Origin of the sequence: Patulibacter sp. NPDC049589, assembly GCF_040675535.1 — a bacterium.
Classification (GTDB): Bacteria; Actinomycetota; Thermoleophilia; order Solirubrobacterales; family Solirubrobacteraceae; genus Patulibacter.
Map to the genome: position 1 here is coordinate 1 of NZ_JBFAPC010000025.1, position 45,599 is coordinate 45,599.

General features: G+C 73.6%; 40 protein-coding genes, 2 tRNA genes and 1 pseudogene. 31 read left to right on the top strand and 12 right to left on the bottom strand.

All coding sequences use genetic code 11. The features are described 5' to 3' along the window. Positions 1–94: 94 nt before the first annotated feature. The 4 genes from AB0L40_RS06835 to AB0L40_RS06850 all read left to right on the top strand — a co-directional run bounded on the left by AB0L40_RS06835 (position 95) and on the right by AB0L40_RS06850 (position 3,124). Complete coding sequence (locus tag AB0L40_RS06835; protein ID WP_364351158.1) at positions 95–985, top strand: hypothetical protein; 891 nt, start codon at positions 95–97, stop codon at positions 983–985. 175 nt (positions 986–1,160) lie between these two features. After that, positions 1,161–1,919 carry a hypothetical protein gene (locus AB0L40_RS06840; protein ID WP_364351160.1) on the top strand — a complete coding sequence of 253 codons (759 nt, stop codon included), beginning with the start codon at positions 1,161–1,163 and terminating at the stop codon, positions 1,917–1,919. A 33-nt stretch (positions 1,920–1,952) separates the two neighbouring features. After that, the gene (locus tag AB0L40_RS06845; protein WP_364351162.1) at positions 1,953–2,822 is read left to right on the top strand and encodes a MotA/TolQ/ExbB proton channel family protein; all 870 of its coding nucleotides are present in this window, start codon (positions 1,953–1,955) and stop codon (positions 2,820–2,822) included. After that, positions 2,819–3,124 (top strand): DUF2149 domain-containing protein, encoded by a 306-nt coding sequence (locus tag AB0L40_RS06850; RefSeq protein WP_364351165.1) that lies wholly within the window; start codon positions 2,819–2,821, stop codon positions 3,122–3,124. The genes AB0L40_RS06845 and AB0L40_RS06850 overlap by 4 nt, the downstream gene beginning before the upstream one ends. Positions 3,125–3,155: 31 nt before the next feature. Here AB0L40_RS06850 and AB0L40_RS06855 read toward each other — a convergent pair whose 3' ends face one another. Then, positions 3,156–3,572 carry a hypothetical protein gene (locus AB0L40_RS06855; RefSeq protein ID WP_364351168.1) on the bottom strand — a complete coding sequence of 139 codons (417 nt, stop codon included), beginning with the start codon at positions 3,570–3,572 and terminating at the stop codon, positions 3,156–3,158. A 154-nt stretch (positions 3,573–3,726) separates the two neighbouring features. On the opposite strand from AB0L40_RS06855, the gene AB0L40_RS06860 reads away from it, so the two are divergent. The 9 genes from AB0L40_RS06860 to AB0L40_RS06900 all read left to right on the top strand — a co-directional run bounded on the left by AB0L40_RS06860 (position 3,727) and on the right by AB0L40_RS06900 (position 17,006). Then, on the top strand, positions 3,727–4,944 hold the full coding sequence (locus tag AB0L40_RS06860) for a TetR/AcrR family transcriptional regulator (RefSeq protein WP_364351171.1): 1,218 nt from the start codon (positions 3,727–3,729) through the stop codon (positions 4,942–4,944). Between the two features lie 345 nt (positions 4,945–5,289). Further along, complete coding sequence (locus AB0L40_RS06865) at positions 5,290–6,525, top strand: hypothetical protein (RefSeq protein ID WP_364351174.1); 1,236 nt, start codon at positions 5,290–5,292, stop codon at positions 6,523–6,525. A 135-nt stretch (positions 6,526–6,660) separates the two neighbouring features. Beyond that, entirely contained in the window at positions 6,661–7,320 is a 660-nt protein-coding gene (locus AB0L40_RS06870; protein WP_364351177.1) for a hypothetical protein, read from the top strand. Positions 7,321–7,656: 336 nt separating this feature from the next. Beyond that, on the top strand, positions 7,657–9,678 hold the full coding sequence (locus AB0L40_RS06875) for a hypothetical protein (RefSeq protein WP_364351180.1): 2,022 nt from the start codon (positions 7,657–7,659) through the stop codon (positions 9,676–9,678). Positions 9,679–10,097: 419 nt separating this feature from the next. Further along, the gene (locus AB0L40_RS06880) at positions 10,098–11,192 is read left to right on the top strand and encodes a peptidyl-prolyl cis-trans isomerase (RefSeq protein WP_364351183.1); all 1,095 of its coding nucleotides are present in this window, start codon (positions 10,098–10,100) and stop codon (positions 11,190–11,192) included. Then, positions 11,189–12,106: a hypothetical protein gene (locus AB0L40_RS06885; RefSeq protein WP_364351186.1), complete on the top strand. Its 918-nt coding sequence runs from the start codon at positions 11,189–11,191 to the stop codon at positions 12,104–12,106. Before AB0L40_RS06880 ends, AB0L40_RS06885 begins: the two co-directional genes overlap by 4 nt. Positions 12,107–12,145: 39 nt before the next feature. Beyond that, complete coding sequence (locus AB0L40_RS06890) at positions 12,146–13,192, top strand: hypothetical protein (protein WP_364351189.1); 1,047 nt, start codon at positions 12,146–12,148, stop codon at positions 13,190–13,192. A gap of 286 nt (positions 13,193–13,478) precedes the next feature. Further along, the gene (locus AB0L40_RS06895) at positions 13,479–14,159 is read left to right on the top strand and encodes a TIGR00266 family protein (protein ID WP_364351192.1); all 681 of its coding nucleotides are present in this window, start codon (positions 13,479–13,481) and stop codon (positions 14,157–14,159) included. Between the two features lie 108 nt (positions 14,160–14,267). Further along, on the top strand, positions 14,268–17,006 hold the full coding sequence (locus AB0L40_RS06900) for a class F sortase (protein WP_364351195.1): 2,739 nt from the start codon (positions 14,268–14,270) through the stop codon (positions 17,004–17,006). A 3-nt stretch (positions 17,007–17,009) separates the two neighbouring features. Here AB0L40_RS06900 and hemQ read toward each other — a convergent pair whose 3' ends face one another. Beyond that, positions 17,010–17,714 (bottom strand): hydrogen peroxide-dependent heme synthase, encoded by a 705-nt coding sequence (gene hemQ, locus AB0L40_RS06905; protein ID WP_364351198.1) that lies wholly within the window; start codon positions 17,712–17,714, stop codon positions 17,010–17,012. Positions 17,715–17,822: 108 nt separating this feature from the next. Continuing rightward, a complete protein-coding gene (locus tag AB0L40_RS06910; protein WP_364351201.1) occupies positions 17,823–18,464 on the bottom strand; it encodes an XRE family transcriptional regulator in 642 nt (213 codons plus the stop codon). Positions 18,465–18,599: 135 nt separating this feature from the next. Between AB0L40_RS06910 and AB0L40_RS06915 the strand changes: the two genes are divergently transcribed. The 6 genes and pseudogenes from AB0L40_RS06915 to AB0L40_RS06940 all read left to right on the top strand — a co-directional run bounded on the left by AB0L40_RS06915 (position 18,600) and on the right by AB0L40_RS06940 (position 24,450). Further along, entirely contained in the window at positions 18,600–19,673 is a 1,074-nt protein-coding gene (locus AB0L40_RS06915; protein ID WP_364351204.1) for an ABC transporter substrate-binding protein, read from the top strand. Further along, positions 19,670–20,608, top strand: coding sequence for an ABC transporter permease (locus tag AB0L40_RS06920; RefSeq protein WP_364351207.1), 939 nt, complete (start codon positions 19,670–19,672; stop codon positions 20,606–20,608). Before AB0L40_RS06915 ends, AB0L40_RS06920 begins: the two co-directional genes overlap by 4 nt. Beyond that, positions 20,608–21,483 (top strand): ATP-binding cassette domain-containing protein, encoded by an 876-nt coding sequence (locus AB0L40_RS06925; protein WP_364351210.1) that lies wholly within the window; start codon positions 20,608–20,610, stop codon positions 21,481–21,483. The genes AB0L40_RS06920 and AB0L40_RS06925 overlap by 1 nt, the downstream gene beginning before the upstream one ends. Then, positions 21,480–22,703, top strand: coding sequence for an alpha-hydroxy acid oxidase (locus AB0L40_RS06930; RefSeq protein ID WP_364351213.1), 1,224 nt, complete (start codon positions 21,480–21,482; stop codon positions 22,701–22,703). Before AB0L40_RS06925 ends, AB0L40_RS06930 begins: the two co-directional genes overlap by 4 nt. 95 nt (positions 22,704–22,798) lie before the next feature. Then, entirely contained in the window at positions 22,799–23,200 is a 402-nt protein-coding gene (locus AB0L40_RS06935) for a RidA family protein (protein ID WP_364351216.1), read from the top strand. 231 nt (positions 23,201–23,431) lie between these two features. Continuing rightward, positions 23,432–24,450 (top strand): annotated as a pseudogene (locus AB0L40_RS06940) (alcohol dehydrogenase). A 238-nt stretch (positions 24,451–24,688) separates the two neighbouring features. On the opposite strand, the gene AB0L40_RS06945 reads toward AB0L40_RS06940, so the two are convergent. The 3 genes from AB0L40_RS06945 to AB0L40_RS06955 form a co-directional block, all read right to left on the bottom strand. Further along, the gene (locus tag AB0L40_RS06945; RefSeq protein ID WP_364351218.1) at positions 24,689–25,690 is read right to left on the bottom strand and encodes a hypothetical protein; all 1,002 of its coding nucleotides are present in this window, start codon (positions 25,688–25,690) and stop codon (positions 24,689–24,691) included. Beyond that, positions 25,683–26,252 carry an RNA polymerase sigma factor gene (locus AB0L40_RS06950; protein ID WP_364351221.1) on the bottom strand — a complete coding sequence of 190 codons (570 nt, stop codon included), beginning with the start codon at positions 26,250–26,252 and terminating at the stop codon, positions 25,683–25,685. The genes AB0L40_RS06945 and AB0L40_RS06950 overlap by 8 nt, the downstream gene beginning before the upstream one ends. A 522-nt stretch (positions 26,253–26,774) precedes the next feature. Further along, positions 26,775–26,849, bottom strand: a tRNA-Lys gene (locus tag AB0L40_RS06955). A gap of 88 nt (positions 26,850–26,937) precedes the next feature. On the opposite strand from AB0L40_RS06955, the gene AB0L40_RS06960 reads away from it, so the two are divergent. From AB0L40_RS06960 to AB0L40_RS06990, 7 genes are all read left to right on the top strand, one after another. Continuing rightward, on the top strand, positions 26,938–27,240 hold the full coding sequence (locus AB0L40_RS06960; protein WP_364351224.1) for a hypothetical protein: 303 nt from the start codon (positions 26,938–26,940) through the stop codon (positions 27,238–27,240). A 116-nt stretch (positions 27,241–27,356) separates the two neighbouring features. Then, positions 27,357–27,428, top strand: a tRNA-Glu gene (locus AB0L40_RS06965). Positions 27,429–27,580: 152 nt separating this feature from the next. After that, positions 27,581–28,099 carry an NUDIX domain-containing protein gene (locus AB0L40_RS06970; RefSeq protein ID WP_364351227.1) on the top strand — a complete coding sequence of 173 codons (519 nt, stop codon included), beginning with the start codon at positions 27,581–27,583 and terminating at the stop codon, positions 28,097–28,099. Between the two features lie 74 nt (positions 28,100–28,173). Further along, complete coding sequence (locus tag AB0L40_RS06975; protein ID WP_364351230.1) at positions 28,174–28,677, top strand: hypothetical protein; 504 nt, start codon at positions 28,174–28,176, stop codon at positions 28,675–28,677. A 123-nt stretch (positions 28,678–28,800) separates the two neighbouring features. After that, entirely contained in the window at positions 28,801–29,511 is a 711-nt protein-coding gene (locus AB0L40_RS06980) for a molybdopterin-dependent oxidoreductase (RefSeq protein WP_364351233.1), read from the top strand. A 74-nt stretch (positions 29,512–29,585) separates the two neighbouring features. Then, a complete protein-coding gene (locus AB0L40_RS06985; RefSeq protein WP_364351236.1) occupies positions 29,586–30,365 on the top strand; it encodes a cytochrome b/b6 domain-containing protein in 780 nt (259 codons plus the stop codon). Between the two features lie 126 nt (positions 30,366–30,491). Continuing rightward, complete coding sequence (locus tag AB0L40_RS06990) at positions 30,492–31,349, top strand: oxygenase MpaB family protein (RefSeq protein ID WP_364351239.1); 858 nt, start codon at positions 30,492–30,494, stop codon at positions 31,347–31,349. A 576-nt stretch (positions 31,350–31,925) separates the two neighbouring features. Here the strand turns inward: AB0L40_RS06990 and AB0L40_RS06995 are convergent. From AB0L40_RS06995 to AB0L40_RS07005, 3 genes are all read right to left on the bottom strand, one after another. Further along, complete coding sequence (locus AB0L40_RS06995) at positions 31,926–32,633, bottom strand: MIP family channel protein (protein WP_364351242.1); 708 nt, start codon at positions 32,631–32,633, stop codon at positions 31,926–31,928. A 203-nt stretch (positions 32,634–32,836) separates the two neighbouring features. Further along, a complete protein-coding gene (locus AB0L40_RS07000) occupies positions 32,837–33,589 on the bottom strand; it encodes an SDR family oxidoreductase (RefSeq protein WP_364351245.1) in 753 nt (250 codons plus the stop codon). A 165-nt stretch (positions 33,590–33,754) separates the two neighbouring features. After that, on the bottom strand, positions 33,755–35,497 hold the full coding sequence (locus AB0L40_RS07005; protein WP_364351248.1) for an ATP-binding cassette domain-containing protein: 1,743 nt from the start codon (positions 35,495–35,497) through the stop codon (positions 33,755–33,757). A gap of 809 nt (positions 35,498–36,306) precedes the next feature. Here AB0L40_RS07005 and AB0L40_RS07010 point away from each other — a divergent pair. Then, positions 36,307–37,614 (top strand): adenosylhomocysteinase, encoded by a 1,308-nt coding sequence (locus AB0L40_RS07010; protein ID WP_364351251.1) that lies wholly within the window; start codon positions 36,307–36,309, stop codon positions 37,612–37,614. A 98-nt stretch (positions 37,615–37,712) separates the two neighbouring features. Here the strand turns inward: AB0L40_RS07010 and AB0L40_RS07015 are convergent, their stop codons facing one another. From AB0L40_RS07015 to AB0L40_RS07025, 3 genes are all read right to left on the bottom strand, one after another. Continuing rightward, the gene (locus AB0L40_RS07015) at positions 37,713–39,236 is read right to left on the bottom strand and encodes an arylsulfotransferase family protein (protein WP_364351254.1); all 1,524 of its coding nucleotides are present in this window, start codon (positions 39,234–39,236) and stop codon (positions 37,713–37,715) included. Positions 39,237–39,331: 95 nt separating this feature from the next. Beyond that, positions 39,332–40,840, bottom strand: a complete 1,509-nt coding sequence (locus AB0L40_RS07020) for a gluconokinase (RefSeq protein ID WP_364351257.1) — start codon at positions 40,838–40,840, stop codon at positions 39,332–39,334. Positions 40,841–40,933: 93 nt separating this feature from the next. Continuing rightward, entirely contained in the window at positions 40,934–41,617 is a 684-nt protein-coding gene (locus tag AB0L40_RS07025; protein ID WP_364351260.1) for a hypothetical protein, read from the bottom strand. Between the two features lie 17 nt (positions 41,618–41,634). Between AB0L40_RS07025 and AB0L40_RS07030 the strand changes: the two genes are divergently transcribed. The 4 genes from AB0L40_RS07030 to AB0L40_RS07045 form a co-directional block, all read left to right on the top strand. Beyond that, positions 41,635–41,964 carry a hypothetical protein gene (locus AB0L40_RS07030; RefSeq protein ID WP_364351263.1) on the top strand — a complete coding sequence of 110 codons (330 nt, stop codon included), beginning with the start codon at positions 41,635–41,637 and terminating at the stop codon, positions 41,962–41,964. Positions 41,965–42,000: 36 nt separating this feature from the next. After that, positions 42,001–42,399: a MerR family transcriptional regulator gene (locus tag AB0L40_RS07035; RefSeq protein WP_364351266.1), complete on the top strand. Its 399-nt coding sequence runs from the start codon at positions 42,001–42,003 to the stop codon at positions 42,397–42,399. Further along, positions 42,396–43,847: an adenosylhomocysteinase gene (ahcY, locus tag AB0L40_RS07040; protein WP_364351269.1), complete on the top strand. Its 1,452-nt coding sequence runs from the start codon at positions 42,396–42,398 to the stop codon at positions 43,845–43,847. Before AB0L40_RS07035 ends, ahcY begins: the two co-directional genes overlap by 4 nt. A 713-nt stretch (positions 43,848–44,560) precedes the next feature. Next, positions 44,561–45,599 (top strand): PadR family transcriptional regulator (locus AB0L40_RS07045; protein ID WP_364351272.1); only part of this gene is annotated, 1,039 nt, incomplete at its 3' end.

Genomic DNA, 45,599 nt, shown 5'->3' on the forward strand with positions numbered 1-45,599 from the left:
GGGCGATATCCGGCGACCGCCAACACCTGCTCCGACGCCGGGCCGATTGGAGTCACCTGCGTCGTGAACGCCTCGAGCATCAGCGCCGGCCGTTGTGCCCGAGCGGATCGACGGGTTCCAGCGCGACATCGGGCAGGCGGCGGCGTTCGCGAAGGAGGCGACCACCACGGCTCCGGCGCTGCTGGTCCCGAAGTCCGATCCGGCCACGGCGCGGGCCGAATTCCTCCAGAAGGCGCCGCAGGTCGCGCTGTTCGTGCAGCAGTGGCCGGCGGTGGATCGGACGTTCTCCGATCTGCTCGGCACGATCGACCGGCAGCAGCCGAACTTCGCGGCGGTGCAGGCGCTGCCCTCGTTCCGGGCGTTCCCGTGGTTCTTCCTCGCGCCCGGCGTGCTGGCCGTCGTCCTCGCGCTCGGCGGCCTCGTCGCCGGGCGCCGGGCGTGGCCGCCGCTGCGCCGGCCGATCCTCGCGCTCGGCGTCCTGCTGCTGCTCGCGCCGCTCGTCTTCGGGATGTTCAGCCGTGCGCCCCAAGGCGAGCGGATGATCGACGCGTTCGCGCATCTGGAGACCCGCAAGCAGGTCCAGACCGTCCAGGGGCACTTCGGCACCGTGGCCATCGGCCAGGGCGCGGTCACCAACGACCTCGTCACGCCGTTGAAGGCCCGGGGTCTGAGCGACGAGGAGATCAAGGCGCGCCTGCCGGCGGCGATCACCCTGCGCGACCGCTGGACGAAGATCCTCAACAACATCACGCCGATGGTCGGGGTGATGAGTGACAACGTCGCGCGCTACGACGCCGTCGCCGCCCTGCCACGCTTCGGGCTCTTCCCGTGGCTCTTCGTCGTCCCGGGCCTGCTGCTGCTCGGCGCCGGCGCGCTGGCCGGCACGCGGCGCCGGCCGTCGCGTCCCGGACGCTCCGGCGCCGCGCCGGGGGATCCGTCCGGCCCCGATCCCGACCCCGCCGAGCGGGAGCTCGCGCTCCGATGAGCCTCGTCGCCCGGAGCCCCTCGTCCCGTACGGCGTCGCCGCGCGCGGTCCCGCACCGTCCCCGCGACCGTCGCGTCGCGACGCACCCCGCGCGGGGTGCGTCGTCCGGCGGTGAGCGCTGTCGGCCCGTCCGTCTTTCCGCCCCGCACCGTCCACCGAACCCGCAGGAGTCCCGATGACCGATCGCACCGCCCCCCAGAACCCCACGACCACGCGGCGTTCCCGCCGCGCGCTGCTCGCCGGCGTGACCGTGGCCGCCGTCGCCGGCGCGGCCCTGGCCGGCCCGGTCGGAGCCGCGAGCGCCGAGAACCTCGTCGGCACCTTCAAGGCCCAGAAGGGCACGTACAAGAAGTCCGGCAAGAAGGTCACGGCCACCGGCTCGTACTTCCGGATGATCTACCCCAACGGCAGCAAGGCGAAGGGCCCGTGGTTCAACAACACGGACTCCAAGGCCAAGGACAACACCTACACGCTGTTCAAGCCCGGCATCGACGGGGGCCTGCGTACGGGCCAGTACCAGGAGCATCCGACCCCGGCGTTCGACACGCGCGGGTTCGCGCTCGCCAACCGGATCGTCCAGCCGTTGCCGTTCGCCGGGATCAACTTCAGCCTCGGGACGGCGGCCAAGGACTACCAGAGCGGTGGTGCGGCGTCGGTCCCGAAGCTGACGCGGGGCAAGAAGATCAAGGGCACCACCTACCGGCTGACCGGGGACCTCCGCGCGTTCAACGTCGGCTGGAACAGCATCTACTTCAACCAGGGCACGCCGAAGGCCAACGGGACCCTGCCGGGCAAGACGTCGAAGCTCACGGGCACCTACGACACGAAGACGCACAAGTACGAGATCAACTGGCAGAGCCAGATCGTCGGCGGCCCCTTCAACGACTTCACCGGCGACTGGTACTTCGCCGGCAAGTTCGTCCCCGCGAAGTAGGTCTCGGATGCGCCCCCGCTCCCGGAGCTGTCGATGAGCCTGTCGGTCCTCGAGCCCGCGTCCTCGGCCGTCCTCGGTGTCGTGCCGGTCGCGGAGGGGGCGATCGCCGACGGGCTGTCGGGCATCGCCGGCTCGCTCGACGTCCCCGTCCACGTCCTCGTCCTCGTCGCGCTCGGCGTGCTCGCGCTCGAGGTCGGCCGGGCGCTGACCGAGACCTGGCGTCGCGTGCGCCCGGGCGCCCCGGGCGTCGAGCGCCTGGCGCTGCGGGCCCTGCAGTCGCCAGGCGACGCGGACATCCTCGCGCGCTCCGCGCCGAGCCCGATCTCCGAGCGGGCGATCCTCGGCCTCGGCGAGGCCGCGCGCACGCGTCCGGACGCCGCCGGCCGCGCCAAGGGGTACGAGAAGGCCCTCACGCGCTACGAGCTCGACGTCCAGCGCCGGCTGGACCGCACCCGCATGCTCGTGCGCTCCGGTCCGGCGCTGGGCCTGATGGGGACGCTGATCCCGCTGGCCCCGGGCCTGGCGGCGCTCGGCAAGGGGGACATCGCACAGCTCGCCGACGACATGCAGGTGGCGTTCGCGGCGACGGTCCTCGGGCTCGTCGTCGGCACGCTCGGGTTCGCGCTGACGCTCGTCCGCACCCGCGTGTACACCGAGGACCTCTCGGCGCTGGAGAGCGCGCTGGAGACCCACGCCGAGGCCACGGGCGCCTCGGCGTCCGGCGGCGGACCGGGCGGCGGCGGACCCGGGGGCGGGGGACCGGGCCACGACGGCGGGCCGGCGCCCCGCTCGGGCGTCCAGGCCGGCCTGCCGCAGACCGGCTGGATCGGCCGCCAGGTCCACCACGGCCCGGCGATCGAGCCGACCAACGGCTACCGGCCGAGCGAGGCGGTGTCGCGATGAGCCGCATCGGACTGGGCCGTCACGGCCAGCTCGACGCCGAGGCGGGCGATCCACTGGACGGCGTCGTCAACCTCTTCGACGTGGGCCTCGTGCTCGCCGTCGCGTTCCTCGTCGCCGGCCTCGGCCTGTCGAAGACCGACCTGACCAAGAAGCAGGACCCGTCGGGCCAGGAGAAGGCGCTGACCCAGCCGTCGACGCCGTCGAAGGCGACGGGCCGAGGGAAGCCGGTGGGGCAGGTCTACCAGCTCGACGACGGCTCGCTCGTTCTGGTCGACCCCAACGGCAAGCAGACGACGCCGTAGCGGTTCGCGTGTCGGCGGGTGCCGCGCGCGGTCAGCGACGGTCGTCGTCGCGCTCGAGCAGGGCCCGGAGCGCGTCGGTCTGGATCGCGTTGGTGTCGCTGACGCGCCGCAGCTCCTCGGTCTGCAGGTCGCTGGTCTCCCGGAGCGCTCGCATCTCGGCGAAGAGCTCGTCGGCGTGCCGCTCGCTCGCCGTGCGGGCGTCACGGACCTCGGCGAAGAGCTCGTCGGCGTGCCGCTCGCTCGCCGTGCGGGCGTCACGGACCTCGGCGAAGAGCTCGTCGGTGACGGCACGGCCGGCCCGCATCTCGGCCCGTGCGTCGGCCCACCGGGCGTCGCTGTGGGCCAGGGCCTCCGACCAGCGCTGGTCGCCGTGGACGCGCAGGATCCGGAGCTCCTCGAGCGTGTCCGCGATCCGTCGGTCGATCTGGTCCAGCTTCCGGTCGCTCATCGACCTCATGCTGCCGGACTGCGCGACGCGACTCAAGTCGCGACCGTGTCGACTCCGTGTCGAGGCCGCCCGTTGGAACGCGGGCCAACCGCTCTCCGGAAAATCTGCCGCATCGGATACTCCGCCGTCCGGGTTTCGTCGTTAGCATCGTCGTGTGTCCGTCGGTGAGCGCACAGACGTCCGTACCCCGGACCCGGTCGTCCCGGGCGCACTCGCCGACCCGGCGGGCCGGTCCGCTGCCGAGGCCGGAGGGGCGGGCCCCTCCTCCGTCGCAACCGTCTCCGCCCCCCGGTCGACCGCCGACGAGCGCCTGGCGGTGCTCGCGGCCCCGCGACTCCCCGCCGGCCACCACGGGCTGACGCGGCAGCAGGTCGCCGAGAGCCAGCGCACCCGGATCATGGCCGCCCTGGTCGAGTGCGTCGGCGAGATCGGCCTCGGCGACGTCGGGATCGCCCAGATCAGCGGACGGGCGGGCGTCTCGCGCCGGGCGTTCTACGACCACTTCTCCGGCAAGGACGACGCGTGTCTGTGTGCGTGCGACGTCGAGACCGACCGATTGCTGAGCGCGCTGACCGCCGCCGCCGTCGGGACGACCGGCCTCGACGTCGCGATCCGCGCGGCGCTCGACGTCGTCCTGCGGACCTTCGCCGCGGACCCGCCGCTCGGCCGCCTGCTCGTCGTCGAGCCGCTGCGCACCGGCCGCCCGCTGCTGGACCGCCGGGACACGCGGATGGCGGAGCTCGCCCGGCTCCTCGAGGACGCGGCCGTCGCCTTCGGCGGCGAGCGCCCCCGGCCGCTGGTCGCCCAGGCCCTGGTGGCCGCCACGTACGACGCGATCTACCAGCGGCTCGCGGTCGGCTCGCCGTCGACGCTGCCGGAGCTCCTCGACGACCTGCACCGCCTCTTCGTCGTGCAGCTGCGCCCCGCGGACGACGTCCCGCTCGCGGCCCGCGCGCCGCTGGACCCCGCGGACGCGATGCTCGCCCAGTACCGGATCGTGCTGGACCGCGTCTACGCCGGCAGCCGCGACCTGCTGGTGCGCGCCCCGACGTGGCAGGCGGCGCTCTACCAGGCCGTCCGCGCCTGCTACGTCCAGATGCGTAGCAGCCCCGACGCGCTGCAGACACACTTCATCACCACCGCCCGCGACGAGCGCGTGCAGCGCATCCGCGGCCGCCACCGCGAGCGCCTGCTGGAGCTCCTGATGGACGTCCGCGACGACGCCCCCGAGCGCACGCACGCCGAGCTGATGCTCACGATGATCCACGCCACCATGCGGGCGCACATCCAGGCGCGGGAGACCCCGCCGGACCTGGACGAGGCGGAGCAGACGTTCGCGACGCTCCTCTTCAACACCGTCCCCGAGGACTGACCCCGCACGACGCGGGGACGGGCGCTGCGGGGGGCCGAACGCCCGCGCAGGACCTCGCGGTCGACGACCCGCCGGGTCCCTGGACGGCCACGGCGCCTGATGGACGGACGTACGACCGGCACGGTCGGCGCCCGATCCGGCGCGCCTGCGCGGCGCCGGCCGACCGGGTCTCCCGATCGGTGGATCCCCTGTATCCACCGGCGGTTTCGGCGTGCCCGGGTGGGGGCGGCGACGCGCTTCGGGCACCCGAGTGCGGACAGCCGCAGGATGCCTTCAGAAAATCCCGGACCCTATTGAGACGCAAATAGGTAGACCCGATCAGGATTACCCTGTATAAACCTCGCCATGTCCCCTCGACGCACCAGAGACGAATCACGCAGGCCAGCCGCCGGAGCCCTCTGGCTCCTCGCCGTCCTGGCGGTCCTCGCCGCCGGCGGCCTGGTCTGGGCCGGCTCGGCGCTGTCGCCGACCGCCGCCCAGGCCGCCACGTCCAAGAAGGCCGCGAAGAAGGTCAAGAAGTCGACCCCGGCCTCGCTCACCGCCGCGGTCAAGGCCACGAACGTGACGGCCACCACGGCGAAGATCACGGCCACCGGCACGGTGAAGCTCCCCTCGTCGCTGAAGAACACGGCGAAGAACCGCAAGAAGGTCACGGTCCGCCTGCAGCTCAGCGACGCGGCGAAGAAGACCGAGACGCGCTACGGGTCGCTGACGAAGAGGCGCGGCTACACGATCACCCGTTCGGGCACGACGCTGCGCGGCACGCTGACGGCGAAGCTGCAGGTGCGGGTGAGCGGCAAGGCGTCGGGGAAGGCCGTGACGAAGACGGTCGCGGTCAAGGTCGCCGGCGGCAGCGGCACGGGCACGACGCCCGGGGCGACGACGCCGGGCACGACGCCCGGGGCAACGAATCCGGTGCCGGCCGACGCGCAGAAGCTCGTCGGCCTCTTCCGGCTCGATCCGGGCGTCCGCGACCAGACGACGGGCAAGCACTCCGGATCGTATTTCCGGATGGGGTATCGCGCCGGCGGCGATCCCAGCGAGCCGTTCCAGTGGATCCTCAACGCGACCTCGCGCTCGAGCGACCCGAGCTACACCCTGCTGCGGCCGGGCAGCGACGGCGGACTGGCCACCGGCCGCTACCAGCAGCCGGCTACTCCGCTCTACGACGACAGCGGCGTGCTGACCCAGAACATCGCCCAGCGCGAGCTGTTCTTCGGTCAGTACTTCACCGTCTTCACGACTGACCGCAGACTCGAGGCCGGCGGAGAGTCCTTCGTGTTCCCCGGGGGCGCGGCGGTTCCTGGCGGAGCGCCGGTGCCGGAGATCTTCTACAAGGACGGCAAGCTCTACGGCCAGGCAACGGCCTTCGTGGCCAACTGGGCGCAGACCGGGATCTTCGCCCAGGGCTCACCGAAGTTCGACGGCTCCCTGCCGGGCGATACGAAGCCGGTCGAGGGCACCTACGACCCCGCCACCCGCCGCTACACGATCCACTGGAGCAGCGAGATCGTCTCGGGGCCCTTCGGCGGCAAGACCGGGTTCTGGTACCTGAGCGGCACGTTCGAGCCCGCTCCCTGATCCCAGCAACATCCCGAGACTTCCCCTCTGAACGAGGAAGGCCCCCCACGGCGACGCCGGCAAGGAGACGCCGCGGGGGGTGGCATCCGGGAGCACGTTCGTGCTCCCGGCCAACCGACAGAAAAGGGTACTCCCATGAGGACCAGCATCAAGAACATCCTGGACGGCAAGCGGGGCCGCAACGCCGCGCTGCTGACCGGCGTCGTGGTCGCGCTCGGCGTGGCCGCCGGCCCGGCGAACGCCGCCAGCGTCAACATCCACGACGGCGCCCTCACGGGCGGCGGCGCGAGCGCGACCGGCTCGTGGCTCAAGCTCTACGCGGACGGCAACCCGAGCGCCGCGCTCACCAACGGGTCGTCGGTCTTCACCCCGCTGCACGCGGGTACCGCCGACGGCCTCAACACCGGCACGTTCCAGGGCTACGGCGCCATCGTCACGCCGGAGAACTTCTTCGGCGTGCCGTTCGACGTCAACACGCAGTCGGCTGACCTGTCATACGTCGGCGGGAAGTCGGCGGCGGCGCCGTACTCGACGCCATCGCTGACCTGGGGCACGAGCGCGCTGACCGGCGGCGACGTCGGCGCGTGGTCGATCCGCTACGGCACCGCGCTGACCGGCTACAGCTACTACAACCAGGGCGCGGACTACTCCGGCACCATCGCGACCGACGTCCTCACGGGCACGAAGTCGGGCTCGAACGTCACGCTCGAGTGGACGAGCGACATCCTCGCCAACTACTCCGGTGACTTCTTCGACGGCTACACCGGCCTCTGGCACATCGAGGGCGACGTCTGATCCTGCGCCGGCCGAGCGCCCACCTGCACGTGACGCGTCGATACGGCGCGTCGCGAGCGGGTGGGCGCTCGGCGATCGGTGAAGTCCGCCCGCTGATCAGCGGTCCGCAACCTGCGGGTCCCGCTGCATCGGGAGTGCGGACGCCGCCTGCGCCCTCCGCCGGCCGGGTCCGTCGTCCACACACGTCGCCGTCCGCCACCGCGGTTCCCTCCTTCTTCTCCATCCATGCCCTCATCGACGCCTAGGAGCGCCATGTTCTCGCCCACGCCCCCCGACCGACCGCGCCCCATCGCAGCGGACCGTGCCAACAGGCTGCTAGTCGCCTCCACGCTCGCCGTGCTCGGTCTCGCTGGCCTTCCGGCGCTCGCAAACGCCGGCACGCTCCGCGGCCTCGGCCACCCGTACGCGACCGGCATCGGCACGGTGGACAGCACCCCCCGTGGGATCGCGGTGCTCCCGAACGCCCCGGCCGACGCCACCGCTGCTGCGGCCGGTGACGGCATCTCGCTCGTCCTCACGCCCGGCGGTGTGTATTCCACTGGCTACAACCTGACGACCCCGACCGCCCTCGCCGGCCTCGGTCTCGGCGCCACTGCGACGTCGCCTGGAGCGTCGACGCTCCAGGCGGTCCCGGGCACCGCGGACGTCAAGGCAGTCGCCGCGGGGGGTCAGCGTGGTTCGCTGCTCCTGCACGACGACGGCACCGTCTCGGCGTTCGGCGCCAATATCTTCGGGAACGCCGGTGGCACGGTCGGCACAGCGATCGCGACGCCGACAACGGTCGCGGGGCTGACCGGGATCACGCAGGTCGCGGCCGGCCCCAACCACAGCCTCGCGCTCGACGGCGACGGCAACGTCTGGGCCTGGGGCCAGGTCGGCCAGCTAGGCACGGGCGGCACCGCGCCCAACAGCGTCCCGGCCAAGGTTCTCCTGCCGGCCGGCAGGAAGGCCGTCCAGGTCGCGGCCGGTGTGGACCACTCCCTCGCTTTGCTGGACGACGGCACCGTCGTCGGCTGGGGCGTGAACACCACGGGCGCGCTGGGCGACGGGACAACGACGACGCCTCCGACGGCGAGCCCCGTCGTCACGGTGACCGGCCTGGCGGACGCGGTCGGACCCAAGCGCGTCGTGCAGATCGCCGCGGGCGACCGCTCGAGCTTCGCGCTGCTCGCGGACGGTTCCTATCGCGCGTGGGGATACAACTCGTCGGGTCGCCTCGGCCTGGGTCTGGGCAGTGCGGGTCTGGACGCCAAGGTCACGACGGCTACGACGCGAGCCGCGACGACTGACGGCATTGCTGCTACCAGCTACCCGGCCTTCAAGCAGATCGTCTCCGAGAGAGCCGTGACCTACGCACTGACCACGGACGGGCGCGTCTTCGGCTGGGGCCAGAACAGCAACGGCGAGCTGGGCGGTCCGACTCTCAAGTGGCTCTCCGGTGCGCCGTTCGGCACGCCGGTGAGCGACGCGCAGGTCTACACCGAGGTGCCCCAGCCGATCCTCGGACTGACGGACGTGCCGTGGCTGGCCACGGGCGGCGCGGGCAGGCAGCAGATCGTGGTGAGCGAGCCGATCCTGCGGCAGCACGACTCATCGTCTCCGGTGTTCACGGGCCAGGAGGTCGGGACGATCAGCCCGGTTCAGAACGCCGCGGTCGCGTACTCGAACCAGGTTGCCTCCTCGATCACGAAGGTCTACCTCGAGGGCGACAACGCGAGAGACTTCCTCTTGCCTCGTGGTGCGGCCTCGGGTGATGCGGACATTTTCGTAACGAACTCCGACCGCATCACGGCGTGGCCGTTCACGCTGCCGGTCGGAAGTCAGCTGTACGTGCCCCTCCGCTTCGCTCCCGGCGGGGAGGGGCTCCGGACCGCGTTCGTCGTCGTCGAGACCGCGAACGGCGAGACGCTGCGCATCGCGGTGTCCGGCATCGGGACGCCGGCGACCGGCGGCCCGAAGGGCGACACGGGGACGAGCGGCGCAACCGGCGCGAAGGGCGACAAGGGCGACACCGTGACCGTCACGGTGCCCTCCGGCGGCACGATCAGCGTCGCCTCCACCCGCACGCTGACGACCGTCAAGCGTGGCAAGACGGCCAAGCTGCCCTTCGTGCTCCTCAACGGCACGGCCGGGACGCTGCCGAAGAGCGTCGCGACGGCCGGGCTGCCGACCGCTCTGCGTGCCACCGGCACGGCGCGCACGGCGATCCCGGCGCTCGCGTCCGGTACCGAGCGGGCGTTCTCCGTCCCGGTCCGGGTCGGCAAGCGCGCCGCGCTCGGGACGCGAAGGATCACGGTGACGATCAAGGTCGCCGGCAAGACGGTCCGGCGCACCGCGAGCCTCCGGGTGAGCCGGTAGTCGCCAACGCCGCGGGCCGGCGGCTGCGCGACGCCCCGGAAGGCCCGGGGCCGCGTAGCCGTCCGCTCGGCTGAGCAGGCACCGGATGTCAGCCGTCCGGGTCCGGAGCACCGATGACGGTTCCGATCCAGCAGATGCCCCCGACGACCGACGAGGACGCACCCACCGTGGGATTCAAGTCTGATCAGCAGGTCCTGAGGTCCTTCGGCCGTTGGGCCCGGCCGCGCAGAAGCGCGGTCCGTCGGGGGGCAGCCCGCAGACTCCGGACCGCCGGTGTCGCGCTGGCGTTCGCGACGATCCTCGCGTCCTGTGGCGGATCTTCCGATCGTCAGGACGATTCCTCCGCAGCACGTGCGGCGACGGCATCGACAACCACTGCTGCGCCGCCGTCCACCGTCGCCACGATCGACGGCACCAGGGTGCCCTACGCCGCGTACCGCAAGGCGGAGGCGTTCGAACGTACGCTCACGACCGCGGCGGTGGCCGGGGTCTCCTCGGTGACCAAGCTCGGACGGCCGCGGCTGCTCACCCTCACGAACGCCCCCGCGGCGTGTGCCGAGGAGATTCGGCAGGTCGCCGGCGCCCCGTACTACAAGGCATTGTCGGGCCCGCAGCGCGAGACCGTCTGCCGCAACGTGCGCGCCACCCTGCGTGAGCGCTCCATCAACACCGTGCTCGCTACGCGGACGAGCCTGGCGGAGGCTCGCGCCAACCACGTGCGGGTCGCCGACCGCGACGTCGAGAGGTACCTCCGCAAGACACTGGTCCCGGCGATCGTCGGGAAGGCCTCGCAGATTCCTGCCTTCACGAAGATCACCGGCCTCACGGAGGCCGACCTCCGGCAGCGGGCCCGGGAAGACGTCACCTCGGCGACCCTGCGCCGTGCGATCGTCCGACGCCAGACCGCCAAGCTCGGCGAGGCCGACGTCCGCGCGTACTACGACCAGCACAGGTCGGAGTTCGTCGTCCCCGAGCGCCGGCGGGCACGGATCATCGTGTCGCGGACCGCCGCCGACGCGGCTCGAGCGCTCGCCGAGACCGAGGCCGGGACACCGTTCGCGCAGGTCGCGCGGGAGCGGTCCATCGACCGGAAGAGCGCCCAGCGCGGCGGCAGCATCGGCACGCACGCGAAGATCGAGATCGCCCTCGAGCTGCGGGAGGCCCTCTTCGGCGCGAGGAAGGGCGCTGTCGTCGGCCCGGTGGCCGCCCCCGGGGGATTCGTCGTGCTCCAGGTGCAATCGATCAAGCCGGCGCAGCAGTTGCCGTATCGCGAGGCGCGCACCGGCGTGCGGCAGGTCGTCCGGCAGAGCGACCGCGTCTGGCAGATCTGGCAGAAGCGGGTCCTGGAGCGCCAGGCCCGGACCGTCATCTGCGCGAAGGGCTTCAACGTCGTCGCGCTGTGTGGCAACCGCGGGCCGGAGGTCGCGAAGCCGAAGCTCCCGAGCCCGACCGAGGTGCTGGGCAGTGAAGCCGCCGACGCGGTTCCGGCCACGAGGACGCAGGAGCTCCCGTGAGCACGAACGATGCTCGTAGCGGCAGCGATGCCGCCTACGACCAGGCCCTGGCCCTCCGCGCTCGCGGCGACCTCGCGGGTGCCGAGGCTGTCCTCCGCCGTGCCGACGCGGCTGGGAACGGGCCATCGGCAAACCTGCTCGGTGTCGTCCTCGCCGAACAAGGGGCAGACCCGACGGCCGTCATCGAGGCGTTCCGGCGAGCCGAGGAACGTGGGCACGCCCCGGCGGCGTTCAACCTTGCTGAGCTGCACTGGAGCGCGGGCACGCTGGACGTCGCGGCAAAGGCGCTCGAGCGGGCGGTCGCGGCGGGTCTCGACGGTGCCGATGAGGCGCTGAACGCGTTGCAGTGGCACCGCGACACCCTGAGGCACGCCGATATGCCCGATGACGGCGCGTGGGCGCAGCCGCCCGATGGGCTGCCGGCACCTCTCGTGGCGCGGGCGCTGGTGGAGGAAGGCCGGTTGCGGGCGCGTGCCGGGCACGGGAACGGAGCCATCGCGGCGTTCGGTCGCGCGGACGCGCTCGGCCACCCAGGAGCCGCGCACGACCTGGGCCGCCTGTTGCTGGCCCGCGCCCAGAGCGCCTTCGATCCACCGGCCGACCCGTCCGAGGCCGCGGCGTTCTGGGTCACCAGCGGCTGGCTCGACACCCCCGACGCTCGCGAGGGCGCGGCGGCGCTCGGCCGGGCCGGAGACCGCGGGCACGCCGAGGGTGCGGCGACGCTCGCGCAGGTCCTGGCCGAGCGTGGCGACCGCCCGGGCACCGTGGCGGCGCTGCGGCGGGCGGCCGAGCTCGGGCACCGCGGGGCCGCCGGGGAGCTGGAGCGGCTGGCCCAGGAGGAGCAGCAGGCCGCCGGCGTCGAGAGCCCGGGGCCGCGCGTGCGGATCCGGCTGCCCCCGCGGCCGGAGTTGTGATCCCTAACGCCGAGAATCAAACCTGGAATACTGATCGGCATGTACGTATTTCAGGAGCGAGGGGCCTCGGAGCGTCGCGACGGGGGCCGCAGGCGTCTCGCCGGCCGGGTTGCGGCCGTCGGGCTCCCACTCGCCGTCGTGCTCGCCGCGGGTCCGGCGACGGCCGGCGCGGCCACGTCCGCGAAGGTGCGGCTGACGAAGGTCAGCCCCGTCGCCGGCGTCGTCGGGGTCCGCGGCCAGGTGACGCTGCCCTCCGGCGTCGCGCGGTCGCGCGCCCGGGTCGTGGTCTCCGTCTCCGGCGACGGGGCGGGCGGCAAGGAGACCGTGAAGCTCACGTCCAAGCGCCGCTTCCGCGTCGTGCTGCGCACCGGCCTGTCGGGCGCCGCCGTCGTCCACGCCCGGCTGCGGGTGTCCGGCAAGGCCACCGGCCGCGAGGTCCGCCGCAACGTCACGCTGCCGTCCTCGGGGGCCGACACCCCCGGCACCGGCACGGCGGCGGCGAACGGGCCGCTCGTCGGGCTCTTCAAGGTGACGGCGGGCAAGCTCAACTCGTCGGGCGTGTCCGGCAGCTGGTTCCGGATGAAGACGCCGACGGGCGACTACCTCGGCAACTACTCCTCGAGCGCGAGCGACCCGTCGTACACGCTCTTCAAGCCCGGCACCGACGGCGGGCTCGTGACCGGCGGCTACCAGGCGGCCCCGACCCCGGCGTTCGATCCCAACGGCAACGCGATCGCCAAGCGCATCCTGCAGACCGAGCCGTTCTTCGGCGTCCAGTTCGGCGTCTCGACCAACCAGCTGGACCCGCAGACGCAGACGGCCGTCCCGCCGCCGTCGATCATCGCCACGAGCGGCAAGCTCAGCGGGCAGCTGAGCTCGTGGGCGGCGCAGTGGAACACGCAGTCGTTCAACCAGGGCTCGCCGAAGCCCGACGGCAGCTCGACGGGCTTCACGCGCCCGGTCACCGGCAGCTACGACCCGAAGACCGGCAAGTACGTCCTCGAGTGGGCCAGCCTGATCGTCGGCGGTCCGTTCGACACGTTCGCGGGCGAGTGGCACCTCGAGGGGACGTTCGTCCCGCGCTGAGCCCGCGCGGGCGTCGGCGACCGGGGCTACAGTGGCCCCATGTCCCGACGCATGACGCTCTGCGCGATCTTCCCCTACGCCGCCGCGATCGTCGCGATGGCGCTGGGGACCTGAGCGGCGCCCCGGCGTCGCGCGCGCCGGTCCCCCTCGCCGCGGCCGGTGTCGCCCCGGCCGGCGGATCGGCCCCCGTGGCCGACCGGTGAACCCGCTCGTCGGGGGTCGCGGCCGGAGGTAGGGTCGGCGGACCCGGGCTCCCGCGCCCGCCACCCCGACCCCCGGAGTCCCCATGGACGTCACCACCCGGCACGCCCCGAGCTTCGCCGTCGCCCGCCTGACCCTCGCCCCCGGCGAGGCCCTGAACGCCGAGTCCGGCGCCATGATGGCCACGTCGGCCGGCGTCGACATCGAGGCGAAGATGCGCGGCGGCCTCAAGGGCGCGTTCAAGCGGAGCGTCCTCGGCGGCGAGTCGGTCTTCGTCACGAAGTTCACGGCCCCGTCGCAGGGCGGCTGGGTCGACGTGGCGGCGCGCCTGCCCGGCGACGTCGTCGTGCTGCCCGTCCACGGCGGGCTGAGCGTCGCGCGCGGCGGCTACCTCGCGGCGGACGAGGGCGTGTCGATCGACGCGAAGTGGGGCGGCCTGAAGAACCTGGCCGGCGGCGAGGGCGGCTTCCTCGTCCGCGTGACCGGCGAGGGCCAGGTCGTGGTCGCGGCCTACGGCGCCATCGACGTCGTCGAGCTGCGCGAGGGCGAGGGCTTCGTCCTGGACTCCGGCCACATGGTCGCCTACGAGGACGGCGTCCAGATGCAGCTGCGCCGCGCGGCCGCCGGCGGCCTGATCCAGTCCGCCAAGAGCGGCGAGGGCCTCGTCTTCGAGTTCACCGGCCCCGGTCGCGTGTGGACGCAGAGCCGCAACCCGGGCGAGTTCATCGGCTGGCTGACGGCCGAGCTGCCGTTCTCGCGCGGCTGATCCCGGGGCCCGACCGCGGCTCCGGCCGGCCGTCGTGGGGTGATCCACCCGCCGATCCACCCGCTGGTGGATGGCGGGGGGTCCGGCCCGTCCGGCAGACTGCACGAGGTGCGTCGCACCTTCCCCGCCCTCCTGCTCGTCCTCGTCCTCCTGGCCCTGCACTCAGGCGCGCCACCCGCGGGCGCTGCCGAGCCGCCGAACCAGAACGACCCGTGCTCGAGCGCCGGCCGCGACACCTGCGGCACGACGGGCATCGGCGCGTACAAGCGCTACCGCTACGGCGTCCGCTGGTTCGGCAGCTACCGCGGCGCGATCCCCGGCGTGACCCTGCCGGCCTGGTGCATCGACCTGCGGTTCTGGTATCCGTCGACCGCCTTCGCGTACGAGCAGCACAGCGCCGTCGGCCTGCGCAGCAAGGAGGGCAAGACGCTCTCCGCCGCCGAGCTGCGGCAGATGTCGTGGGCGATCTGGAACCACGGGCGCGGCAAGGCCGCCGGCGAGCAGGGCGCGGTCATGCTCTACGTCCACTCCCTGATGGGCGACGGCGCGCCGGGCGAGGTCGACCCGAAGGCGATCGGCGTCAAGGCCCGCTTCGACCGCATCGCCCGTGACGCCCGAGCGTACGCCGGTCCGTACCGGATCGAGGCGAAGGCGCCGAAGCAGGCCACGGCGGGCACGAAGGTGAACGTCACCGTCCGGGTGATCGCGGCGTCCGGCCGCGCCGTCCCCGGCGTCCGCGTCGACCTGCAGGGCTCCGCCGGCGCGGCCGGGCTGCCCGCGTCGGTCCGCACGAGCTCGAAGGGCAGCGCCACCGTGGCCGCGACCCCGAACGACGTCAAGGGCGGGCTGCGCCTGCAGCTGCGCACCGAGGAGCTCGCCGCCACCGCGCCGGATCTCTACGTCCCGACGAAGGGTGCGTCGAAGCGCAGCGCCCAGCGCCTCGTCGTCCCCGCGTCGACGACGGTCGCGGCCGCGACCAGCACGACGGTCGTCCCCGCCAAGCTCACCGTCACGACGGCCGCGACGCCGGGCGCGATCCTGCTGGGCGAGTCGAACCGCGACACCGTCACGATCGGCGGCGCGCCCCCCGGCTGGAAGGGCACCGTCACCGTCCGCGCCTACGGTCCGGCGCGCACCCCGGAGGAGCTGCGCTGCGACGTCCCGCCGGTGGCCCAGGTCTCCTACACCGCCGGCGCCGGCGCGTCCCCCGCGCCGCCGATCACCCCCGGCGCGGCCGGCTGGTACGGGTACCAGGTGACGGTCGACTCGACGCCCGAGGTCATCGGTCAGACGACGCCGTGCGCGGTCCCGGAGGAGCGCTTCCGGGTCGAGGTCCAGCCCGCCGTGCGCACCGAGGTCAGCTCGCTGGTCGCCGATCCCGGCGTCGCGCTGTCGGACACCGCCTGGGTCACCGGCCTGTCGGGTGAGCCCGCGGTCGTCGGCGCCAAGCTCTACGGGCCGTACCCGACCCGCGCGGCGATGACCTGCACCGACACGCCCGCCTGGCAGGGGTCGATCGACGTCCCCGGCGACGGCGAGTACCGGACCGACCCGGTCACGCTCACCGTCCCCGGCTACTACACCTACCGCGAGGACATCGCGGCGCAGGGCTTCGTCCGCGCGTTCCAGGCCCCGTGCGGCGAGACGACCGAGACGTCGATCGTCCGCGGCACGCCGGCGATCCACACGCAGATCAGCAGCCAGGACACCGCGGTCGGGACCGAGGTCACCGACACGGCCGTCGTCTCCGGGCTCGGCAAGCTGACCGCCCCGGTCGCCGTCGAGCTGTGGGGGCCGTACCCGACGAAGGAGGCCATCACCTGCGAGGGCACGCCCTTCTGGAAGGGCTCGTTCGACGCGACGGGCGACGGCAGCTACGTCACCGCCCCGGTGAAGCTCGCGCAGGCCGGCTACTACACCTACCGCGAGGCGATCCTCCCCGGCGAGGGGTACGCCGGCGTGCAGACGGGCTGCGGCGAGGCGACCGAGACGACGATCGCCCGCGCCACGCCGAAGGTCGTGACGAAGGTCTCGAGCCCCGTGGTCCGCCCGGGCTCCTCGATCTTCGACCGGCTCGAGGTCACCGGCCTGGGCACCACCCCGGCGTCCGTCGAGGTCGAGCTCTTCGGCCCGTTCCGCACCCGCGCGGCGATCCGCTGCTCCGGCACCCCGTTCTGGAAGGGCAACGTCGCGGTCAAGGGCGACGGCACCTACACGACGCCGAAGGTCACGGTGCCGAAGGCCGGCTTCTACACCTACCGCGAGCGGATCGCGTCCTCCGGCGTCAGCGCCGGCACGCAGACCGCGTGCGCGGAGGAGGCCGAGACCGCCCTGGCCCAGCCGCTGATCCCGACCGGCGGCGAGCCCGTGGCCTCGACGAACGTCGACGCGACGAAGGGCGACGGGGGCTCGCGCCCGACGTCGGTGCGCCTGGACCGCCTGAACGTCCGGGCGACGATCACCCCGGTGTCGATCGACGCCGACCAGGGCGTGCTGCACGTGCCCAACGACATCCAGCGCGCCGGCTGGTGGGCCGACGGCGCGTCGCCGGGCGCGAAGACCGGCGCGACGTTGATCGCCGGGCACGTCGACAGCGCGAAGAAGGGCGCCGGCGCGTTCTTCCGCCTGGTCGGCGCGAAGCGCGGCGACCGCATCGAGGTGCGGACGGCCGACGGGAAGACCCGCAGCTACCGCGTCACGGGCGTCCGCCGGGTCCTGAAGTCGAAGTTGCCGTCGAGCATCTTCAGCCGGACGGGCTCGCCGCGGCTGGAGCTGGTCACCTGCGGCGGGCCGTTCGCGAACGGTCACTACCGCGACAACATCATCGTGTCGGCGGCGCCGCGGTAGGGCCTACGGCAGGTCGGCGACCACGCCCGCGAGGGGCTTCTTGATGCCGGTGATGAACGGCAGCTCCTCGCGGGTGTGGCGGCGGGCGTCGGCGCCGCGCAGGTCGCGCATGAGGTCGACGATCCGCTCGAGCTCGTCGGCCTCGAAGGCCAGCAGCCACTCGTAGTCGTTGAGGGCGAACGCGCTGATCGTGTTGGCGCGGACGTCCTTGTAGCCGGCGGCCATCATGCCGTGCTCGCGGAGCATCTTCGACCGCTCGGCGGGCTCGAGCAGGTACCACTCGAGCGAGCGCACGAACGGGTAGACCGAGAGGTACTTCTTCGCCGGCGTGCCCTCGAGGTACGCCGGGACGTGGGTCTTGTTGAACTCGGCCTCGCGGTGCACGCCGATCGACGTCCACCACGGGTCGAGCGCCTGGCCGAGCTTCGTCCGGTTGAACGCGACCAGCGCGTCCTGCAGCGCGTCCGCGCTCGGCCCGATCAGCCACAGCAGTACGTCGACCTCGGCGCGGAAGCCGACCGTCGAGTACGCGCCGCGGAGGATCGCGTCGCCGCCGGTGATCGCGGCCTCGGCCTCGGCGGCGAGCTCCTCGCGGCCGGGGTCGGGGGAGGTGGCGGGAATCCCCGTCCCGACGCGACGGTGGCCCCGCGCGGCCTTGAACGACGCGTACATCGCGTACAGGTTCGTGTGGTCCGTCTGCGTGCTCATCGCGGCCGAGGATATGCCCCCGGGGTCGGACCCGGCGCCCCGCCGGACCGTCCTCGGGCGGCGACGCGGATCCCGTGCCGGGTGCCCGTGCCCGGTCGGGGCCGGCGATCAGGCCTTCGGCGGCGGAGGGACGGCGCCCCGGGCCACGGCGTCCGCGTCGGCGATCGCCGCCAGCAGCGGATCCTCGGCGCTGACGTGGCCCGTGGCGCCGCCGTAGTTCACGAGCATCAGGACGCGGGTGTCGCCGCCCTGCGGCGCGAACCGGTGCGGGACGTCGGACCGGAAGCGGACGAAGTCCCCGGTCTCCAGCCGCAGCGTCTCGCCCTCGATGGTCAGCTCGATGCAGCCGGACGCGATCCAGGCGCGGGTGACGGTGCCGGCGCCGTCGGGAACGGCGTCGCGGACCTCGCCGCCGAAGTACGTCGCCTCGACGATGTCGGTGACCTCCTTGCCGTAGATCCGGTCGACGGCGCTCGCCCGGATGCCGGGGAAGCGGACGCCCGGGACGTCGCCGCCGCGGATGACGGCGATCTCGTCCCCGGCCTCCGCCAGGAGGTCGACGAACGGTACTCCGAGCGCCTTCGCCAGGGACCAGAGGGTCTCGATCGTCGGGTTGCCCTCGGCGGCCTCGAGCTGCGAGAGCGTGCCCTTCGAGACCCCGGCGCGCCGCGCGAGCTCCGTTTGCGACAGGCCGCGGGAGACCCGCAGGCGACGCACGTTCGCTCCGCAGCGTCCGACGATCTCGAGCATCGCAGGACGGTACCGCGGCGAGCCCGTGGGTCGGGCGACGGCGCGTCTGCGTTGTCCACGCGGTCCAACGGCGGACGCCGCCGTTGGGACAGATGTCGATCAAAACGAACAAAACGCTCATCAAAATGAACAACCATGACGACGAACTCCCGGACCGCCTCGCGGACCCCTGCCCCGAGCGCCCGCCGCGGCGCCCGCCTCCCGCCCGGCCACCGCACTCCTCCCGCCGCGCTCGCGATGCTCGCCGCGCTCTGCGCCCTGCTGCTGGCGCTCACCGCCTGCGGCTCCTCCGACGACGACGCCACGACGAACGCTGCCGCGGGCGGCGACTCCTCCCCGCTGAAGGTCGGCGTCCTCGTGGTGGCGCAGAGCAGCCTGCTCGACGACACCGTCGCCGCGTACCGCGCGTCGCTCGTGAAGGCGGTCGCCCCGCGCAAGGTCGAGTTCGACGTCCAGAACGCCCAGGGGCAGGAGACGCTGATCCAGAACCTGGCGCGGACGTTCGCGCGCTCCGACGACGACCAGTTCGCCGTCATCGGCACGCCCGCGGTGATCGCGATGGCCAAGCTCGAGAAGCGCCGCCCGGTGATCGCGATCGCGATGGGCGATCCGGTCGGCGCGAAGCTCGCCGCGAGCCTCGACGCGCCGGGCGGCAACGTCACCGGCTCCATCGACTTCGTCGACCCCGCCAAGCTGCTGGACGCGATCGCGAAGACCTCGCCGGCGCCGAAGCGGATCGGCACCATCGACGATCCGTCGAACCAGAACTCGAAGATCTGGGTGGCGGCGCTGAAGCACGCCGCGGGCGCGCACGGGATGTCCGTGGTCGAGGCGACGGTCGCGTCGTCCAAGGACGTCAACTCGGCGGCGCGATCGCTCGTCGGACGGACGGATGCGCTCCTGATGGGTCCCGACGCCGTGATCTACTCGAGCCTGCCGGCCGTGGCGTCGGTCGCGCGCGGCAACCGGCTCCCCCTGTACCTGGTGGCCGGCGACGCGACGGCGTCCGGGGTCCTCGCGAGCCTCGGGCCTGACTATCCGACGATCGGCACCCGGACGGGCGAGGTCGCGGCGAAGGTGGCCGCGGGCGCGGATCCCGGCACCGTGCCGTTCGCGCGGCCGACGGCGCTGGCGCCCGAGGTCAACGCGGCCACGGCCAAAGCGCTGGGCGTCACCCTCCCGGCCGAGATCACGGGCGCGTCGCGATGAACGTCTTCCTCGACACCCTCGTCACGGGCCTGCCGCTGGCCACCGCGGTGCTGGGGATCTACATGATCTTCCGGCTCCGCGAGGACTTCGACCTGACGATCGACGCGAGCTTCGCGATGGGCGCGGCGGTCGTCGCCACCCTGCTGCTCCACGGCTGGTCGGTGCCCACGGCGATGCTCGCCGCGATCGCCGCCGCCGGGGCCATGGGGCTCCTGACGACGGCCCTGCACCTGACCCTCGGTGTCCCGGTGATCCTCGCGGGCCTCGTGATGTCGATCGGGTTCTTCAGCGTGAACCTGCGGATCATGGGCGAGCCGTCGCTGAACGTCGTCGACGTGCCGACGCTGTTCAGCGGCTTCGCGGACCTGCCGGCGCGCGAGGCCGACGCCTGGACCGCGCTCGTCCTCGCGGCGATCGTCGGCGTCGTCTTCGTCGCGCTCGCGCTGTTCCTTCGCACCGAGGTCGGGCTCGCGCTGCGGGCCACCGGGGTCAATGAGCGGATGGCCCGCAGCAACGGGGTCGACGACCGGCGCCTGCTGGCTCTGTCGCTCGTGATCGCCAACGGGCTCGCCGGTCTGTCGGGGGCGCTCGTCGTCCAGACCCAGGGCTTCGCCGACGTCTCCATGGGCAACGGCACCCTGATCGCCGGCGTCGGCGCGGTCCTGCTCGGCGAGCTGCTCGTCCGGCCCAGCGGTTCGAAGGTCGTCCGGATCGTCCTCGCCGTCCTCCTCGGCACGATCGCCTACCGGCTCGTGCTCGTCCTCGCGCTGCAGCTCGGGCTGCCCGCGACCGACCTCCAGGGCGTCACCGCCCTCACCCTCGTCGTCGCCGTGGCCGCGCGCCGCTGGGGCGTGCCCCTCGCGGGCCGCACCCGCGCGGTCGTCCGCCGCCGCGTGACCGTCCGTCCCAACCGCCTCAGCAAGGAGCCCGTCTGATGCTCGAGCTCGATCACGTCACCCTCGTCCACAACCCCGGCACGATCACGGAGGTCACCGCGCTGCGGGATCTCTCGCTGCGGGTCCCCCGCGGCCAGATGGTCACGATCGTCGGCACCAACGGGGCGGGCAAGAGCTCGCTCGTGCGCAGCGTCGCAGGGGAGGAGCGCCCCAGTCGCGGACGCGTCCTCTTCGACGGCGACGACGTCACCCGCACGCCCGATCACCGCCGCGCCGGACGCGTCGCCCGGGTCTTCGACGACCCGCACGCGGGCACGCTGCCCGAGCTCTCGATCGAGGACAACCTCGCGCTGGCTCTGGCCCGAGGACGCCGCCGGCGGCTGCGGTTCGCGCTGACGGCCGCGCGCCGGGCGGAGATGCGCGAGCGCCTCGCGGTGCTGGGCCTCGGCCTCGAGGACCGCCTCGGCGACCCGGTGTCGCTGCTCTCCGCGGGCCAGCGGCAGTCGCTGACGCTGGTGATGGCGGGCCTGCGGGACCCCGAGGTGCTGCTGCTCGACGAGCACCTCGCGGCGTTGGACCCGGGCACCCAGCGGACGGTCCTGGGCCTGACCGTCGACCTCGTGGAGCGCGTCGGCTGCACGGCGATCATGGTCACGCACAACATGGAGCACGCGCTGGAGCTCGGCGACCGGCTGCTCGTGATGTCGCGCGGCCGGATCATCACGGACGTCTCCGGCGCCGAGAAACGCGCGATGACCGTCCCGGCGCTGATCGACCGGATCACGGGCGCCGGCGACGTCGTGTCCGACCGCAGCGTGCTGGGGGATGGACCGGCGCGCCCGGTGCGCGTGCCGGCGGGCGTGGCGGGCGGTCCGCCGCCCGCGGCCGACGGTCCGAGGGAGGCCGCGGCATGAGCGCGCCGCCGAGCACCGCCACGGACGGCGTCGCCGCGGACTCCGGGATCGGGGGGCCGGCCACGGTGGACCCGGGGGCCGCGGGCGCCGGAGTCGCGGTCCCGGGCGGCACCTGGAAGCCGACCGCTCCCGCCGTCGGCGACGCCGCCGCCCCGCGCCGGTTCGGCACGCTCGGCGAGATCGCGCTGGCGGCCCGAGCGGGCATGGACCCGAAGGTCTGGGACTTCCTGGAGGGCGGCGCGGGGGAGGAGCAGACGCTGGACGCCAACCGACGGGCGTTCCTGCGCTGGAGCTTCCGCCCGCGCCTGCTCAACGGCATCGGCGTCCCGGACACCGCGACGACGTTCCTCGGCGTCCCGCTGCGGATGCCGATCCTCACCGCCCCGTTCGGCGCCGAGGGGCAGTTCCACCCCGAGGGGCACCTCGCCGTCGCCCGGGCCAACGCGGCGGCGGGCGTCGCGTCGATCGTGCCGGAGGCCAGCACGTTCCCGCTGGAGCGGATCGCGGCGGAGGCCCCGTCCGCGGCGCGGATCATGCAGCTGCACCCGACGGGCCGGCCGGAGAACGTCCTGGCGATGGTGCGTCGCGCCGCGGCCGCCGGCTACACGGCGCTGTGCGTGACCTGCGACTGCCCGACGGCGGGCTGGCGCGAGCGCAACATGCGCAACGCCTTCGAGATCGACGAGCGCTTCGTGTCCGGGAACTACCCCGCGGGGTCGCCGGTCCCGCTGCAGGAGGTCTTCGGGCAGCTGTTCCGCCGCGACGAGCCGCTCTGGACGTGGCGGCAGGTCGGCGACCTGATGGCCGAGGGCGGGCTCCCGTGGATGGCGAAGGGCGTGCTGACGCGCGAGGACGCGATCGCGGCGGCGGAGTCCGGCGCGTCGGCGGTCCTGGTCTCCAACCACGGCGGCCGCCAGCTCGACGGGGCGCCGGCGGCCCTCGATCAGCTGCCGGAGGTCGTGGCCGCGCTGACGGGCCGGCCGGTCCAGGTCGCGCTCGACAGCGGGGTGCGGCGCGGCAGCGACGTCGTCAAGGCGCTGGCGCTCGGCGCGGACGTCGTCGTCCTCGGGCGGGCGACAGCGCTCGGGCTGGCGGCGGACGGCGAAGCCGGGGTCGCGCTCGTCCACGCGCTGATGGCCGAGGAGCTGGTCACGATCATGACCCTCACCGGCCGGGCGTCGCTGGCGGACATCGGCCGCGACCTGCTGCAGGCGGCGTGAGCGCCGCAGGGCGGGCCGCAGGTCCCGTCGGGGACGCGGCGGTCGAAGGGGGGTCGGGGGTCGGCCACTCCGGGGCGGCGACGGTCGGGTCGGCGGTGGCCGTCTCGCACCTGCCGCTCCTCGGCCCCGACGGCACCCCGAGCACGCTGGCGCCGATCTCGGCGGCGACGGTGGTGGGGGACCTCGTCGTGGTCTCCGGTCAGGCGGCGGTCGATCTCGCCACCGGAGCGGTCGTCGGCGCGACGGTGCAGGAGCAGGCGGAGGTGGTCCTCGAGCAGCTCGTCGCCGTCCTGGCGCGCGCCGGGGCGACGCCGGCCGACGTCCTGCGCGCGGAGTGCTTCCTCGCTCGCGCCGAGGACTTCGCGGCGTTCAACGCGGTCTACGCGCGCTGGTTCCCGCCGCCGTCGCCGGCGAGGACGACCGTCGTCTGCGGCTTCGCGATCCCCGGCATGCTCGTCGAGGTGCAGGCGCTGGCGGTGCGATCCGGGGGCACCTGAGGGCCGGTGGGCCGGTCCGGACGGGGCGGCGCAGCGCCTCCGGGCGGTCCGCCGCGCCCGCCTCAGACTCGGCCCTTGCCGCGACCCGCGGCGGTCGCGGTCTCCAGCGTCCAGGACGTCCTCGGACGCGCCGGTGGCGCCGTGGGTGGGTCTGTCGGACCCACGGTCGCGGGCACCCTCGGTCGCGCCTGCCGCTCCACGTCCGCGCGCCGACCTGATTGCCTGTCTCCCATGACGACGACACGCGCGGTGCAGGTGACGGAGCCCGGCAAGGGCCTCGAGCTCGTGGAGCGCGAGCTCCGGGAGCCGGGACGCGGCGAGGTCCGCGTCCGCGTCGAGGCGTGCGGGGTGTGCCACTCCGACGCCTTCACCGTCGAGGGCCACATGCCGGGCATCCAGTACCCGCGGGTGCCGGGCCACGAGATCGCCGGGACGATCGAGGCGGTCGGCGAGGGCGTCGACCCGTGGGAGGCCGGCCAGCGCGTCGGCGTCGGCTGGTTCGGCGGCAACTGCGGCCACTGCGACCCCTGTCGCCGCGGCGACCTGATCAGCTGCGCGAACGGCCTGGTCCCCGGGATCGCCTACGACGGCGGCTACGCCGACCACGTGATCGTGCCCCAGGGCGCGCTGGCCTCGATCCCGGACGAGCTCTCGGCCGAGGACGCCGCCCCGCTGCTCTGCGCCGGCATCACCACGTTCCACGCGCTGCGCGAGAGCGGCGCCGCCCCGGCGACCTCGTCGCGATCCTCGGCATCGGCGGCCTCGGCCACCTCGGCGTCCAGTTCGCCCGCCGCATGGGCTTCGAGACCGTCGCGATCGCCCGCGGCACGGACAAGGAGCAGCGCGCGAAGGACCTCGGCGCCCACCACTACGTCGACTCCACGTCGGAGGACGTCGCCGAGGCCCTCCAGAAGCTCGGCGGCGCCCAGACGATCCTCGCGACGGTGACCGCCCCGGACGCGATGAGCGCCGCGATCGGCGGCCTGCGCCCCCGGGGCCGGATGATCGTCGTCGGCGCCTCGGGCGACCCGATCCAGGTCCCGCCGCTCGCGCTGATCCCCGGCTCGACCGGCATCATCGGCCACGCGTCGGGCACCTCGAAGGACTCCGAGGACACGATGCGCTTCAGCGCCCTGCAGGACGTCCGCCCGACGATCGAGACCTACCCGCTCGAGCAGGCGGCCGAGGGCTACGCCCGGATGCTGAGCGGCGACGCGCGCTTCCGCGTCGTGCTGACGATGGGGGCGTAGGGAGGGGCCGCTCCCGTGGCCGCCGGGCTGTTGCCCCCGCCCGCGGCCGGTCGACGCACGGGGCGGGGGGAGGCTCAGCGACGGGCGCTGCTCGGGGCCCGTGGCCGGGGGTACTCGCCTCGCAAACAATGAGGTGTCAGCGGGATGACATCGTTCTGCATGGCGCACCTCGAATTGGTCACACCTGCATGTAATCGCCAGCCTTTCACTCGATCCGGTATGTCTTCGCTGTAACGGCCTATCGTCCGTCTGTCAGCCCGAGCCCTGGCGGCGAGAGGCACGCCTTGTCCGACGTTCGACTCCCGAGACTGCTTCGGCAAGCCAGTCCGTTGTCGTATGTGACGGTCAAGACAGGCGGTCGAAGCCCTGCGCGATCGGGGAGAACGACGAACATGTACGCGCCGCTCAGCTCCGGCTTCGGAATGGCCGTTTCGGTGAAGCGGTCATTCCCGAACGTGATCCGAGTGGCTCGGGGCCCAGCAAAACCGAACTTCACGATCCGCTGTCCCGCCGCGGAACAGACCGGGATATCCCGAAGTCTGCGACTCGTCGACTCGGACATGCTCGGCGCATCACCTGTGCGTTCCCGACAGGCTCCGATCCGTGAAGGGACTCTTCCGGTGTAGCCGCTGGCAGGGATCGTCGGGCCGAAGTCGTCGGAGAACACGGCACCATCGCTGCGAGCGCGTCCGCAGCTTCCCGTTGGCCGGCTGTCAGGGGTCAGCGCGTGGAATCGTCCGTCGTCGTCGAAAGCCCCGTCGCGCCCGACAATGCCGATCTCGCCATTTTGAGTGCGGCCCGGCGCAACGCAGGTCAGCCTGCGAGCCGGGATACGTTCTCCGGCAGGTGTTGTCGCGCCCGGGAGCTCGAGGCCGTACAGCAGCATCGCCCAGCCGGGACCCCCGTCGGGGTCACGCGTCCCGAGGTCGAGAACACGAGACGTTCCCGGCTCGATCGTGCCGTAGGAGAAGCGCTGCGCAGTCGCCGGAGGGACGGGGGCGCCGGAGTTCAGCAGCGTTTCAGCAGCGTACGACGCTCCTGCCAGCGTGAGGGTCGCAGCGGCGGCGAGGAGGGGCAAGCGTCCGCGCCGCCAGACGTTGCTTCCAGCACGCCGGTCTCCGGCAGCGTTCCGTGTCTCCCATCGGTCAAGAAGTCTCTGCTCTGCATCGCGCTGCGCTTCGGGGTGCAGTCCCGTGTCGCTGATGCGGGTCAGAACATCGTCGACGTTGTGCTCACGCATGAGCGCTTCCCTTCTCGATAGTCGAAGACTGCGGAGGCGCCTGGGGTCCCAGGCTGCGGGCGAGTGCCGCGCGGGCGCGTGAGACGCGGGACCGTACGGTGCCAATCGGAATCGAGAGCGCAGCGGCCGTCTCTTCATACGAAAGCTCGCCCCAGACGGTCAGCAGCAGGGCCTCTCGATCACCGAGTGGGAGATGGCGGAGGACACTGACGAGCGCCGGGGAGAGCCCGGTGGTTTCATGCGCGGGACTGGTGCGTGCTCCGTCGGCGTGGTGGGCTCTCTCGATCGCTTTGAGTCGACGCTGTTCCTGGCGGTGATGTTCGGCGATGACGTTGGCGACGATCCCGTAGAGCCACGCGATGATCGGCGCTCGGTCGGGGTCGAACGACTCGAAACGGTCGTAAGCGCGGACGAACACGTCGTGTGTCGCGTCTTCCCCGGCAGCGTCCCCGAGCCGGCGGCGGAGGTACCGCAGCACCGTCGGCATGTGCGCGCGGTAGACCTCGTCGAAGTACTGACGGCGAGGAGGCAGTGGCGAAGATGTGGCGTCAACCGGCGGCATCTATCTGTACTTCGCCGCACGCTGCTGAAAAGTTCGCGGCCCCTGAACGCAGGGCGTCCGACCGTGTTCGGTCATCCGGGTGGTGCCGTCAGATCGCCATCGGAGGCAGGGCCGACTGGGCACCGTCGGGTTCCTTGGTCGATGCCCTCGTCGCGGGGAGTGACTACGAGAAGCCCGTCTGCCGCTTCGCGCAAGAGGCTCAACGACCTGAGTTCTTGAAGGGCTGCATCGATCGAGGGGCGTCGCGCGCCGCACAGGTCTGCGAGCGCCTGCTGGTGGATCGTGATCGGCAGCTTGATTCCCGCGGTCGTTACGCGCGCCCCCCAGCGTTCCCCGATCTGCCATAGGACCCCGTGAAGCCGGTGACTCAGGCGCGGCATGATGCGCAGGGCCAGAATCAGCGCCATCTCCGTTGACCGCCGAAGCGTGAGACCGACATATGTTGGGAAAACAAAAAACGGCTCTGGGCCGGGGTACCGGATTCAGAGCCGTTTTGGCTTCGTGGTTTGAGTACGAAGCAGATGGTGGGCCGCCTGGGACTCGAACCCAGAACCACGGGCTTAAAAGGCCCTTGCTCTACCATTGAGCTAGCAGCCCCGGCCCCGGAAGGGTACCCACGGACCGGCCGGAGCGCACGGTCCCGGCGGGCGGCATGCGGGGCGGGGGATGGGGGTAGCCTCGGGGCATGGGCAGCTCCGACATCCCCTCCGGCGACGACGCCGAGATCCGCCGCATCGAGCGCGAGCGCGAGGCCAACCGCCCGCTCGAGGAGGCCGGCGAGGGCGAGTCCGAGGGCTTCGAGCTCGCCGAGGCCGAGCTGATCGACCACGCGTCGCACGGCGACCAGCACGGAACCGGGGTCATCACGCGCGACGCCCGCACCGGCGAGGACCTCGACGGCGCGCCCGACGACGAGCGCTACGGCGAGGCCGACGACGAGGAGACCGTCGACCTCGGTCAGGACTCCGCCGCCGACGCGGACGGTTGATCGGCCGGCGGCGCCCGCGCCGGGCCGCCGGCGCCCGGCCCGGCGACCGCTCGTCCACGGGCATGGCGGTCGGCACGTCCGCCCCGGCCGCCGCGTTCTACACTCCAGGGGCACCCGCCCTCATGGTGTAGCGGTTAGCACGCCAGCCTTTCACGCTGGTAGCGAGAGTTCGATTCTCTCTGGGGGTACTTCGCCAGCCGAGGCGGTCTCGTCCGGACCAGGACGTACGTTCCAAGCTCGGCGGTCCCGATCTGCGAGAGCTCACGATCGAGCAACCGCGATCGCAGCCTCTGAGCGCCCGTCCGGTCTCCTCCCGCGCAACCGACTCGCACCTCCCGAGATGCCAGCCCCGACCGCCTCGGAACCGATCGACGTCGTCGACGAGAACGACCACGTGGTCGGCACGTCCCGGCGGGGGTCGGTTCTCGAGCGCGGGCTGAATTTCAGGACGGCCCACGTGTTCCTGCGGGCCCCCGAGAACGGTCTCGTTCTCCAGCGGCTCGCCCCGGATCGTGACCGTCACGGCGGCCGGTGGGGTTCGTCCGTGGCCGCGTATCTGCACTCCGGGGAGACGTACCGGCAGGCCGCGGACCGTCGCCTCCGCGAGGAGCTGGGAACCACGGCGATCCTGACCGACCTTGGATCGGTTGCCGTTCAGGACGAAAAGTCCACCAAGTTCGTGACGCTGTTCGCCGGCGGCCCGGTCGATGATCAGATCCTCGTGGATCGAGACCACATCGCGGAGCTCCGGCCTTGGTCGGCGGCAGAGATCGATTCGGCGCTTCGCGCAGATCCCGAGACCTTCACGCCCACGTTCCGAACGCTCTACGCCCGATTCCGTCAGACCCCGACAACCTAGGACCGGCGGAGGAGCCGGACGCGCCCCGGACCTGGGATCAGTACTCCAGGGCGGTTGAGGAGTACCGCTTTCAGGTGGACCTGAACTGGCGGCGTTCGCAGGCCTACTTCGTGCTTTGCGCGGCAGTCCTGGCAGCGTCGTTCGCGCTCCTCTCGAACAATGACCGGGTCGCCGACGTCCTGGTGGTGTTGGCCTTCATCGCGAGTCTCGTCATCACGGGGCTCGCGGCCGTTGCGGGCCACACGCAGCACCAGTACTACCGAGCCGCGCGCCACCGAAAGCTCGCACTCGAGCGGCGGCTGGGCCTCGGGGAGTTCGCACTGGAGACGACGCCGGGGATGGGCAGCAGCCACCTGCGGAGGTTCGGGAGGGTCACGACCCTCCAGAACCTCGCGTTCGGCATGCTCGCCATCGTCAGCGCGTCGGGTGCCCTCGTCGCCTCGGGTCTCTTCGGTGGCCTCGTGGACAACCCGGTCCAGACCGGGAAGACGGTCGAGACCAGCTGCGCAACGACCGCGCGCCGGGTGGCGAGCCCGGCCTCTCCGGGAATCCAGTGTCGTACGGTCATTCGTCCGTGACCTCCCGGTGAGACGCAGTCAGCAGCGCCGGGCGGCGTCTGCCGGATGACGAGGGTCTCGCGGGAGGCGGTGGCGTATCCCAGCGGCTTGTGCGGACGACGTCCGCGGAGGATCATCCGTGCGGTGTCGACGCCCGATCCCGCCCCGGACCGCCCCGGCGGCCGGCCGGTCGGGCGCCGGGCGTTCCTCGGGATCGTCGGGCTCGGGCTCTCGTCCCTGGTCTGGGGCGACTCCGCGACCCGTTGGCTGTCCGGCGCCGCCGACGTGCTGCCGTCTTCCGTCCGCAGCGCGCTGCCGAGCGGCTGGCGGATCTACGCGATCAACCCGCCGTACCCGCGCTTCGACCCGGCGACGTGGACCCTCGAGGTCGACGGCCTCGTCGACCGCCCGCGGAGCTTCACCCTCGCCGAGCTGCAGGCGCTCCCGCGCGCGGACCAGACCTCGGACTTCCACTGCGTCACCGGCTGGTCGGTCGACGACGTCCGGTGGGGCGGGGTGCGCTTCAAGGACCTGCTCGCCGCCGTCGGGCCGACGTCCGCCGCGGCGGCGCTGTCGTTCGTGTCCGCCGAGGAGGACTACTTCGACATGCTCACCCTCGAGCAGGCCTCGGTCGACGACGCGATGCTCGCCTACGAGATGGACGGCGCGCCGATCACGCGCCCGCACGGCGCCCCGGTGCGGCTCGTGATGCCGCAGATGTACGGCTACAAGGGCGTCAAGTGGGTCCAGCGGATCACGCTCGTGGACCGCATCGAGGACGGCTACTGGGAGGGCCGCGGCTACGACCGCGACGCCTGGGTCGGCCGTTCCAACGACTTCACCAAGGGCCTGTGAGCGGCGGGCCGGCGGCGGACGGGGCCCCTGGGCCCCCGGCCGTCGGGCGCCCCGGGGCGGTCGTCCCCGGCGTCGTGACCCCCGGGGCCGGCGGGCCGGCGCCCTCCGGTGCGTTCCGGGCCGGCCCCGCGCGCGTCCGGCGCTTCGGCGCCACCGAGCGGGCCGTCCACGGGATCCACGCCGTCGCGTTCTTCGTGCTCACCGGCACCGGGCTGGTCATGTACCTGCCGGCGCTGTCGGAGCGGATCGGCGACCGGCCGACGATGAAGGCGATCCACCTGACCGCCGCCGTGCTGTGGCTGACCGCGCTGATCGTCGTCGCGCTGCTGGGCGACCGGCCGGCGCTGCGCGAGGCCGTCCGCGAGCTCGAGCGGTTCGACGCCGACGACCGGCGGTGGTTGGCACTGCGCCGCCGCGAGCGTCCGCGGGGGTGGCGCGCCCGGATCCCGCAGGGCCGCTTCAACGCCGCCGAGAAATCCCACGCGATCGTCCAGGCGGCGCTCGCCGTGCTGTTCGTCGTCTCCGGCGTCCTGCTCTGGCTCGGCGAGCGGAACACGACCTTCCGCCTGTCCGGCACCGTCCCGCTGCACGACGCGTCGATGTACGTGGCCGTCGTCCTCGTGCTCGGCCACCTGTACCTGGCGCTGCTGCACCCGCCGACCCGACCCGCGTTGCGCGGGATCGTCCTGGGCGACGTCGACGCGGACTGGGCGCGCGAGCACCACCGCAAGTGGGACGCGCCGCCGGCGGGGGAAGCGCGCGAGCGTGGGCCGCGGCCCGGGCCGGTGCGGCTGGTCATCGCCGCAGCGGTGCTCGCCGGCGGCGTCCTGATCGTCGCGCTCGTCGTCCTCTGACCCGGGGTCCCGGACCGATCGGCGGTCGGGGCCGCCGCCGGGCGGGCCGGGCGGGTCGCGGATCGTCCGACCCCCGGCGGGACGCGAACCTGGACGCGGTGATACGAAGAGTGCTAGAACGTCCCAATGTTGCATTCGCGGACCGCGCGCCCGCTCTCGAGCGCCACCGACGAAGCCGCGATGCGGGACCTCGGGCGCGAGGCGCTGCCCGGGTCGGCGTTCCTCGCCGCGGCCAACGTGATCATGCAGCTCTCCCGGCTCCCGGTCGGACACGGCGTGGCCAAGTCCACGGTCGACAGCGGCCGCCTGGACCGCCGGCCGCTCAAGCGCCTGCGCACCACGATCGGCTACCTCGTCGTCGCCCTGGTCGGCGACGAACACGAACGGACGGTGATGCGGGACGAGGTCAACCGGCAGCACCGCCAGGTCCGCTCCGGGCCGGACGACGACGTCGCCTACAACGCCTTCGACCCCGAGCTGCAGCTGTGGGTCGCGGCCTGCCTCTACATGGGGTTCGAGCAGTACCTGCGGGACTTCCGCGGGCTGCGCGACGAGGAGGTCTGGGCGGCGTTCTACGCGCACGCCGAGCGCCTCGGCACGACGCTCCAGGTGCGGGAGGGCATGTGGCCGGCCGACCGCGAGGCCTTCGAGGTCTACTGGCGGGCGGGGATCCGACGGATCGACATGGACGACGTCTCCCGGACGTTCCTCCAGGACCTCGCGTCGATGCGCTTCCTGCCGCGGCCGGTCTCGCTCGTGATCGGGCCGCTGCACCGCTTCCTCACGCTCGGGTTCCTGCCCGAGCCGTTCCGCCGGGAGCTCGGCCTGCCGTGGACGCCGCGCCACCAGCGCGCGTTCGACCGCACGCAGCGGGTGATGGTGGCCGTTGACCGGGCGCTGCCGCGGTGGGTGCGCCTCCTGCCGGTTCGGCTCTACGAGCGGGACGTGCGCCGCCGAATCCGCGACGGCCGGCCGATCGTCTGACGCGCCGCCGCCGGCCCCGCGTCGGCGGCGCAGCGCCCACGGGAGTACCGGGCGAGCGTCGTCGTGACCGGCGGCGTCACGACGAAGGTCCGGCGCGACTCCACCACGACCCGCGCTCCCGGGCAGGAGTGGCTCTACACCACCCGGGCGGGGCTCGAGCTCCGCCGGACGGTCCGGGTCAACGCGTTCGGGTCCGTCGTCGGCGCCGTGCCTCGGCGTGGCCCCTCCGGGGGCGAGCACACCGCGAAGATCTCCGGATACCGCGAGACGAACTCCTGCGCGCCCACGGCTCCGGTGAAGCTCGAGAAGCCCGCGTGCGACAGCTCTCCGATCGCCCCGATGCTCGCCGGCATCACGTCCGGCACGCGCGGCCGCGTGTTCCTGGCGCTGAGCCGGGCCGGCAACGGGCAGGGGCACGAGCAGGGGCCGTGCACGCCGCCCACGGTGACCTCGCCGGACCGGTTCTCCGCATCACCACGTTGGGGCAGCTCGGGGTTGACCTCCGGCTCGGCGCCTCGGCGGGGCAGGCCGGTGCCGCGACCCGGTGACCGCGGACGCAGCACCGGCGCCGGACGGTCACACCCGGTCGGGGCGAACCGCCTGGTAGAGGACCGCGCCGACGGACGCGCCGACGATCGGGCCGACGAAGAAGACCCAGATGTCGTCCCACTTCCACGCGATCAGGTCGGGGCCGAACGTCCGCGCCGGGTTGACCGAGGTGCCGGTCAGCGGGATCCCGACCAGGTGGATGCCCGCGAGCGTGAAGCCGATCGCGAGCGCCGCGAACCCCGGGGTGACCCGGCGGTCCGTCGCGACGCTGACGATCACGAACAGGAAGATCGCGCTGAGCACGGCCTCCACGAGCAGCCCGGAGCCCACGCCGACCCCGTCGGCGACCGCGTTGTTGCCGAGGCCGTCGGCGTGCGGGAAGACGCCCTTCAGCGCCAGCGCGGCGACCGTCGCGCCGAGGAACTGGGCACCGACGTAGGGCAGCACGTCCTCGCGCTTGTGGCGGCCGATGACCGTCAGGGCGATCGTCACCGCGGGGTTCAGGTGCCCGCCGGAGATGTGGCCCGTGGCGTAGATCGCGCCGGCGATGCCGAGGCCGAAGCCCAGGGCGATGCCGGTGTACTGCAGCGCGGCGGCGTCGCCCGGGACCGCGCCGGTGAGCGCGACGGCCGAGCCGCAGCCGAGGAAGACGAGGATGAACGTGCCGAGGGCCTCCGCCAGTGCGCGCTTGGCGATCGGTGGGTCGGTGGGCTCGACGGGTTCGATGGTGCTCATGGGGGAGCGCTCCTTCTGGGGTTGGGGGTGCGCCGAGACTAGATCGTCGGCCGGCGCCCGCGGGGGACATCCCGTGACCGGGGTCGTGGGGATGTCGGCGCGGCGACGGCGCGGCCCCCCCCTGCGGATCTCGCCGTGAGCGACGCGCGCACCCGGGTGGAGCGGTCCGCGCCCGGTGCGGGCGGAGGGCGTCCCGCGACGGGTCAGGTCCCGCGGAGCAACCCGCCGTCCACCGGCAGCGCCGCACCGGTGATGTAGGCGGCCTGGACCGAGCAGAGGAACGTCGCGGCGGCGGCCATCTCCTCCGGCCGTCCGAGCCGGCCGGCCGGCACCTGGTCGCGCGCGGCGACCTCCGCGGCCACGAGCGACCCGTCCGCCGAGGCGAGCCGCTTCGTGGCGATCCGCCCCGTCAGCAACGTGTTGATCGTGACGCCGTCGGCGGCCACCTCGCGCGCCATGGTCTTGAACGCGGCGAGCGCCGCGGAGCGCTCGGCGTTCGACAGGACGAGGTTCGGGAGCGGCTCGCGGACCGACGTCGACGCGATGCCGACGACGCGCCCCCAGCCGCGCTCGCGCATCCCCGGGAGCGTGCGGCGCAGGAGCGCCATCGGGGCGCGGACGAGGTGGCGGTGCGCGTCGTCCCACTGGGCGTCGTCGAACGCCAGCGGGTCCGGGCCCATCGGCGGGCCGCCGGTGTTGGCGATCACGATGTCGATCGGCCCGACCGCGGCCTCGGCGGCGTCGACCAGCCGGTCGGCCCCGGCGACGTCCGCGGTGTCCCAGGCAATGCCGGCGGCCGCGCCGACCGCCGCCGCCGCCGCGCGCGTGCGCTCGGGATCGCGCGACGAGAGCACGACGGTCACGCCCTCGGCGATCAGCGCCGAGGCGATCGCCCGCCCGATCCCGGCGGACGCGCCGCCCACGATCGCCGTCCGCCCCGCGATGCCCAGGTCCATTCGCGGAGTATCGCGGGGCGGGGGCGGCGGCCCGCGGGGCGGGGTCGAGGGCCCGTGCATCGTCGAACGATGGCCGATCGTGCCGATGGCCGACCGTGTCGACGACCGATCGTGCCGATGGCCAAAGCCTCGTCGGCCCGATCGTGGTCGCGATCCGCCGGACCCCTACAGCGCGAGGGTCCGCGTCACGCCGAGCGCCTCCCGGAACCGCGCGTCGTGACTGGCGACCACGAGCGCGCCGGGCCAGCCGCGCAGCGCCTCCTCCAGGGCCTCGAGCGACGCGAGGTCCAGGTGGTTGGTGGGCTCGTCGAGCAGCAGGCAGGTGGTCCTGCGCAGCGCGAGGATCGCCAGCTCGGCGCGGGTCAGCTCGCCGGGGGACAGCGACCGGGCCGGGCGCAGGACGACCTCCGCGGGCAGCCCGAAGGTGGCCAGCGCGGTCCGGGCGTCGGTGACGTCGGCGCCGGCGAGGGCCGCGACGGCCGCCGCGACGGACGGGCGTTCGGCGGTCGCGTGCCCGTCGACGGGCGTCGCGCCGGGGCGCGGGGCGGATGCACCGCTCGGCCTCCCGGCCGCGACCGCCACCGCGGCAGTCGCGTCGGGGTCCAGCGCCGTGAGGACAGGGTCGTCGCCGAGCAGCGCCCGCCGCGCCTGCCCGAGCGTCGCCACGACGGCGCCGGGGGCGACCAGTCGCGAGCCGGCGACCGGCGCCAGCGTCCCGGCGAGGCCGGCCAGCAGCGTCGACTTGCCGCTGCCGTTGCGGCCCGACAGCAGCAGCCGCTCGCCGTGCGCGACCTCGAGGTCGACCGGGCCGATCCGGAACGTGCCGCGCTCGAGCACCGCACCGTCCAGGGCGACGGCCCACGGGGTGCGCTGCTCCGCGGCGGTCAGCGCGAGCCGCAGCCGCGCCGGCTCCCGCGGCTTCTCCGGGAGGGGCCGCGCCGCCCGGCCCTCCACGACCCGCGCGCGCCGCTGCATGCCCTCCGCGCGCGAGCGCACCCACTCCTTGGCGTGCTTGTCGTTGTCGTGGGTCGTCGCGCCGGCCTTCCGCCGGCTCGCGTCGGCGCGCCTGCGGGTCTCGTCGGCCGCCGAGCGCAGCGCGGCCCGGGCCGTCACCGCCTCCTCGTGCTCGGCGGCCGCGCGCCGCCGGGCCTCGGCCCGCTCGTGCTCCCACGACGCGAAGCCGCCGCGGTGGTGCAGGGCCGTCCCGGCGGGCGCGTCGGGGTCGCCGAGGACGACGAGCTCGTCGGCCACGTCGGTCAGCAGCGCGCGGTCGTGGGACACGAGGACGAGCCCGCCGCGGTGCTCGCGGATCACCCGCCGCAGCACGGCCAGCCCGTCCTCGTCGAGATGGTTGGTCGGCTCGTCGAGCAGCACGACGTCGTGGCGGCTGGTGCGCAGGATGGCCAGCCCGACGCGCGCGGCCTGCCCGCCGGAGAGCCGGCCCAGCGGCCGGTCGAGCAGCCCGTCCTCGAGTCCGACGTCGGCGGCCGCGGCGGCCAGGCGGGCCTCGGCGTCGTCGCCGCCCAGGGTGAGCCAGCGCTCCAGCGCGGCGGCGTGCGCGTCGATGACGGCGAGGTCGCCGGCGGCCAGACGCTCAGCGAGCGCGTCGACCCGCCGGGCGGTCGCGGTCACGCCGAGCCGGTCCAGCGCGACGGCCCGGGCGGGCCGCGGGTCGTCGTGCCCGGCGAGCTGGGGCAGGTGGCCGACGGCGCCGTGGTGCCGGACGGCGCCGGCGTCGGGCGGCTCGACGCCGGCGAGCACGCGCAGGAGCGTCGTCTTGCCGGACCCGTTGGGCCCGATCAGGCCGATGCGGGAGGTGGTGTGGACGCGGACGTCGACGTCCAGCAGCACGGTCCTGGGACCGTGGTGGCGGGCGACGGCGCGGGCGTCGAGCAGGATCGACGGCACGGAAACTCCTCGGGGGGCCCGGCGGGCGGACGCGTCCTGCATCGAGGACGGCCGGAGCCCCGGCGGGCGGGCGGACGGCGGGCGGGACCGCGGCGAGCGACCGGAGGGATCCGGTCGGTCGGTCGTGGCGGCGGTCGGCTAGGCGGTGCGCATAGGGAGGCCCCGAGGGCCTCCGTCCACGGTAGCGCGAGGGGCGTGGGGGAGTCAACGTCCTGACCTCGAGGCGCGGGTCGCCTCGGGTTGTGGACCGTCCAGGTACCGAAGTCGATGCCGCCGGTCCGGCGCCGGTCCGGCGCCGGTCGACCCGTCGGGTTGTGGACCGTCCAGGTACCGAAGTCGATGCCGCCGGTCCGGCGCCGGTCGGCGCCGGTCGGCGCCGGTCGACCCGTCGGGTTGTGGACCGTCCAGGTACCGAAGTCGATGCCGCCGGTCCGGCGCCGGCTGTCACCGGGCCGGCTCATCGAGTTGTGAACCGCTCAGGTACCGAAGTCGATGGCCCCCTCCAGACATCGGGTGCGGTGCAGGACGTCGACACGCATCGTCTGGAGGTACGCGAGGTCGGGCCCGCTCGGACGGGCCGGCCGACGGAGTCCCCCGTCGGTCGGGTGTCCGGTGGGCCGTGCCCGGCCTGCTGCCACCCGCGCGTCCCCGGAGCGCAAGGCCGCCCGCGGCCCGGTGCCCCCCCGCCCGTCGCCCGCCCCGCCCGTCGCCCGGAGCTCCTCCAGAGTGACCCGATTCCCGCCGGTGGCGTCGGGGCCCCGCGGACGAGGCCCGCGTTCCGCGGCAGCCGACGGTCTAGCATCGACGCGATGCCCCCGCGCGCCAGCACCCCCAGCCGCCGGCGCCCGCCGCACGACGTCGCGGACCTCTCGCTGGCCACGGCCGGCGAGGCGCGCATCGACTGGGCCGACGCCCAGATGCCGGTCCTGGCGCAGATCCGCGAGCGCTTCGGCACGGAGCGCCCGCTCGACGGCCTCCGGATCGCCGCCTGCCTGCACGTGACCGCGGAGACCGGCAACCTCGTCCGCACGCTCCGCGCCGGCGGGGCCGAGGTCTGGCTCGCCGCCGCCAACCCGCTCTCCACGCAGGACGAGGTGGCCGCCGCCCTGGTGCTCGCCGACGGCGTCGCCGTCCACGCCCGCCGCAAGGTGGACCGCGCCACCTACGCCCGCCATCAGGAGACCGTCGCGGCGTGCGGCGGCCCCGGCCCGCACCTGACGATGGACGACGGCGGCGACCTGCTCGCCCTCCTGCACGAGCCGGTCGACGGCGAGCCCCCCTCGCGCCCCTCGGCGGACCTGATCGGCGGCACCGAGGAGACGACCGCCGGCGCGATCCGGCTGCGCGCGATGGCCCGCCGCGGAGAGCTGCCCGTGCCGGTGCTGGCGGTCCACGAGGCCGACACCCACCGCGTGGTCGAGAACCGCCACGGCACCGGGCAGTCGGCGCTGGACGGCATCCTCCGCGCGACGAACGTGCTGCTCGCCGGCCGGACGCTCGTCGTCATCGGATACGGCTCCTGCGGCCGCGGCGTCGCAGCCCGCGCCCGCGGCATGGGGGCGGCGGTCACCGTCTGCGAGGTCGACCCGGTCAAGGCGCTGGAGGCGAAGCTCGAGGGCTTCGACGTCGCTCCGGCGCTCGTGGCCGCTGAGCGGGGCGACATCTTCGTGACCGTCACCGGCAACCGCGACGTCCTGACGCGCGAGCACTTCGAGCGGATGCGCGACGGGACGATCCTCGCCAACGCCGGGCACTTCGACGTCGAGATCGCCCTCGGGGACCTGGCCGCCGCGGCCGACGGCCCGCCGGTCGAGGTCCGCCCGCTCGTCGAGCGCTACGTCGTCGGCGGCCGGCGGCTGCACCTGCTGGCCGGCGGCCGCGTCGTCAACCTGGCCGCGGCCGAGGGCTACCCGGCGTCGGTGATGGACCTGTCGTTCACCAACCAGGCGCTCGCGGTCGAGGCGCTCGTCCGCGAGCCGGGCCGGTTCGCTCCCGGCGTCCACCGCGTCCCGCAGGAGATGGACGCGGAGATGGCCCGGCTGAAGCTCGCGAGCCTCGGCATCGGCATCGACGGGCTCTCGGAGGCCCAGACCGCCTACGGGCGCTCCTGGGGCTGAGCGGCCCGGACGACCGTTCGGGAACGGCCCCGCGGCCGTGCCTCCGGTCGGCCCGCCCGACGCCCGCGCCCGCCCGACGCCCGCGCCCGCCCGACGGCCTAGTACTTCGCGCCGACCGCGATCGCCTTACTGCGGCTCAGCACGTTTCCGGCGACGTCGAGCGCCTCGACCGCGACGACCTTGGACTCCCCGGCGCGGTCCGGGACGCGGATGAGCGTCTCGAACCCGGTCCTGGCGGACACGATGCGCGGCACGAGGGTCGTCGCGGACGCGCCCCCGACGACGCGCCAGGCGGCGACGGTCGTCGCGCCGTTCCACGAGACCCGGACGGCGACGCTGCTCGAGCTGCGCCGGGCCACGGCCTTCGGCGCGACCTGCGGCTGGGCGACCCACGGCGAGCGGTAGGCCCGGTAGGACTCCGTCCGCTTCGACGCGTACTTCGCCTCGAAGATCTGCGTGCCGTCGGCCGAGAACTCGGAGACGTTCCGTCCCGTCCCGCCCCAGCCGACGAACCAGTTGCCGTTCGGCAGCGCCTGCAGGTTGCCCTGGGTGTTGTCGACCTTCGGGACCGGGTTGACGAACTGCTTCGCGACGGTGGCCGTGTTCGCGGCCTCGTCGACGTTCAGGACGAGACCCTTCGACCGCTTGCCCTTGTCGTTCTCGATCGAGCTGGCGTTGTCGAACAGCGAGATCGTGCCGTCGGGCTGGCGGTGCGCGTCGTGCTGCCAGGCGAAGCGGGCGCCGGGCCCCATCTTGAAGTTCGACTTCTTGCCGCCGAGGCGCCAGATGATCTTCTTCGTCTTCTTGTCGACCTTGTAGATCGTGTGCGTGTGCCGCGACGAGACGAGGAGGTTGCCGTCGGCGTCGAGGTTCACCGAGTTCGCGTGGATGTAGTCGTAGGCGACCTCCGGACGCGCCGGGATCGGCAGGTAGGACTCGGCCGGGGACACGCCCTTCGTGATGTCCCACTCCCAGAGGACCTCGTTCGTCTTCGGGTCGATCTCCTGGATCAGGTTGCGCATGATCAGGTCGTTGCGCGCTCCGCCCTTGACGGCGGTGGTGCTGCCGCGGACCGGCTTGTACGAGATCCCGAGCGCGGTGCCCTGCGGCGTCAGCGTGAACTCGTGGAAGTCCATCTGCCCCTTGCCGTTCGGGCTGACCCTGCCGATCTCGTTCATGTTCTGGTCGACGATGTGGAACGCGCCGAAGCCGTAGCCGCGCACGGCGAGGCCCTCCCAGAACGTCGCGACCGGCTTGCCCTCGTACGTCTGGGGCTTGAGGTCGAGGATCGACGTGCCCCGCTTCTTCGCGGGGCGGAACCACACGAGCTGCCCGGCGTTGTCGAAGATCTCGGCGCCGGAGTCGATGCCGCCGCCCTTCGGGGTCGCGAAGACGTACCCGGGGGCCACGTTCGTGGCCGGCGTCGTCACGGTCACCCGGGTCGGCCGCAGGTCGGGGCGTGTCACGTACGGCGGGCCGTCGGCGCCGGCGGACGGGGCGGCCGCCGCGGCGGCGGTCAGCGTCAGGAGCCCGGCGAGGGCGGCGCGGCCCCGACGTCCGGCGCGGTGCGGCGGGGCTGAGCGGACGGCCCGGTGCATCCGGGCGGGGGCTGGGGCGGGCATGGTGCTCCGAGGCGGGGGATCTGGCGGGCCGGCGTGCGCATGGCGCGTCGGCCCGACCCATCCTCGCGCGCGGACGGCGGGCGCGCGCCGGTTGCTCAGCCGCGGCGGTCCAGCTCGCGCAGCGCCCGGAGCCCCGGCTCGAGCGCCTCCTGCAGACCGGCGAAGACGGGGCGCAGCGCGGCGTAGCGCTGGGCCGCGACGGGGTCCGGGCGCCGCGTCTCCGCCACCGCGATCCGTCGCGCGACCGCGTCGTCGTCCGCGATCAGCCCGAGCGCCCGCATGCCCACGATCGCCGCGCCGAGCCCGGAGCCCTCGTGGCCCTCCGGGAACCCGACCGGCACGCCGAGGACGTCCGCGAGCAGCTGCCGCCAGAACGGGCTGCGTGCGAAGCCGCCGGTCGCCCGCAGCTCGTCGACCCGGTGGCCGGCCTCGCGCAGCGAGTCGAGGACGAGGGCGAGCTGCAGGCAGACGCCCTCGACCGCCGCGCGGACGAGGTGCGCCCGGCCGTGCCCGGCGGCGAGGCCCACGAAGGCCCCGCGTCCGTCGCCCCGCCAGCGCGGCGCCCGCTCCGACAGCAGCGACGGCAGCAGGACGAGCCCGTCGGACCCCGGCGGCGCGGTCGCCGCGAGCGCGAGCAGCTCGTCCTCGGGGTGGGGGCCGAGGTCCGGCGCGAGCGCGTCCCCGGCCCAGCGCAGGACCGAGCCGCCGTTGTTGATTGCCCCGCCGGTGACCCAACGGTCGTCGTCCAGGGCGTAGCTGAACAGCCGCCGGGCCGGGTCGACCGCGGGCCGGTCGACGGTGAGCCGCAGCGCGCCGCTCGTGCCGATCGAGCAGGCGGCGACGCCCGGCCGCACCGCCCCGACGCCGATGTTCGCCAGCGGACCGTCGCCGGCGCCCGCCACGACCGGCGTGTCCGCGGGCAGGCCGGTGGCCGCGGCGGTGTGGGCGGTCAGGCCGCCGAGGACGGTCGTCGTCGGGACCAGCGGGGCGAGCACCGACGCCTCGATCCCCGCCGACCGCAGCGCGCCCGGGTCCCAGTCGCGCGCGGCCGCGTTCCAGAGTCCGGTGCCGGACGCGACGGACTCGTCGAGCGCCCACCGTCCCGTCAGGTCGTGCAGGACGAGCTCCTTCACGCCGACCCAGCGGCGCGCGGCGACGAAGACGGCGGGGTCCTCCTCGCGGAACCAGGCCAGCTTGGCCAGCGGCGCCATCGGGTGGACGGGCGTCCCCGTCCGGTCGTGGACGCCGGGGTCCGCGGCGCGGATGCGGTCGGCCTGCGGGGCGGCCCGGGTGTCGGCCCACGTGAGGATCGGCGTCAGCGGCGCGCCGTCGCCGTCCAGCGCGCAGAGTCCGTGCATGGCGGTCGAGACGGCGATCCCGGCGACCTCGACGCCGGCGTCACGGCAGCGCGCGGCCGCCTCGCGCACGGTCCGCCGGACGGCCGCGACCACGACCCGCGGCTCCTGCGTCGCGTGTCCGGGCTCCGCCACGTCGAGCGGGTAGCCGTGCTCGCCGCCGCCGAGGGACGAGCCGTCCGTCGCGAACGCGGTCGTCTTCGCCGCCGTCGTCCCGACGTCGACGCCGAGGACCGCCCGGCGCATCATCGGAGGCGCGACCTGCCCCACCACCGGCGCCGCGGTCGCACCGGGTCGGGATCGCCGGTGGCGGGCCGGCGGCGAGGCGTCACGGGCCGGCCCTCACCCGAGGTCGGACGCCTCGATCAGCCCGGCGGGGTCCGTCCGGGACGGACCCGTCGGGAACGCGAGGCGGACGAGCCGCTGCCCGTCGACGCTGACGTGCGCGATCACGGGCGGGACGACGCTGGCCGAGAGCTCGTCGAGCGCCTGGGCGACGGCGACGAGGCTCGGGCGCAGGCGGATCCGCCACGCGTCGATCTTGCCGGCGGGCACCGCGACCTTCTCGCGCTTCTCGACGCGGATGTCGATCGGCCAGTGCACGACGGCCGTCAGCCACACCGGCGGCACGAACTTCGCCTTGTCGGCGAGCGGCAGGACGCGGAGCGCCAGCACGATCGCCGGGGCGGGGACCATCTCGCGCGGGTAGGCCGAGATGTCGCCGCCCATCTGCGGCACCTGGACGTCGCGGAACGCGGCGGACTCGGTGAAGACCTCGCGGTCCTTGTCGGTCAGCTCGATCGACTGGGACTGGGCGAGCAGCGCGCCGGAGCGCCGGCGGAAGCGGGTCTGCACCGTGCCGGCCAGGCGCCCGAAGGCCTCGCCGCGGATCTCCTGGATCAGCTCGCGGTCGCCCTCCGTGCGGAGCGTGAGCGTGCCGGTGCCGACCTCCTCGCCGTCCACGAGTCCGCGGAACGTCGTCGTCTCGGGGCCGTCCAGCTCGGGATCGGGCAGCGCGTCTTCCATGGGCGGCACGATGGCAGGTGCGGGCGGTCGCGGCACGGGAACGGGCCCCGGCCGGCGAGCGCTTCCGCCGGCTGCGTCACGAGCTCGGCGACCGCTTCCTGGCCGTCGAGATCGACTCGTCGAAGGGCAACCCGTACGGCAACAGGCGGATCGCGCACTCGGTGGTCACGGAGGACCTCCAGGACGTCCCGGGCCACCCGACCCGCGAGGCGCTGGACCGGACCTGGACTTCTTCGCCGACCGGCTCGTGGTGGGGCGCCGGCGACGGCCTGAGGGCGTCGACACCACGTCCGCGGCGATCCGCCCGGTCGGTCGCGGAGGCGGGCCGAGCGGGCACCCCGTCGTAACCTTGACACGATCGTGGTAAGGTTACGAAGTCCCGCATGGACGCACTGACGATCAACGAGGCGGCGGAGACCACGGGCTGGAGCCCGCGGATGCTCCGCTACATCGAACGCATGGGGCTCGTCGAGCCCGAGCGGTCGACGGGCGGCTACCGCCTGTACGGACCGGGTGAGCTCCAGCGCCTGCGCACGTTGCGCGGGCTCCTGGACGAGCACGGTCTGGCTCTCGGAGAGGTCGGGTTCGCCCGCCGTATGCAGCACGACGACGTGCTGCGGACGACGGTCGAGGAATGGCTCGAGGCCGAGCCGGCGCGTCCTGCCCACGTGCCCGCCGACGATTGGCTCACGTGGGAGCAGGACAAGCACGAGCGACTGGTGGCAGAGGCCGCACGTCGCGCCGACACCACCGCCACCACGAACCTCACGGAGACGCTATGAGCACCGTCCTTCAGCAGAACGACTTCAAGGTCGTCGATCTGAACCTGGCCGCCGCCGGCCGCAAGCAGATCGACCTCGCCGAGCACGAGATGCCCGGCCTGATGTCGACGCGCCGCGAGTTCGCCGCGTCGCAGCCCCTCAAGGGCGCCCGCATCATCGGCTCCCTGCACATGACCACGCAGACCGCCGTGCTCATCGAGACCCTCACGGCGCTGGGCGCCGAGGTCCGCTGGTGCTCCTGCAACATCTTCTCGACCGACGACCAGGCCGCGGCGGCCGTCGTCGTCGGCCCGAACGGCACGCCCGAGGATCCTCAGGGCGTCCCGGTCTACGCCTGGAAGGGCGAGACGCTCGAGGAGTACTGGTGGTGCACCGAGCAGGTCGTCGCCGGCTGGGGTGCCGAGGGTCCGAACATGATCCTGGACGACGGTGGCGACGCCACGATGCTCCTGCACAAGGGCCGCGAGTTCGAGCTCGCCGGCGCCGTGCCGGACCCGTCCACCGGCGGTTCCGAGGAGGAGACCATCTTCCTGCAGCTGCTGCAGTCCTCGGTCGCCGAGCACCCGAACCGCTACACCGAGCTGTCCGACGGCATCCTGGGCGTCACCGAGGAGACCACGACGGGCGTCCACCGCCTGTACGAGCTCGCCAAGGAGGGCAAGCTCCTCTTCCCGGCGATCAACGTCAACGACTCGGTCACCAAGTCGAAGTTCGACAACCTCTACGGCTGCCGCCACTCGCTGATCGACGGCGTCAACCGCGCCACCGACGTCATGATCGCCGGCAAGACGGCCGTCATCTGCGGCTTCGGCGACGTCGGCAAGGGCTCCGCCGCCTCGTTCCGTGGCCAGGGCGCCCGCGTCATCGTCACCGAGATCGACCCGATCAACGCGCTCCAGGCCGCCATGGAGGGCTACCAGGTCGCCACGCTGGAGGACGTCATCGCGACGGCCGACATCGTCATCACGACGACGGGCAACAAGGACATCCTCACCAAGGATCACCTCGCCTCGCTGAAGAACAAGGCCATCGTCGGCAACATCGGCCACTTCGACAACGAGATCGACATCGCCGGTCTGGCGTCGATCCCGGGCATCGAGCGCGTCGAGGTCAAGCCGCAGGTCCACGAGTGGGTCTTCCCCGACGGCCACTCGATCATCGTGCTGTCCGAGGGTCGCCTGCTGAACCTCGGCAACGCGACGGGTCACCCGTCCTTCGTGATGTCGAACTCCTTCACGAACCAGACGATCGCCCAGATCGAGCTGTTCACGAAGAACTCCGAGTACGAGAAGCAGGTCTACGTCCTGCCGAAGCACCTCGACGAGAAGGTCGCGCGCCTGCACCTCGACGCCCTGGGCGTCCGCCTCACGAAGCTCACGCAGGAGCAGGCCGACTACATCGGCGTTCCGGTCGAGGGCCCGTACAAGCCCGACCACTACCGCTACTAGCGGCCACGGTCCCGCCGGCGAGCGCCGGCGGGACCGGCGTCCCGCCCCGGATCGACCGGGCGGGACGCGACCCGCATCCCGCCCCGGACCTCCGGGACGGGGGCGATCGCCCGTCGGCCGGACCATCCGGCATGATGGGCGGACCACCCGCAGGCGACCGTCCGGTCGTCGCGGGCAGCTTCCCGAGACATCTCGGAATCCGATTCAGCACACGACGGGCGGCCCACGGGCCGCCCGTCGTCGTTCCGTGGGGCGGGGCCGGTCGGTGTTCCGGGGGCGGGCCCGGGGCGGGCGGGCCGAGGCCGTGGTTGCCGGATTCGGAACCTGCCAGGGAGGTTTCCCGGTCGGCGTGCTGCCCCGGGGACGTCGTGCGGGCGGGCCCGGCGACGGTCACCAGATTTGCTACCCCCCCAGGTGCCTTTCCTGGTCGGCGTGCGGCGCCGGATCGTCGTGCGGGCGGGCCCGGCGACGATCACCAGAGTCGGTATCTCCCGGGAAGGTTTCCTGGTCGGCGACCCGCGCCGACCCGCGCCGACCCGCGCCGACCCGCGCCGACCCGCGCCGACCCGCCAGGACGGCCGCCGCACCTCGGCCGCCGAGAGTGCAACCTGCCGTTCAAGATCGCGCAGACGAGCATCGCGATATATCGCGCTATTGACGTCTCGGCGAAGACGATATATCGTGATGGAACACCAACCACAAGGAGTGTCCTCATGGACGCAGTTCGATTCACCATCAGCAGCACTCCGTTCGGCCAGCGCTTCGGCGGTCGTGGTCCTCGCCGCGACGGTCCGGGCGGCGACGGCGGGCGCGGCCCCGGCCGCCACCGCCACGGAGATCCGGAGGCGTTCGACGAGCGCGGGCCGGGTCACCACCGCCACGACGGTCCCGACGGGTTCGGCGAGGGCGGCCGCGGTCGCCACCGCCACGGCGGGCCGGATGGTCACGGCTTCCGGCACGACCACCCCGGCGCGTTCGACGAGCGCGGACCCCGGAACCACCGGTGCGCCCCCGTCGGCGAGCACGGCGGGCCGGGAGACGGCGAGGGCTTCGGTCCCGGTGGCCGCGGCGGCCGCGGGCCCGAGGGCGGTCGCGGTCGCGGCCGCGGTCCGGGCGGCCCCGGGGGACGGGGTCGCGGTCGCGGTCCGGGTGGTCGCGGTCCCGGCGGGCCGTTCGGCCGGCCGGGCGACCCGGAGCTCCCCGGCTTCCTGCCGCCCGGCGCCCGCGTCGGCCGCGGCGACATCCGCGCCGGCATCCTCGTGCTCCTCCTCGAGGGCCCGATGCACGGCTACCAGCTCATCTCGGAGCTGCACGAGCGCAGCGGCGGCGTCTGGCGCCCGAGCCCCGGCTCGGTCTATCCGACCCTCAAGCGGCTCTCTGCCGAGGAGCTCGTCGAGAGCTCCGAGGGGCGCGGCCCGCGCAAGGCGTTCTCGCTGACCGACGCGGGCACGGAGGAGGCGACCCGCCTGGCCGCCGAGTCCACGCCGTGGGAGGCGCTCGTCGACGACGACGACCGCGGGGCCCTCGAGCTCCGCGACCTGGTCGTCAGCGTCGTGGACGCCGCCCGCCAGGTCGTCCGCGTCGCCGACGCGGACCAGGCGGCGGACGCCAAGAAGGTCCTCGTCGAGGCCCGCCGCCGGCTCTACGGGATCCTCGCCCAGCCCGCTCATGGTCTTCCCCTCCGTCGAGTTCGCACTCTTCTTCCCGATCGTCTTCGGACTGTCGTGGCTGCTCATGGAGCGACCATCGATC

What these genes read in the sequence shown, in the direction of transcription:
- AB0L40_RS06890 (WP_364351189.1), top strand. Translation starts at nt 12,146, where the DNA reads ATGTACGTATTTCAGGAGCGAGGGGCCTCGGAGCGTCGCGACGGGGGC.
- AB0L40_RS06920 (WP_364351207.1), top strand. Translation starts at nt 19,670, where the DNA reads ATGAACGTCTTCCTCGACACCCTCGTCACGGGCCTGCCGCTGGCCACC.
- AB0L40_RS06915 (WP_364351204.1), top strand. Translation starts at nt 18,600, where the DNA reads ATGACGACGAACTCCCGGACCGCCTCGCGGACCCCTGCCCCGAGCGCC.
- AB0L40_RS06850 (WP_364351165.1), top strand. Translation starts at nt 2,819, where the DNA reads ATGAGCCGCATCGGACTGGGCCGTCACGGCCAGCTCGACGCCGAGGCG.
- AB0L40_RS06945 (WP_364351218.1), bottom strand. Translation starts at nt 25,690, where the DNA reads ATGCGTGAGCACAACGTCGACGATGTTCTGACCCGCATCAGCGACACG.
- AB0L40_RS07000 (WP_364351245.1), bottom strand. Translation starts at nt 33,589, where the DNA reads ATGGACCTGGGCATCGCGGGGCGGACGGCGATCGTGGGCGGCGCGTCC.
- AB0L40_RS06895 (WP_364351192.1), top strand. Translation starts at nt 13,479, where the DNA reads ATGGACGTCACCACCCGGCACGCCCCGAGCTTCGCCGTCGCCCGCCTG.
- AB0L40_RS06995 (WP_364351242.1), bottom strand. Translation starts at nt 32,633, where the DNA reads ATGAGCACCATCGAACCCGTCGAGCCCACCGACCCACCGATCGCCAAG.
- AB0L40_RS07035 (WP_364351266.1), top strand. Translation starts at nt 42,001, where the DNA reads ATGGACGCACTGACGATCAACGAGGCGGCGGAGACCACGGGCTGGAGC.
- AB0L40_RS07025 (WP_364351260.1), bottom strand. Translation starts at nt 41,617, where the DNA reads ATGGAAGACGCGCTGCCCGATCCCGAGCTGGACGGCCCCGAGACGACG.
- AB0L40_RS06855 (WP_364351168.1), bottom strand. Translation starts at nt 3,572, where the DNA reads ATGAGCGACCGGAAGCTGGACCAGATCGACCGACGGATCGCGGACACG.
- AB0L40_RS07015 (WP_364351254.1), bottom strand. Translation starts at nt 39,236, where the DNA reads ATGCCCGCCCCAGCCCCCGCCCGGATGCACCGGGCCGTCCGCTCAGCC.
- AB0L40_RS07010 (WP_364351251.1), top strand. Translation starts at nt 36,307, where the DNA reads ATGCCCCCGCGCGCCAGCACCCCCAGCCGCCGGCGCCCGCCGCACGAC.
- hemQ (WP_364351198.1), bottom strand. Translation starts at nt 17,714, where the DNA reads ATGAGCACGCAGACGGACCACACGAACCTGTACGCGATGTACGCGTCG.
- AB0L40_RS06925 (WP_364351210.1), top strand. Translation starts at nt 20,608, where the DNA reads ATGCTCGAGCTCGATCACGTCACCCTCGTCCACAACCCCGGCACGATC.
- AB0L40_RS06865 (WP_364351174.1), top strand. Translation starts at nt 5,290, where the DNA reads ATGTCCCCTCGACGCACCAGAGACGAATCACGCAGGCCAGCCGCCGGA.
- AB0L40_RS06845 (WP_364351162.1), top strand. Translation starts at nt 1,953, where the DNA reads ATGAGCCTGTCGGTCCTCGAGCCCGCGTCCTCGGCCGTCCTCGGTGTC.
- AB0L40_RS06870 (WP_364351177.1), top strand. Translation starts at nt 6,661, where the DNA reads ATGAGGACCAGCATCAAGAACATCCTGGACGGCAAGCGGGGCCGCAAC.
- AB0L40_RS06840 (WP_364351160.1), top strand. Translation starts at nt 1,161, where the DNA reads ATGACCGATCGCACCGCCCCCCAGAACCCCACGACCACGCGGCGTTCC.
- AB0L40_RS07020 (WP_364351257.1), bottom strand. Translation starts at nt 40,840, where the DNA reads ATGATGCGCCGGGCGGTCCTCGGCGTCGACGTCGGGACGACGGCGGCG.
- AB0L40_RS06910 (WP_364351201.1), bottom strand. Translation starts at nt 18,464, where the DNA reads ATGCTCGAGATCGTCGGACGCTGCGGAGCGAACGTGCGTCGCCTGCGG.
- ahcY (WP_364351269.1), top strand. Translation starts at nt 42,396, where the DNA reads ATGAGCACCGTCCTTCAGCAGAACGACTTCAAGGTCGTCGATCTGAAC.
- AB0L40_RS06950 (WP_364351221.1), bottom strand. Translation starts at nt 26,252, where the DNA reads ATGCCGCCGGTTGACGCCACATCTTCGCCACTGCCTCCTCGCCGTCAG.
- AB0L40_RS06970 (WP_364351227.1), top strand. Translation starts at nt 27,581, where the DNA reads ATGCCAGCCCCGACCGCCTCGGAACCGATCGACGTCGTCGACGAGAAC.
- AB0L40_RS06930 (WP_364351213.1), top strand. Translation starts at nt 21,480, where the DNA reads ATGAGCGCGCCGCCGAGCACCGCCACGGACGGCGTCGCCGCGGACTCC.
- AB0L40_RS06990 (WP_364351239.1), top strand. Translation starts at nt 30,492, where the DNA reads ATGTTGCATTCGCGGACCGCGCGCCCGCTCTCGAGCGCCACCGACGAA.
- AB0L40_RS06960 (WP_364351224.1), top strand. Translation starts at nt 26,938, where the DNA reads ATGGGCAGCTCCGACATCCCCTCCGGCGACGACGCCGAGATCCGCCGC.